The following is a 55682-nucleotide window of genomic DNA, read 5'->3' as shown; positions in this document are numbered from 1 at the left end:
GGGCGCGGAATCTCGGCAACGAGGCGCGGGCGCTGGCCGCGGCCGGCCGCCGGCACGAGGCCGCGGAGGTCGCGCTCGACGCCGAGCGGGCCGCCGTCGCCATCTCCGATCCGGTCGCGCGGGCCGAGGTGTCGGCCGAGACGGCGGAGCTGCTGGCCACGGCCGGCCGGTACGACGAGGCCGCACGCGTCGCGCTCGAGGCCGAGCGGGCCGCCCGGTCCATCCGGAACTCGGAGTGGCGGGACGCGGCGCTGGCCGCTGTGGTCGGGGCGCTGGTCACGGCCCGCCGAGCCGGCCAGGCCGAGCGGGTCGCCCGCGCCATCGCCAGTCCGGACCAGCGGGAACGGGCGCTGGCCGCGGTGGCCGGGGCGCCGCCGGCCGGCCCGGACGACGAGACCCGCGCGACGCGCTCGGTCATCGACCCGGACCTGGAGGCCGAGGCCCTCACCGGCCTGGCCGAGGAACTGCTCGAGGAGGGCCGGCACGAGCAGGCCGAACGGGCCGCGATCGCCGCCGAGGAGGCCGCCCGCTCGATCGTCGACCCGGACCGGGAGGCCGAGGCGCTGACCGGCCTGGCCCGGGCGCTGGTCGCCGACGGCCGGCCCGGCCCGGCCGAGCGGGCCGCGATCGCTGCCGAGGAGGCCGCCGCCGCCATCACCGACCCCGACCGGCGGGCGCGGCGGCTGACCGGCGTGGCCGAGGCGCTGGCCGCCGTCGGCCGCTATCACGAGGCCGAACAGGTGGCACGATCCATCGCCGAGCCGTACGCGCGGATGCGGACGCTGGCCGTGGTGGCCGGGGCGATCGCCGTCCGGACCGACCGGGCCGAGCATCTCGCCCGGTCCGTCACCGACCCGTACTGGGAGGCGAATGCCCTGGTCAACGTGGCCCGGGCGATGGCCGCGAGCGGCCGGTACGACCAGGCCGAGCGGGTCGCCCGCTCGATCGGCGGCTATCCGGACAGCCGGGCGGAGGCCCTGACCGCCGTGGCCGCGGAACTGGCCGCGGCGGGGCGGCACGACCAGGCCCGGCGAATGGCCGGCGAGGCCGAGCGGGCCGCCCGCTCCCTCACGAACCCGTACGCCCGGGCACGGCTCCTCACGAGCGTCGCCACGGTGCTGATCGCGGCCGGGCGGCCGGTCCAGGCCGGGCAGGTGGCCTGGTCGGCGGGCCAGGTCGCCGCGTCGGTGACGAACCCCTACTCGCAGGCGCGGGCGCTGGCCGGGGTGGCGCTGGCGCTGGCCGCGGCCGGGCAGGACGAGGAGGCCGGGAACGTGGCCTGGTCGGCGCGGCAGGCCGCCCGCGCGATCACCAACCCGTACTCGCTGGCGCGGACGCTGGCCGAGGTGGCCGCGGCGCTCGCCGCATCCGGCCGGGTCGAGGAGGCCGAGCGGGTCGCCCGCTCGATCACCGACCCGGACCGGCAGGAGTGGGCGCTGGCGGCCATGGCCGGCGCGCTGGCCGGGGCCGGCCGGTCCGGGCTGGCCGAGCGGGTCGCCCGCGGCATCACCAACCCGGACCGGCAGGCCACGGTGCTGGCCGAGCTGGCGCTGGCCGCCGAACCCGGCCGGGCCGGGCCGCTGATCGCGGGCGCGCTCGCCGCCGGCCGGTGGACGATCGCGCTCCCGGTGCTGGTCCGGACCGACGCGACGGCGCTGTCCGTCTTCGTGGACGAGTGCGCGCCGGAACTGGGCGCCGCTCCCGCACCGGCCGGGTGACGCACGACTTCGTTACGCCCTGAACTCTTCTCCGTTCCCGTCAGAGGCACCCGGGCCGTTGATCCCGAGCGGTTCGGAGCCTAGGTCCCGAACCGCGTCCGCCACGTCGCGGCGGGGCGTGGGGTGGCCGGGCGTGCCGTAGCCGAAGCGCACGACGATCTGCGGATATCCGGTGCGCCCGAGGGCGCGGCGCAGCTGCTCGCGCGCGGCCGGCACCTCGATCGGCTGGCTGATCATGGAGGTGTCGAGGCCGGAGGCGACGGCCGTGAGCAGCACCTTCTGCAGCGCCTGGCCGGCCACGGTCTGGTCGACGGCGACGTCGCCCGGTGAGCCGAGGATGCCGATCAGCGGCTCCGGCTCGTAGTCGCGGCCGGTCGCCCGCCGCCGGTCGTTGAACAGCCGCTGCGGCAGCAGGTCCTGCGGCTCGGCGAGCGGCGCGCCCGCGCTGACCGGCACCGCCTCCCGCCAGGCCGCGAGGGCCTCCTGGTAGGCCGGGTCGCGGCGCAGCACCCGGTCGGCGCTCTGCGCGATCTCGGCGAACCCGCTCAGCGCGGTGGTCCCCACGAGCAGGTCGAGCCACGCGCCCTCCTCGCGGGCGGCGGCGATGAGCCGGATCCGCACCCCGGCCGGCACCGGGTCAGGCCAGAACGGGCCGCGGTTGGAGTAGCGGCGCGGGATGGCGTCGTACAGCTCCTGCTCGGCGTAGGTCGGCGGCCGCGGCGCTTTCGGGGTGAGCCGCGCGATCACGCCCGGCGACGGGTGGAGCTGGACCATCGGCGGACGCCCGGCGGCGGTGAGGGCCAGCCGGGCGTTGTAGGTGGCCGCGCCGCACGCGATGCGCGTGGCCCAGCCGCCGTGGTCGGCGGCGGGCAGGCTGCGGGCTGGGTCGGCCAGGATCTCGATGGCGCCGTCGGCGAGCCGGAACAGCCACGGCTGGCTGTTGTGCAGCGACGGCGCCCGGACACCCGCCGAGGCGGCGAGGTGCAGGTCTCCTGCCTCGTACCGGGCCATGACTACTCGACTATGGTGATCACGTCGCGCGGGTCGCGGCGCGGCGTCGGCGGCGGGGGCGGCACCTCGGGCAGGTAGCCGAGGCGGACCACGAGGTAGGGCTCGCCGATCCCGGCGATCAGGCCGCGTACGAGGTGCCGGGGCCACTCGACCTCGATGGCGTCGCTGATCAGCGAGGTGGCCAGGCCGTCGGCGGTGGCGCGCAACAGCAGCGCGGAGAGCGCCTCACCGCCCTGCAGCAGCTCGACGGGCGTGTCGGAGTGGCCGAACAGCACGACGTACGCGGTGCCCTGGTCGTGCGCGTCCCCGCTGGGCAGCGCGGCGTCGCCGGCCGGGTCGAAGTCGCGCAGTGGCACCCGGCGCAGGTCCTGCTCGACACCGGTCGCGGGCGGCACTCCGTCCCCGGCGAAGTCGGGCCGGTTGGTCCAGCGGTCCAGCTCCGCCCGGTACGCCGGGTCGTCCCGCTCGGCGTTGCCGGCGAGCTCGGTGCTGATCGCCAGCTCGGTGACCTGCTCGGGGCGTACGAGATGAAGGTAGGCGCCCTCGGCCTCGACCAGACGACGCAGCGTGGTGAGCTCCTCGTCGCTGACCGGCCGGTCGCCGAAGGCGCGCCGGTCGCTGTGCCGGCGCGGAATCGCGGCGGCGAGGTCGGTCAGGGCCGGCTCGGCCGGTCCTTCCACGCGCACCGTGGCCAGCAGCATTCGCGACGGGTCGGGGGTGCGCGAGACCGAGACGGAGAATCCGGCCGCCGCGAGCGCGACCCGTGCGTGGTGCAGAGCGGCGCCGCAGCTGAGCAACAGCAGCCGCCCCTCCTTGTCGACGGCGTCGAGCTGACGAGCCGAGTCCGCGAACAGCTCCATCGTGTCGCCGGTGATCCGCCACGACCACGGCTGGGTGTTGAAAACCGAGGGTGCGTGCTGGGCCGCGCGGGCCGCGTCTTCGAGCGCTGTCATAAATCCACGATTGCGTACGAGGTGAGCACGCGTTCAGGGCCGAAGGTCCCGAGTTAGCTGGTGATCGGGGCTCGCCAGGTCACCACCGTGCCGCTGCCGCCGGGGCCGGGGCCGATCTCGAACGTCCCGCCGAGGTCGTTCGCGCGCTCACTCATGTTCACGATGCCGCCGCGCGCCCCGGCCGGGTCGGCGCCGATCCCGTCGTCCTCGACCCGCAGCACGACCTCCTGCCCGGTGGCCCGCACCGAGACCCGCACCCGGGCGGCGTGGGCGTGCCGGGCGACGTTCGACAGGGCCTCGCGCAGCACGGCCATCAGCTCGGGCACGATGTCGCCGGGGATGGCGCTGTCCACCGGCCCGATCGTGTCGAGCACCGGCCTGAACCCGAGCGTGGTCGCGGCGGCCTCGACCGTCTCGTGCAGCTCGCCGCGCAGCGACGGCCCCGTGGGCGTACGCAATTCGAAGATCGACCGCCGGATGTCGCGGATCGTGGCGTCGAGGTCGTCCACGGCCGCGTTGATCCGGGTGACCGCCTCGGGCCGGGCCGCGTGGGGCACGGCGCCCTGCAGCTGCATGCCGGTCGCGAACAGCCGCTGGATGACCACGTCGTGCAGGTCGCGGGCGATGCGCTCGCGGTCCTCGAGCACGGCGAACTGCTGGCGCTCCTCCTGCGCGCGGGCCCGCTCGAGGGCGAGTGCGGCCTGCCCGGCGAAGGTCGACAGCAGCACCGCCTCCTCGTCGTCGGCGACCCGCTCGGCGGGCTGGGTGACGATGAGCATGCCGCGGATCGTGTCGGCGGCGGTCAGCGGCGCGGCGAGCGCGGGGCCGTCCGGCACCGGCGCCGGCCACTCGGTGACCGTCGCCAGGCTCTCCACCACCCGGTATTTCTCCTGGCCGAGCTCGGTCTCGGCCTCCACGGGCACGCGCCGGCCGGCGAGTCCCTCGGCGCCCTCGGCCACCTCGATCGTGTAGCAGCCGGCCTCGTCGTCGTAGAGCAGCACCATGACCAGCTCCGCGCCGGCGACCTCGCGGGCCCGGCGGGCGATCAGCCGCAGGGCCTCGTTGCGGTGCGCGGCGCTGAGCAGCACCGCGGTGATCTCGGCGGTGGCCGCCAGCCAGCGCTCCCGGCGCTGGGCGAGCTCATAGAGGCGGGCGTTGTCGATGGCGACGCCGGCCGCGGCAGCCAGGGCCACCACGATCTCCTCGTCGTCCTGGCTGAACTCGGCGGCGCCCTGCTTCTCGGCCAGGTAGAGGTTGCCGAAGATCTGCTCGCGGATGCGGACGGGGACGCCGAGGAAGCTGTGCATCGGCGGGTGGTGCGGCGGGAAGCCGTACGAGTTGGGGTGCTTGCGGATGTCGGGCAGGCGCACCGGCTGGGGGTCGGTGATCAGCAGCCCGAGCACGCCCCGGCCGTGCGGCAGGTCGCCGATCTGGGCGTGGGTCGCGTCGTCGATGCCGTGGGTGATGAAGTCGATCAGCTCGGTGCGGTCGGCGCCCATGATGCCGAGCGCGCCGTATCTGGCGCCGGCCAGCGCGCAGGCGGCCTCGACGATGCGTTGCAGGGTGCTGCGCAGGTCGAGATCGCTGCCGATGCCGACCACCGCGTCCAGGAGTGCCCGCAGCCGCTCACGACTGGCCATGACGTCGCCGACCCGGTCGAGCATCTCGTGCAGCAGCTCGTCGAGCCGCACCCGGGACAGCGGGCCGAGCCCCAGCGACGGCGGTTCCGGGCGCTCCGACATGAGGCCAGGCTATCGGGCCATGCGATCAACAACACCGTCCGTTGGAGGTGAGAGACACGGGACTTTCGACCCTTGGACGGCCGGATCGCCGCACGATAGGAAAGGGGGATGATTCGCGTCTTCCTTCTCGACGACCACGAGGTGGTCCGCCGCGGCCTCATCGACCTGCTGCAGGCCGACGGCGACATCGAGGTCGTCGGGGAGTCCGGATCCGCGCAGGAGGCGATCCGGCGCATCCCGGCGCTGCGCCCCGACGTCGCGGTGCTCGACGCCCGGCTGCCCGACGGCAATGGCATCGACGTCTGCCGGGACGTGCGCGCGATCGACTCCACCATCAAAGGCCTCATCCTCACCTCGTACGAGGACGACGAGGCGCTCTTTGCCGCGATCATGGCCGGTGCGAGTGGCTATGTGCTGAAGCAGATCAGGGGGACCGATCTGGTCGATGCGGTACGCCGGGTCGCTGGGGGGCAGTCGCTGCTCGATCCCGCGGTCACCAAGCGTGTGCTCGAGCGGATCCGCAACGGTGTGGAGCAGCCGCAGGAGCTGGCCGGGCTGACCGATCAGGAGCGGCGGATCTTGGAGTTCATCGCCGAGGGCCTGACCAACCGGGAGATCGCCGGCCGCATGTTCCTGGCCGAGAAGACGGTGAAGAACTACGTCTCCAGCCTGCTCGCCAAGCTCGGCCTGGAGCGGCGTACCCAGGCCGCCGTACTGGCCACGCGCCTGCTCGGAGATCACAAGACCGGCTGACGGGACTTTCGGCCCTGCCGTCCGGGCCGCCTCGATCGAAAGACTCGCGGGTGACCCTGTCGAAAGGACTCGCCCGTGGACACGCTCGATCTGGCCCGGTGGCAGTTCGGGATCACCACCGTCTACCACTTCTTCTTCGTGCCGATCACCATCGGCATGTCGGCCCTGGTGGCGGGCCTGCAGACCGCGTGGGTACGCACCGGTAAACAGCAGTACCTGCGGGCCACCAAGTTCTGGGGCAAGCTGTTCCTGATCAACTTCGCGATGGGCGTGGTCACCGGCCTCGTCCAGGAGTTCCAGTTCGGCATGAACTGGAGCGCCTACTCGCGCTTCGTCGGCGACATCTTCGGGGCGCCGCTCGCGATCGAAGGGCTGCTCGCGTTCTTCCTGGAATCCACGTTCCTGGGACTGTGGATCTTCGGATGGGATCGGCTGCCCAAACGGATCCATCTCGCGACGATCTGGATCGCTTCGATCGGCACGATGCTGTCCGCGTACTTCATCCTCGCGGCCAACTCCTGGATGCAGCACCCGGTCGGGTACCGGATCAACCAGGAGGCCGGGCGGGCCGAGCTGACCAGCATCGGCAAGGTGTTCACGAACTCGACGACGCTGGTCACGTTCGCGCACACGATCAGCGCCTGCTTCCTCACCGCCGGGGCCGTGCTGCTCGCGGTCAGCGCCTGGCACCTCAAGCGCCGCAACCAGCCCGAGGTGTTCCGGCCCGGCCTCAAGCTCGGCGCGTGGGTGGTGCTGGTCTCCGCGGTCGCCGTGTTCATCTCCGGCGACACTCAGGCCCGGGTCATGACCGAGCAGCAGCCGATGAAGATGGCCGCGGCCGAGGCGCTGTGGAACAGCTCGGCGCCGGCCAGCTTCTCGATCTTCACGATCGGCACGCTCAACGGCAACGCGGACGTGTTCAGCGTGCGCATCCCCGACCTGCTGTCGCTGCTCGGCACCGGCACGCTCGACGGGGAGGTCGAGGGAATCAACAACCTCCAGGCCGAGTACGAGCAAAAGTACGGCCCCGGCGACTACAAGCCGAACGTCGCCGTCACCTACTGGTCGTTCCGCCTGATGATCGGCTTCGGCACGCTCGCGGCGCTCGTGGCGCTGGTCGCCCTGTGGTTCACCCGAGGCGGCCGCACCCCGCGCAACCGCTGGCTCTGGCTCTCCGCGGTCGTCGCGATCGGCCTGCCGCTGGCCGCCAACTCGTTCGGCTGGATCTTCACGGAGATGGGCCGCCAGCCGTGGACCGTCTTCGGCGTCTTCAAAACAGCCGAGAGCGTCTCACCGTCGGTGAGCACCGCCGACGCGGCGACATCACTGATCGTGCTGACCGTCCTCTACGGCATTCTCGCCGTCGTCGAGGTGGGTCTTTTCATCAAGTACGCCCGGGCCGGCGCGCCGGAGATCCCGCCGGACACCGGTGACGAGTCGCAGGACCGTCCGCTGGCGTTCGCGTACTGATTCCGAGGGGTCTGACCATGGAGCTCACCACCGTCTGGTTCTCGCTGATCGCGCTGCTCTGGGCCGGGTACTTCCTGCTCGAGGGCTTCGATTTCGGCGTCGGGATCCTGCTGCCGGTGCTCGGCCGGGACAATCGCGAGCGACGCCTGCTCATCAACACCATCGGCCCGGTCTGGGACGGCAACGAGGTGTGGCTGATCGTCGCCGGCGGCGCCACGTTCGCGGCGTTTCCGGAGTGGTACGCCACGCTGTTCTCCGGCTTCTATCTGCCGCTGCTGCTGATCCTCGTCGCGCTCATCATTCGCGGGGTCGCGTTCGAATACCGCGGCAAGCGGGACGACGACCGCTGGCGGCGGCGCTGGGACTGGTGCATCTTCGCCGGCTCGCTGGTTCCGGCGATCCTGTGGGGCGTGGCGTTCGGCAACATCGTCCGCGGGGTGCGGCTGGACGAGCACCACGAATACGTGGGCGGTTTCCTCGACCTGCTCAACGTCTACGCCCTCGTCGGCGGCCTGACCACGCTGGTGCTGTTCGTCTTGCACGGCGCCGTTTTCCTCGCATTGAAGACCGACGGCGAGATGCGGCAGCGGGCCGGTGCGCTGGCCGCGCGGCTGGCACCCGCGGCCATTGTGGTGGCCGGCGCGTTCCTTGCCTGGACCGCCATCGCCCACCACGACGCGGTCGGCCTCGTCCTGTTCATCGTGGCGGCGTTGTCCCTGGCCGGCGCCGCGGTGGCCACCCGGCTGCGGCGCGAGGGGTGGGCGTTCCTGGCGACCGGGGCGACGCTGGTGCTCGCCGTCATCGGGCTGTTCGTGACGCTGTTCCCGGACGTGATGCCGTCGACGATCGCGGACGCGAACAGTTTGACGGTGCACAATGCCTCGTCCACGCCGTACACGCTCAAGGTGATGACCTGGGTGGCGGTGTTCTTCACCCCGCTGGTGCTGCTCTATCAGGGCTGGACCTACTGGGTTTTCCGCAAGCGTCTGAGCGTCGAGAACATTCCGGCATGAAACCCCTCGACAGGCGGCTTCTGCGGTACGCGCGAGCCAGCCGGTGGTTTCTGGCGGCGACGGTGGCCCTGGGAGTCGCTTCGGCCGCGCTCATCGTCGGGCAGGCCGCAATTCTGGCGTACGGGATCAGTGCCGTGTTCCTCTCCGGGGCGACGGTCTCCTCGCTGATTCCGGCGCTCGCGGCATTGGCCGCCGTGACCGCGGGACGGGCTGCGATCGGATGGGCGCAGGAAACCGTCGCCGCCCGCTCGTCGGCCGCGGTGAAACAGGAGCTCCGGAAGCGGCTGCTGGCTCAGTCGGCCGCGCTCGGACCCGGCCGGGGACCCGCCACCGGCGAATTGATCGCGCTGGTCACCCGGGGCCTCGACGCCCTGGACGCCTATTTCTCGCGATACCTGCCGCAGCTGGTGCTCGCGGCGCTCGTACCGGCGGTGGTGCTCGCGGTTCTGCTGCCGGCCGATCTGGTCGCGACGGTGACGATCGCGCTGACGCTGCCGCTCATTCCGGTGTTCATGGCATTGGTCGGGCTGCATACCGAATCGGCCAACCGGCGGCAGTTCAGGCTGCTGGCCCGGCTCTCGCATCATTTCCTCGACGTGGTGGCCGGGCTCGCGACGCTCAAAGTCTTCGGGCGCGCCGGGGCCCAGGCCGAGAACATTCGCCGGGTCAGCGACGAGCAGCGGCGGGTCACCATGCGGACGCTGCGGATCGCGTTTCTCTCGTCGCTGGTGCTGGAATTGCTGGCCACGTTGTCGGTCGCGCTGGTGGCCGTCGGGATCGGGCTGCGGCTCGTCTCCGGGCATCTCGACCTGCGGACCGCGCTGCTCGTGCTGATCCTCGCGCCCGAGGCGTATCTGCCGCTGCGGCAGGTCGGCGCGCACTTTCACGCGAGCGCGGAGGGGCTGGCCGCCGCGTCCGCCGCCTTCGCGATTCTGGAGACTCCCGCGCCGGTCACCGGTTCGTCGCCGGCACCGTCGGGCGACATCTCCTTCGAGGACGTGGTGGTGCGTTACCGGGAAAGCGACGCGCTGCGGCTTTCCACGATTGTCACCCCCGGCTCTTTCGTGGCGCTGACCGGGCCGAGCGGATCCGGGAAATCCACCGCTTTGAATGTGCTGCTCGGATTCGCCGCGTGTGACTCGGGCCGGGTCACCGTGGGTGGTGTCGATCTGGCGACCGTCGACCCCGCGTCATGGCGGTCGGCCATCGCCTGGGTGCCGCAGCGGCCCTCCCTGTTCGCCGGGACGATCCGGTCGAACATCGCGCTGGGCCGACCGGGTATCCCCGATATCTCGGACATCGTGGGCGCCGCGCGGCAGGCGGGAGCGCACGATTTCATCGTCGAGCTGCCGGACGGGTACGACACGGTGATCGGCGACGACGGCGCCGGGCTCTCCGCCGGGCAGCGGCAGCGGATCGCCCTCGCCCGGGCCTTCCTCCGCGACGCGCCCCTCGTGCTGCTCGACGAGCCCACGGCCAACCTCGACGCCGGCACGGCCGCCGCGGTGATGGCGGCGATCGAGCGCCTCGCCTCCGGCCGTACGGTGATCATGGCGGCGCACCGGCCCGAGCTGATCGCCCTCGCCGACCGGATCGTCGATCTCACCCCGGCCGGTGTCCGATGAGGACGCGCTTCCTGGTGGCGGTGCTGGCCGGGGCCGGCGCGTCGGCGGCCGCGGTCGGTCTGATGGCGACCTCGGCGTTCCTCATCTCGCGGGCCGCCCTGCACCCGCCGGTGCTGCACCTCATGGTGGCGATCGTCGCCGTCCGCGCCTTCGGCATCGGCCGGGGCGTGCTGCGCTACGCGGAGCGCCTCACCGGCCACGACGCCGCGCTGCGCGCTCTGGGGCGTACCCGGATAAGGATCTTCACCCACCTGGCGAACGTCGCCCCCGCCGGCCTGGCCGGCTTCCGCCGCGCGGATCTCGCGCAGCGCCTCGCCGACGACGTGGACGCCGTGCTCGACCTGCTCACGAGGGTCGTGCTGCCGTACGCGGTGGCGCTCGTCGTGGGCGCGGCCTCGGTGCTGCTGGTCGGTTCGCTGTCGGCGCCGGCCGGGTTCACCCTCGCGTTCGGCCTGCTGGTGGTGGGCGTGGGCGTCCCGCTGCTGCAGTCGCGAGCGGCCCGCCGGGCCGACGGCCGTCTCGCGCCGCTGCGCGCCGATCTCGCCACCGCCACCGCCGACCTGCTGCACGGCCTGCCCGACCTGATCGCGTACGGGGCCGTGGACGCCCGGCTGGCCGAGTTGTCCGCGACCGGCGCCGCCCTGCGCACCGCCGAGCGACGGTCCAGCGTGATGGCCGGGGTGGCCGCGGCCGCGACCGCCGTGGCCACCGGCCTGTCACTGCTCGTGGGGCTGGCCGCCGGTGCGGTGGCCGTGCGTGGCGGGGTGCTGCGGGGCGAGTTGCTGGCCGTGGTCGTGCTGACCCCACTCGCCGTGTTCGAGACCGTCGGCGGGTTGCCGGCGGCGGCCCAGCGCCTCGCGGCCTGCCGTGCCTCGGTGCGCCGCCTGCGCGAGGTTCTCGCCGCTCGCTCCCCCGTGGTCACTCCCGCGTCGCCCGCGCCGCTGCCGGCCGGCCCGCACACCCTGCGCCTCGAGAACGTCAGCGCCGCCTGGCTTCCCGGCCGCACCGTCCTGCATGACGTGTCGCTCACGCTCGCCCCCGGCGACCGGGTGGCGCTGACCGGCCCGAGTGGATCGGGCAAGAGCACGGTCGCCGCTCTGCTCGTCCGCTTCCTCGACCCGGCCGGCGGGCGGGCCACCCTGGACGGCGTCGACCTGCGCTCGTTCACGCCGGAGCAGGTCCGGCGAATCGTCGGCTACCTGCCCGAGGACGCCCACCTGTTCGACACCACGATCGCCGCGAACCTCCGTATCGCCCGTCCTGACGCCACCGACGACGAGCTGCGTTCCGCGCTGGCCTCGGCCCGCCTGCTGAACTGGGTCGACACGCTCCCCGACGGCGTCGAGACCCTGGTCGGCGAGCACGGCCTGGCCCTGTCCGGCGGCCAGCGCCGCCGCCTGGCCCTGGCCCGCGCCCTCCTGGCCGACTTCGAGATCCTCATCCTCGACGAGCCCACCGAACACCTCGACGACGACACGGCCGCCGCCCTGACCCACGACCTCCTCTCCGCCGCCGGCCACCGCACGGTCCTGCTCATCACCCACCGCCCGGGCATAGCCACCCTCGTCGACTGCGCGGTCACCCTCGGCCCCACCGACCCCGAGCCGGTCAAGCCCCACTCAGTCCCCCGCGCGACCGCCGACGCCTAGGCTCGACCGCCACCCGGGCCCTCGCCACCACCCGGGCCCTCGCCACCACCGGGGCCCTCACCGCCACCTGCGCGCTCGCCGCCACGTCGGCGCTGCGCGCTGACCGCCGCCTCGGCGCTCACCGCCACCTTGGCCTTCGCCGCCATCTGAGCCTCGCCGCCACCTGAGCCCCCGCCGCCACCTGGGCGCTCACCGCCACTGGGCATTCGCCGCCATCTGAGCCCCACCGCGATCTGAGCCCCGCCGCCACCTGGGCGCTGACCGCCACTGGGCATTCGCCGCCATCTGAGCCCCACCGCCATCTGAGCCCCGCCGCCACCTGAGCCCTCGCCGCTACCTGAGCCCTCGCCGCCACCTGGGCGCTGACCGCCACTGGGCATTCGCCGGCGAAGCCCTGCCTGCCGGTCCATCCTGCCGACCGACCCCGCGCCTATCGGTGCGCGCCCAGCCGACCGGCCCCAACCAGTGGATGCCGGTCAGTGGGCGACCAGCGCGCCACCGACGCCGGTGCGGCCGTCCGGGGAGCCTACGAACTCGACGGTCACGCCCGGGCGCATCTGGGCGCCGAGGACCGAGGCGATCGCGTCGGTGACGGTCGTGGTCAGGCGGGACAGCACGTCGGTGGCGTCGGGGCGGTCGAAGACGGCGGCGCGGATGCCGAACGTCACGCGCGGGGCGGGTGCCTCGGCCAGCTTGCCGCCGATCCCCCAGCGGCCCTCGGGCACCCCGATCAGGAGGACCACGGCGATCTCGCGGGCCCACTCGCCGTAGACGTCCACGACCGCGTCGGTGAGGGCCTCGATCAGGGCCGGCTCGCGGCCGGTGAGATCAGTTTCGCGCGCGTGCACGGTGAGGTGCGGCATGCGTACCCCTAAAATGGTTTTGAAGTCAAATTGCCTTTGAGGTCAAAGCTAAAGGGGTGGCGCGAGCGTGTCAACCGACGATGCCGTCCGGGAGCTGATCATGCTGTTTCCGCGCCTGGTCGGGCGGGCCAAGCGGATCTCGCCGCCCGAGCAGTTGCGATCGTTCGACCTCGCGCCGCGTCACCTGTCGCTGTTGTCGCTGCTGCTGCTGGACGGGGCGCAGACGGTCTCGCAGCTGGCCGCGCGGCTCGAGGTGGCGCCGACCACGGTGAGCCTGCTGATCGGCGACCTGAGCCGGAAGGGCGTGCTGGTCCGCCGGGAGGACGAAGACGATCGACGGCGGCGCATCGTGGACATTTCCGATCAATCGCGACCGGCCATCGCCGAATGGCTCTCGCCGTTCGCGCGGGCGTGGCGCCAGACCCTGGCCGGGCTCTCGCCCCAAGAGCAGCGGCTCGTGGTCGACACGCTGCTCGCGTACGAGGCCGCCGTGACCGACATCGCACGCTAGTTCCCCGTCGAACCCGCTGGCGGCGCGGTTCGCTGGGTAGGGGTACGCCCAAGAAACCCAGGGGAGTCCGCATGAGCGCCGCCACCGCGTCCACCGTCCCGGCCGGATCGCCGCCGGGCACCCAGCTCACTCACCGGCAGGTGCTGCAGGTCCTCGGCGCCCTGATGCTCGGCCTGTTCCTGGCGGCGCTCGACCAGACGATCGTCGCGTCGGCCATCCGGACCATCGGCGACGACCTGCACGGGCTCAGCGTCCAGGCCTGGGTCACCACCGCGTACCTGATCACCGCCACGATCTCGACGCCGCTGTACGGCAAGCTCTCCGACATCTACGGGCGCAAGAAGTTCTTTCTCGCCGCCATCGCCATATTCGTGATCGGTTCGGCGGCGAGCTCGTTCGCGACGTCGATGTACCAGCTGGCCGCCTTCCGCGCGTTCCAGGGACTCGGCGCGGGCGGCCTCTTCTCGCTGGCGCTGGCGATCATCGGGGACATCGTGCCGCCCCGGGAGCGGGCTCGCTATCAGGGCTATTTCCTGGCTGTCTTCGGCACTTCGAGCGTGCTCGGCCCGGTGATCGGCGGCTTCTTCGCGGGCGCCGACTCGATCCTCGGGATCACCGGGTGGCGCTGGGTCTTCCTGGTGAACGTGCCGATCGGCATCGTCGCGCTGATCGTCGTGGCCCGGGTGCTGCACATCGACCAGGAGCGGCGCGAGCACCGGATCGACTGGTGGGGCGCGTTGTTCCTCTGTGTCGCTCTCGTGCCGCTTCTGATCGTCGCCGAGCAGGGCCGCGCCTGGGGCTGGGACTCGCCGCGCGCGATCGCCTGCTTCGCGGTCGGGCTCGTGGGCCTGGCGCTCTTCATCGGCGCCGAGCGCTTCATGAAGGAGGACGCGCTGATCCCGCTGCGGTTCTTCCGCAACCGCACGTTCGGACTCACCGCGGTCGGCGGCTTCCTCGTGGGCGCCGGCATGTTCGGCGGGCTCGCGCTGCTCCCGCTCTATCTCCAGATCGTCCGGGGCGCCACGCCCACCGAGTCGGGCCTGCAGCTGCTGCCGCTGACCGCCGGACTGATGATCGGCTCGGTCGTCGCCGGCCAGCTGATCAGCCGGACCGGCCGCTACAAGATCTTTCCGGTCCTCGGCGGTGCGCTGGCCGCGGTCGGGTTCTGGCTGCTGCACACCGTCGGCGCGAGCACACCCTTCGGGCGCACGGGAGCGTTCATGGCCGTACTCGGCCTGGGTATTGGTCTGATCCTGCAACCGATCACGCTCGCCGTGCAGAACGCGATGTCGCCCCGGGAGATCGGCGTGGCCACCTCGTCGGCGACGTTCTTCCGCCAGATGGGCGCGACGGCCGGCACCGCGGTGTTCCTGTCGGTGCTGTTCTCGACCGTCGGCGACAAGATCGCGGCGGCGTACCGGTCGGCCGGGGCGGGTGTGCAGCAGGCGCTCGCGAACCCGGCGATCGCGAACGACCCCGCGAACAAGCCGATCATCGAGGCGGTACGCGGCGGCGGGCAGATGAACTCGTCGGCGCTCAACGACACGTCGTTCCTCAGTCACGTGAACGCGGTCCTCGCGTACCCGTTCAAGGTCGGCTTCTCGGACTCGATGGACATGATCTTCATGATCGCGGCGGGCGTGCTGGTCGCCGCGCTGGTGATCTTCCTGTTCCTGCCGGAGCTGCCGCTGCGCACCCAGTCCGGGCTGTCCGCCCGCGCCGCCGAGACCGAGACCGAGATCGCTCGCGAACCGGCTGCATAATGTGCCTCCGGTCAGCGACTCGCGGCCGCACGTACGATGAGAGGCACGTCCATGACACAAGCCGCTGTTCAGGGTGCGGTCATCACCCTGCAGAGGCCGGCCGAGGCGACAAACGCGGCCCGCAGGTACAAGATTTACATCGACGACGTCAAGGTCGGGGCCATCCGCGTCGGCAAGACGATCGAGATCCCGGTCGCGCCCGGCCAGCACCGGATCAAGGCCAAGATCGACTGGTGCTCGAGCCCCGAGCTCATCGTCACCGTCGGCCCCGGCCAGCGCGCCGCCCTCGCGGTCGGCACGTCCGGCTCGATCCTCAGCATGCTGGCCAATCAGATCTTCGCGCCGCACAAGTACCTGGCGCTCACCCCCGCCCAGGGCTGACCCCGGCCGTCCCCCGTTCCGCTCGCGAGAGGTATCTATCGTGATCGGATGCGATCGATACGGGGGATGGTCGCCGCGGCGGCGACCGGTCTGACGCTGGGCGCCGTCGCGGGATTCGCCGACTGCGTGCCCTTGCTGCTCAACGAGGTCGGCGAGGCACGGGCCGACCGGAGCGGCTGGTCGCAGGCGTCGGAGTTCGTGAGCCTCATCCTCGACTCGGGCTGGGCCTGGGCCGCGACGGGCGTGCTCGCCGGCTGGCTGGCCGGCCGCGAACGACGGGCCCTGCGCGGCGCGGTGGCCGGCTTCCTCGCCCTGGCGGTCGCTGTCGTGGCCTTCTACGGCGTCGAGACGCTCTTCGCCGACGGCTGGGGATCGTCCGGGCAGGTGCGGTTCTGGCTGGTCCCGGCCCTGGTGTTCGGCCTGCCGCTGGGCGCGCTCGGTGCCGTGGCCCGCGACGGCGGGATCGCCGGAGCGCTCGCGGCGGTGGTCGTCCCGGCCGGCGCGGTGCTCAACACGGTGGTCCTGCCGCTGCCCGGCGAGAGCCGCATGGCGGTTCCCGCGCTCGTCACCATTTGGACCGGAGCTGTCGCTGCCACCGCGCTGATCGTCGCCCGTGCCACGCATGACCTCCGGCGTCCCCGGGCGGAGACAAAGGCCGGGGCCGGGCAAGCCTGAAGCTCCCCGATGCGGAGCGGCCGCCCCATGCCCGGCCGCCCCGCGCTGTGTTGTGCCGCGCGATCCTGGATAACGCGAGGCCCGGGCCGGTCCGGGCCCGGGCCTCTCGCTGCCAGCCCCACTGGAGAAGTTGGCGACGGCACCCCACGCGGGGGGTCGGCGCGTGGGATGCCGTCGGCCAGGTGAGAGCGGGGTTGGGCTGTTCCGCCGGGGACGTGCGCCGCCAGTTCCTCCCTTCGGTCCCTAGAGCGGGTGTCAGGCACGGTGGAGCCCCCGGCGGACATCTAGGGGTGATGCGCCGGTGTCGCGGGTGTGGCTTGTCTAGCGGGTGGTCGCGAAGTGATCGGCGACCCGCCGCAGGGCGGTGATGGTCTCGAGGTCGCGGTTCTCGTCGTCCTGGGTGGGCCAGGCGCTGGTCTTGACGATGACCACGTCGGCCGAGTGGTCGACGAACAGGTACTGCCCGTGGACGCCGAGGCCGCTGAACGCGTCGAAGCAGGCGCTGCCGAGCGTCCACCACTGGTTGCTGTAGCCGTAGTGCGAGTAGCCGCTCGGGCCGAGCTCGCCGACCGCCAGCTGCGGCTGGTCGCTGCCGCGGCTGCGGCGTACCCACTCGCGGGGGACGACCTGCCGGCCGGCCACGACGCCGTCGTTGACCATGAGCATGCCGACGCGGGCGAGGTCGCGCGCGGTCGCGTTGAGCGAGCCGCCGCCGATCGCCGATCGCGGACGGGCCCGGGTGAGCCAGTAGTAGGCGTCCCGGTCGGCGCCGAGGTGACGCCACAGCCGGTCGGAGCAGTACGTCGCCAGGGACATGCCGGCCGCGGCCTCGAGAACCCAGCCGAGGACCTGCGTGTCGAAGGTGGAGTAGTTGAAGTGGTCGCCGGCGGTCGCGGTGCGCGGCGCGCCCCGTACCACGGCGGCGACGTCGCCACCGCCCATGATGGCCTGCTCGAAGCGCTTGATGCCCGAGTCGGGAACGTCCCAGACCTCGAGATCGCCGACGCCGCTGGTCATGTTGAGCAGGTTGTTGACGGTGACTTCCTCGTACGCCGTGCCCTTGAAGTCGGGGCGGTAGTCGGCGACGCGGTCGTACAGGCTGTCGATCGTGCCCTCGTGCAGGGCGATCCCGACCAGCAGCGACGTGATCGACTTGGAGACGGAGAACAGCTGCATCCGGGTACGGGGGCCGGCGAACACGCCCGGGTAGTACTCGTGGACGATGCGGCCGTTGTGGACCACCACGAACGTCGTCGTGTTGGTGCGGCGGTGCAGCTCGGCGAGCGACCGGTCGCGACCCTCGAAGCGGTACGTCAGATCGAGGTGGTGGGGATCGTAGTGAAGGGGCCGGTGCACCTCGCCGCGTGCCACCCGCTCACTCGGCATCAGCCAGTTCATGTGAGTGAAGGTCCACTCGTTGAACGGCCGCCGCATGATCAGGTCACCCTGCCGGTCCCACCAGGAGGGGGATTTGGCCACGCTGGGGCTGGCGGGCCTCTCCGTGGTACTGGTCATCGGTTACTCCCCGTGCTCGGACGGTTGCACTAAGCTTTCGAACTGTTCACGAAGAGTCGGGCTCTTTGGTTCACCGGCGGGAACGAGATAGCTGTTCATGATCCCGAGGATGGCCATGCCGGCAACGTTGTCTCCCGAGCCCTCGCCGAGCAGGTCGGAACCGGGGTCGCCCAGCTGCCGGACGGCGAAGCCCTCGACGATGGCGGCCAGGATGTTGGTGAACTGTTCGAGGGTGATGCCCTCGCGTAACCGGTAACCGCGGGCGGCGATCGTCTGCTCGTACACCTTTGACCAGGGCTCGAGCGCGCCCGCGTAGTTGCTGGCGATCGTGTCGTGGATGCGGTCGTTGCGGTCGGCGGTGGCGCAGACAATCAGCTGGAGCCGGAACAGCGGCATCCGGCAGATGGCCATCACCTCGTGCAGGATCGAGCGGTCCACGGCGTCGACGAAGCTCTCGTCGGACGCGAGCCAGTCACCACGGGTCTCCAGTTCGGCACCGTACTGGGGGTCGTAGTTCATGGCGTGGAACAGGAAGGCGAGCAGGTCGTTCAGGTAGTCGTCGTGGCTGGCCCAGGTCGAACGGTACGGCCCGGTGCCACGCTGACGGAGGAACGGCGGCTCGAGGCTCGCCACCTCACGGGACAGCGCCCGCTCCGACAAGAAGCTCAGGCCCGACCAGTACTCCTTGCAGCCGTCGGCACGAGCGGGAACCACCGCTGGGGCGCCCAGGTTGCGCTCGACGAGATTCGCCCCCGCCTTGAGGTACGAGGCGACCTTCAACGAGTTCACCAGGGCGGCGCGGGTCGACTCCCGCACACCCTTGACCCGGGTGACGATGCCGGAAAAGTCCTGGCTGTAGGGGTAAGGCAGGTCTTTCTTGCCGTACGTCATGACCTGATTGTTGTCCGAATCCAGGACTCTTCAAGTGCGCACGTGCGTAGTACTCGGAGGCTACGCCTCGTCAATCATCGATAAATTCGGGTGACTATTTGTAACCGCTCAATTGCTCTCTGAAATCGTCCCAGCTCGGCGGCGCTCTCTTTGCTCCCGAGAGTAGCGCTTCCGGTTCTCCAGGTCGCGCTTCCACTGCTCCCGCGCGCCGAGATCGCAGCCCTGAACGGCACCTTTCGTCTGCGCCGGGCCGATCAACGAGCGGAACGCCCAGTCGTCGAACGTCTCGTGCCACCACTTCCCGAACCGGCTCATGACCCCTCCCGAGGAAAGTTTGTACCCCAACCGTTGGTGTACAAACTATCGGTAGACTGGGGCGGACCTGAAGGGGGTACGGCCGATGAGTGACGCGCTCGACATCGCGGATCCGCTGGCGCTGGAGGAGCAGGTCTGCTTCGCGCTGTCGGTCGCGGCCCGCGGCGTGGTGGCCGTCTACCGCCCGCTGCTCGAGCCGATGGGCCTGACCCATCCGCAATACCTCGTGATGCTCGCGCTGTGGCAGCACGCGCCGCTGTCGGTCCGCCGCCTCTCCGAGCTGCTGCAGCTCGACCCGGGCACGCTGTCCCCGCTGCTCAAGCGGCTCGAGGCGATCGGTTACCTGCGCCGCGAGCGCAAGCCGGGTGACGAGCGCAGCCTCGCCATCACGCTCACCGAGTCGGGCCGCGCGCTGCGGGCCGAGGCCGAGAAGATCCCGCCGGCCGTGGTCCAGCGCCTCGGCATGCCGATCGAGGAGCTGCGCCACCTGCACGCGGCCCTGACCCGGGTGATCTCCGCGGCGTCGACGACCACCGATACCATCCGGCCATGAAGCGGTGGGGCCTGTTCCTGTTCGGCGCCGGGGCCGGCGCGGTGGCCGGCGTACAGATCGGTGGTCCGGCGATGCTGCCGGCGCTTGTCGCGGTCGCCGCGGGCCTGCTCCTGCTCGCTCTCGGCGCTCGCTCCGGCCAGGGCGATCTGGTCGGCGACGCGATGGCGGCCCGCGGCACCCCCGAGGCCGCGAAGCCTTCGCTGGCCGGCCTCGGCTCGCGCGTCGAACAGATCCTGTCGCTCGCCAAGGCGCAGGCGGACGACCACATCGCCACGGCGGAGGCCACCGCGGCCCGGATCGTGGCCGAAGCCCGCGCCGAGGCCGCCCGCATCAGTCCCGAATAGGTCAGTCGTCGAAGAACGAGGACTGCCGGGAGAAACGGACGATCACGTCGGCGTCCGCGTTCGGCGGCGGGGCGTTGTCGGCCACCACGACCTGCGCACCCGCGCCCGGACCGGCCAGCCACCGGGAAAGATGCTGGTAGACGCGGGCGATCACCGTGTCGTCGTGGCCGAGGTTCTTCTGCGGACTGTCCAGCAGCAGGAAGCCCGGGTGCGACGAGCGGGTCTCCCAGGCCAGCTCGAAGACGGCCAGCTGCCACGCGAGGGCGATCAGCGTGCGGGCGCCCGAGGACGCCGCCGTGTACGGCTCGCCGCGCGTGAAGGGGGTCAGGTCTTCCGACACGTACGCGTCGGAGGCTCCTGGGAAGTCCCACTCGCGCAAGATGTCCCGGAAGCGCGAGCCCAGCTGGGCTATCACCGACGCCCGCTCGGCCGCCGGGGCCATCGCCCGCTCGTCGCGCAGCGACGACAGCTGGGCCTGCTGGTTGTCCACCGCGTCGGCCCGCTGCTGAAGGCTGCCGAGCAGCCGCAGCCCGTCCACCGCCCGCTGCAGGGTCGCCGCCGCCTCTTCCCGCCGCCGGGCCAGGGCATCGCGCTGCGCGAGATAGGGCGTCACGGCGTGGGCGGTCGCGGCGTCCACCTCGGCCGCCGCCCGCGATTCCGCCTCCTGCGCCCGCTCGGAAAGAACCCGCAGCCGAGGAATCTCCTGCTCCAGCGACTCGAGATAGTCCGTGAGCTCGGCCAGTCGCGCCCGCGCCGAGCGCAGCTCGCCCTGCACGTCGGGCGGGCCGGCCGGCTCGATCGCGGCATCGCAGGCCGGGCAGCGCGAGGCGCCGGCCTCGACCGGGGTCAGGCAGGACGGGCAGATGTCGGCGCGCATCGGCGGGAACAGGCTGGCCGCCTCGGTCAGCATCACCAGTTTGCTCACGTCGTCGGCGTACGTGATCCGCAGTGAGGTCATCCGCTCGGCCTGAGTCTCGCGGTCGCGCAACAACGCGGCCGCCCCCCGCGCCTCCTCGCCGGCCTGCCGATGCCGTTCGCGCAGCTCCCCGGCGAAGCCGGTGGCCGCGCGCGCCCGGGCGTCCAGCGCCGCCGTCTCCATCGCGCAGGCGGCCAGCTCGGATTTCGCGGCCCGCTCCAGATCGGCCAGTTCCTCCCGGGTCGCCGGCTCGAGCTCGGTGACGAAGGCGCGGGCTGTCCGGTACGCCTCGCGGGACGCGTTCTGCGCCGCCTCCAGCGTGCGGATGCGCCGGCCCAGCTCGATCGCCCGGTCGTCGTGCACGTCGAAGACCACGTCGATGACCTGGCGCAGCTTGAGGTTCTTCATCGGGGCGCTCTCGAAGAGCAGGTCGCGGTCGTCGAGGCGCTCGTTGGCGAGGAAGCACAGCCACATCAGGTCGCGGAAGCTGAGCGGGTCGGTCACCGCGTCGCCGGCGGCCAGGCGGTCGCGCAGCCGCACGCCCTCCAGCTTGCAGTGCGAGAGCAGCAGGCTGGAGAGGCTGTTGGGCGCTCCGGCCGGGCGCAGCGGCCGTCGCTCGGGCGCGGTGGCGCCGGCCTCATCGAGACGACCGGGGCAGACGTACGCGTAGGTGGACGGCTCCCCGACGGCGCGTTCGATCAGGTACGGCGTGCCGGAGAGCTCGACCTCGAGAGTGGCGGCCCGCACCCGCGGCATGATCGCCGGGTGCTCGGACGCGCCGAGGCAGTAGTCGACGAACTCGAGAATCGTCGTCTTGCCGGTGCCGAAGGCGCCCGCGATGACCGAGAGCGGTCGTGGCGCGTCGGCAGGGCCGCGGAAGTCCACATCGTACGCCCGGTCCTCGGCGTGCAGGCGCAGCCGCCGGACCCGGATCCCGTGGATGCGTCTCATACTCCGTCGTCCTTCGAGATGTGGGCGGGGTGGAAGGGAGCGGCAGCGAGGGAACGGCGTACGGCATCTCTGAGTCTACGGCCGCTGAGCCGTCGCAGCCTCCGCATAATGATCTGCGCGGCCGTCCTGTAGGAACGGGCATAAGTCGCAGTAAAGGCACCGGCCGCCGTCCGCCCGGCCGGAGTGAGCCGGTACCGCATCCGCCCGGCCGCCGAAACGGTGGCCAGACCCTCCCCCACCAGCACGGACAGATCGCGGGCGAGCCGCTGCTGGGCGGTCGCGAGGCGCTGCCCGGCACTCGCGTAAGCCACCGCGCGGTCGTCGAAACCGGCCATGAGCAGCGTCATCCGATCAGGATCATCATCATCCCGTACGAGGAGAAGCGGATGCGCGGCCAGGAAGTCGTAGACGCCTATCCGCTCGGCGTCGAGGCCCTCGGGCGCGTCGGCGGCGGCCGTGTCGAGCAGCAGCAAGAGGCGGGCGCAGCGGAACGCCGCCAGATCGTCGGGGTTCACGGCATCTCCTCCCGGGCGATGGCCCGCCAGTGCCGCACCCAGCCGGCCCGGCGCCGCTGCACGATGCGGTGCATGAGGCCGCAGCGGTGCACGCGACCGGCGCGCAGCTCGGCCGGGAACGCGCCCGACTCGCGGATCTCCCCCATCACCGCCGCGTGCAGGCCCGGCAGCATCGGATCCGCACGCTGCTGCAGGGCGGCGTTGAAAAAACCTTCCCAGATTCCGTACGCGACGGCGTCCGCCTCGGCCAGCGCGTCCAACTCGGCCCGGACGCCCTTGTCGGCGATCTCCCGGGCGAGCAGGTCGGCGTTGAAGTACTCGTGCTTGGCCGACCCGACCTCCTCGTGCCCGGCGGCGCGCAGCTGACGCACGAAGAGCGCCTGCTCCAGTAGGTCGGCGACGTCGGTTTCGAGCTCGCGGAGCGGCCGGCGAGAGGTGACCGGCTCGTAGGGGTCGTAGTAGTGCCGCCGCACGTGCGCGGCGTCCGGCCGGGCGAGCATCTCCCGCAGCGTCGTCTCGTGCCACAGGTCGATGGCCACGCCGGTGTCGCGGCGGCGGCGCGCCGACCACCGGTCCCACCAGCGGGCCGTCGCCGGGTCCATGCTGGCCGGAACGCACAGCACCCAGCGCCGCAGCTGGTACCCGTTGCGCTCGGCCGCGGCCAGCGCGGAGTCGAAGGACTCCCGGATCTGCGCCTGCTGGGATCGGGTCACGACCGGCCAGAAGTACTTGGACTGCCAGATGACCACCATCCCCGACAGGTCGCCGAGGAGCACGTCGATGCCCCAGTCGCCGGGGTGGGCGGCGATCTGCCGCGCTCCCGGATGGACGGCGGCGAGCAGCATGGCCAGCATCTGCTCGAAGTCGTCGCGGGCGCCGGCCAGGTTGCCCGCCCGGATCTGATGGGCCGCGAAGTTGATCGGAGGCTCGCCCGCGGCGAGCCTCGACATGGCAGCCGGTGACGACATCACCCCTCCCCGCTGCGATCATGGATGCTGCGACCCCGAAGATCACTATCACTCGCCCGGATGACCAGCTGCAATCGATCGAGCACCCAAAGTAATAAGTTCCAAGATTCTTCACCCGCCATTGGTCGCGCCACCGACTCCCCGATGTCCACAGCCGACAGTGTCTCCCTCAGGAGGGACGATGCGGATCGCCGCCTTCAACGTCGAGAACCTGTTCAACCGGGCCCGCGCGCTCGATCAGCGCACCTGGTCGGCCGGCCGGCCGGTGCTCGAGGCGTACGAGAGAATATGTGGTCTTCTCGAGGAGCCGGTCTACGACGAGGTGATCCAGCGGGAGATCCTCCGCGAGCTGGGCCGGCTGGGCCTGCGCAACGGCGACACGGCGAAGTTCGCGCGCCTGCGGCAGAACCGGGGCCGGCTGCTGCGCCGCTCCCGCGACGGCAAGGTCACGGTGGTCGCCGGCGGACGACCGGATTGGATCGGCTGGGTCGAACTGACCACGGATCGATGCGACGAGCTCGCCCTCGAGCACACCGCGCGCGTCCTGCGCGACGTCGGCGCGGACATCGTCGGCGTGATCGAGGCGGAGAGCCGCTTCGCCCTCAAGCGCTTCGCCGACGCCGGCGTGGTCACCGACGGGCGCCCGCGCTACCCGCACGTCATGGTCGTCGACGGCAACGACGAGCGTGGCATCGACGTCGGCGTGCTCTCCGCGGCCGGCTTCCCGCTGGTCGGCCAGCAGAGCCACGTCGACGACGTCGACCACGTCGGGCGCGTCTTCAGCCGCGACTGCGCCGAGTACCACTTCCGCACTCCCGGCGGCGCGCGGGTCGCGGTCCTCGTCAACCATTTCAAGAGCAAGGGGTACGGCGGAAAGCTGGCCTCCGACGCGATCCGGCGCCGGCAGGCCGCCCGCGTGGCCGACATCTACCGCGATCTGATCGCCGACGGGATCGAGCACGTCGCGATCGTCGGCGACCTGAACGACACCCCCGAGAGCGAGCCGCTGGCGCCGCTGCTGACCGGCACCGACCTGCGCGACATCTCGACCCACCCGGCCTTCGACGACAACGGCCGCCCCGGCACCTACGGTTACTGCACGGCCCGCAACAAGCTCGACTACGTCCTGCTCTCGCCGTCACTGTTCGCCGCGGCCCGAGGCGGAGGCATCTTCCGCCGCGGCGTCTGGGGCGGCAAACGAGGCACCTTGTGGCCCATCTACTCGACAATGACCGCAGCCGTGCACGCCGGCTCCGACCACGCCGCCATCTACGCCGACATCGACCTCCCCTAACCACCGTCCCGGGGCCGCTTGGGTTGCCATGGCCCGGCTCGTGCCCGGTTGCGCGGGCGGCCGCCGCCCGCGGTGGGTTGCCACGGCCGGCTTGTGCCCGGGTGCGCGGGCTGCCGCCGCCCGCGGTGAGGTGCCTGGTCGCGCTGCTCGCCATGGCCCGGGTCGTGCCGGGTTGCGGCGAGTGCGGCCCGTCACGGTGGACGATATGCGGCCGATGCCGGGAACGCGATGCGGCGGGTTGATCTCGCCCGTCGCCCTCCGCGCAGACATTGATGAGCTCGTGTTCGCTACGCACACGAAGTCATCCTTCGCCGACCACCGCTGAACGTTGAGAAGCAAGTGTTCGCCACGGACACTTGCGCTTCAAACTTGCGCGAAGGGGCGCGAGGAACGCCGGCCGCAGCCTCCGCAACCACGCACGACCCGGGCCTTGGCAAGCAGCCCGGCCGTCCACCGAGCGCGACCGGCGGCACCGCGCCCAGCCACGCGCGAGGCCGGGCCGCGGGAGCGGTCAGTTGGTGATCGGCTCGCCGGGGATCGTGAACAGGGTCTTCCAGGGGTCGTCGGGGGCGATGGGGTACTCCGTCGACGGGACGTCGCCCTTCGTGGTCCAGCGGGCCTCGTACGGCAGTCCGTTGAACAGGACTCGGTCGCCCTTGGCGTAGACGGTGGTGGAGCTCCACTTGGCGGTCACGCCGGTGACCGTGGGGGTGGGCTTGGGGGCCGTGTCGGTCTTGGTGACCGGGCCGATCACCGACCACGGGGTGGGGGTCAAGCCGGTGGCGGAGGGGTCGACGCCCGTGCTCGACCACTTAGCCTCGTAGACGACGCCGTGCCAGACGACCTTGTAGCCGGCCACGTACTGGGCGGTCAGGCGCCAGACGGGGTAGGGGCTGGTGGACGGGTCGTCGACGGTCGGGGACTGGTCGGGGATCGCCACGGCGTCGCGGCCGGAGGTGCCGATCGAGGTGCCGGGGAGGTCGGCGAAGACCTTCGAGAAGGTCAGGGCGTCCTGGGTCACGCCGCTGCACGTGTTGGAGTGCACGACGACGTTGGTGAAGGTGCCGGTGCAGGGCGCGTCGCGGTTCAGTGACCACATCGAGACCCGGCCGAGGCCGTTGTCGACGGCGAACTGGGCCAGGCCCTGCGCGTCGGCGACGGTGAAGCGCTCGGCGTCGACGTCGTTCTGGCCGATCATCGGGGTGGCGCCGATCCGGGACCACACCTGGGGCGAGGTCAGCTTCACGCCGAGGCGCAGGTAGAGATCGGTCAGCTGCTTGTGCGTCGCGTTGAGGGCGCTGGTGCTCAGATCGAGCATGTCGGGCGATTTCGCGGTCGTTCCGTAGTCCATCGTCATCACGTTGACGCCGCGCAGCGAGACCCCGCCCTCCAGCGTCGTGCGGACCGCGTTGAGCCCGTCGGCGGTCAGGCCGTCGGGGCTGACCGGCAGCGTGAGCCAGACGGTCAGATCACCCTCGGCCTGCAGCGTCTTGAGCGCGGCCGCCCGGCGCTGCAGCGACGCGGTGTCGGCGACCGCCGTGCCCTCGATGTCCAGGTCCAGGGTGCCGACGTCATAACGCTTGATCAGCTGCCGGTACGCGTCGGTCAGCCGCGCCTGGTCGGTGCAGGCGACCGCGAGCTCGGTGTTGGTGAGCCCGCCGACGCTGAGCATGACGTCGCCGCCGGCCGCCCGCAGCTGGCTGATCCGGCGGTCCAGCTCCAGCGACGAGGCCGCCTCGTCCGGGGTGTAGGCGCCGCCCCAGCTGGGCGCGCAGCCGTCCTTGGGGTCGGCCACCACGAAGGCGAGCGCCACGTCGTTGGCCGGGTTCGCCGCCGGGTCCTGGAACTCGAACGTCGGGGTCAGCGTGACGTCCACGTAGGGGACGGCCCACGACTTGGCGGTCGCCCCGGCCGAGTTGCGCACGTGCCGCACCCCGAACCAGCCGCCGGCGCCGAGCGCACCGATCACCAGGATCAGGAACCCCAGGCGCCACCACGACAGCCGCTGCTCCGGGCCCTCCGGCTCCGGCCAGTCGGGATCGGCGAGCGGATCGGCCGCGAGTGTCGCGCTGTCGGTGGGCACAGCTCTCGGATCGGCAGATCGCGGACCGAACTGAACGCCCGCCGCCACCCAAACCTTCAGCCACCGGCGCATCTCGGCCGATGAGGGATTCGAAGGCACCGGCGACAGCGAAGGGCCACCCATGCAGCGCAACTCCGACCAGCGCAAGCCCGGCGCGCCTCGCCAGTGGGGCGCGGACCGGCGGACGGTGCCGCATCCGCTCGTCGCGCCGCCGGTCTCCGAGGGGCGCATCGCCCGGGGCCGGCTCGCGATCGTGCTGACCATCGCGGTCTGGGCCTGCTACATCATCTACACGATCATCCAGCAGTTCGTCGCCGGCCACGCCAACTCGGCGCGGCTGGTGGTCGAGGCGATCGTGTACATGGTCGTGGTGACCGGGCTGGCCGCGTCGGCGACCGCGTACCTGATCACCCGGATCGGCTTCTTCTACCGCAGCCGCGCGCACCACCGCGCGCCACGGATCGCGCTCGACAACTTCCTGGCCGGGGACACCCCGTCGATGACCGTGCTGGTTCCCTCGTACCAGGAGGACGAGCGGGTCATCCGGACCACGCTGCTCTCGGCGGCGCTGCAGGAGTACACCGGCCTGCGGGTGGTGCTGCTGATCGACGACCCGCAGCAGCCGAGGACCCGGATCGCCCGCGACCAGCTGCTCGCCGCCCGCGCGCTGCCCGGCAAGATCGAGGCGGAGTTCGCGGCGCCGTACGCGCGTTTCCAGGCGTCCTATGAGCGGTTCGTGGCCGACTGCGACGATCGGGCCGCCACCGTCGAGGACATGCGGACGCTCGCCGCCGACTACCGCTTCGCCGTGGGCTGGCTGTACGGCCTGGGCCACCGGCAGGAGATGACCGACCACACCGACGTCTTCTTCGCCGAGCACATCGTCGGCCGGCTCGCCGAGGACCTGGCCACGATCGCCGAGGCGCTCGAGAACGGCGCCGGCGAGCAGGCCGCGCTGCCCAAGGAGCGACTGGTCCAGCTGTACCGCCGACTGCTGGCCATCTTCGGCGTCACGATGACCAGTTTCGAGCGCAAGCGCTATGTGTCACTCTCGCACGAGCCGAACAAGGCGATGAACCTCAACAGCTACATCGGTCTCATGGGCGGCAGCTACCAGGAGGTCGCCACCCCGGTCGGCGTCGCGCTGGTGCCGGCCGTCGCGGGCCGCGGCGAGCTGAACGTTCCCGATCCCGACTACGTGCTCACTCTCGACGCCGACAGCGTGCTGCTGCCCGAGTACGCCCTGCGGCTCGCGCACCTGCTCGAGCAGGGCGCGCACGCCCACGACGCGGTGGCGCAGACCCCGTACAGCGCGTTCCCGGGATCGGCGAGCCGCATCGAGCGCATCTCCGGCGCCACCACCGACATCCAGCACATCGTGCACCAGGGCATGACCCACTACGACGCGACGTTCTGGGTCGGCGCCAACGCGGTGCTGCGCAAGAAGGCCCTCGACGACATCTGCGAGGTCAGCTACGAGGGCGACTGGGAGATCCGCCGCTACATCCAGGACCGCACGGTCATCGAGGACACCGAGTCGACGATCGACCTCGGGGTGCACGGCTGGACGTTGTTCAACTACCCGGAGCGGCTGGCCTACAGCGCCACCCCGCCCGACTTCGGCTCGCTCTGCATCCAGCGGCAGCGCTGGGCCAACGGCGGCCTGCTGATCCTTTCCCGGCTCAAGGACCAGTTCCGGGCGCGGCGCGACAAGGGAAAGAAGAACCGCTTCGGCGAGCTGTTCCTGCGGGTGAACTACATGGCCTCCATCTTCTGGAGCTCCGTGTGCCTCGTGGTGATGCTCGCGTACCCGTTCAACGCCGAGCTGCTCAACCCGATCCTGCTGCTCGTCTCGGTGCCGTACTTCCTGATGATGAGCGCCGACCTGAAGTACCTCGGCTACAAGCGGATCGACGTGCTGCGGATCTACGGTTTCAACCTGATCCTGCTCCCGGTGAACCTCTCCGGCAGTTTCGCCTCGATCCTCCAGTTGCTCACCGGCGAGAAGAGCGCGTTCAAACGTACGCCCAAGGTGCGGAACCGGACGACGGCCGCGACCGCCTATCTCCTGCTGCCGATCGCCCTGATCGCGCTCTGTGCCTGGACGGCGGAGCGTGACGTGCGGCTGCACCGGTGGGACAACCTGGTCTTCGCCGGCCTCAACCTGCTGCTTTCCGTGTACGCGATGGTGGCTTTTGTCGGGGTCGGGAACACGATCGTCGATTTCGCCACCCACCTGCGGAACTGGCTGTTCCGCCCGGTCAAGCCCAAGCGCGCCACGAGCCCGGCCCCGGCCGTCACGACCGTCGCCGCGCCCACCGGCGCCATCGGCGACTGGGCGTCGGTGCTGCACTACCGCTCCGACTCGGGCGGCTCGGCCGGGCTGGTCGCGGTTCGCTCGACGCACGCCGAGGCCCGCGCCACCCGACCCGCGCCGCTGTCGCGGTCGAACTCGTTCGAGGAGTTCACGTTCTTCACCGTCTTCCAGCCGATCTTCGAGCTCGGCAGCGGCGAGGTGGTCGGGTACGAGGCGCTGACCCGCTTCGCCGACGGCACCAGCCCGCAGGAGGGACTCCAGGCGGCTCGGGCCCAGGGCATGCAGATCGACCTGGACGCGGCACTGATCCGGGCCGCGCTCGCCTCGGCGCACGCGCTGCCGGAGGGGACGTGGCTGTCCGTCAACGTCTCCGGTGACCTGCTGCGCCGGCCGCACGAGCTGGAGCCGCTGCTCGCCGAGGCCGGCCGCCCGCTGATCCTGGAGATCGCCGACGGCGCCGACCTGCCGGAGCTGCCCCCGGGCGTACGCATCGCGGTCGACGACGCCGGGGCCGGCTACGACTCGCTCGCCCGGGTGGAGGCCCTCAAACCGGCCTTCCTCAAGCTCGGGCGCGCGGCGCTGGCCGGCGTCGAGGACGAGGGCGCACGGCGGGCGGCCATCCGGTCGCTGGTTTCGTTCGCCGGCGAGCACGACTGCACCGTCATCGCGGAGGGTATCGAGACCGAGCGCCAGCGGGACGCGCTCGCGGCCTGCGGCGTACCCCTCGGACAGGGCTTCTACCTGGGACGACCGGTGCCGGCCGAGCGCGCCGCGGCGGACGTGGCGTGACGGCGGCAACAATTACGGACGGTAACGCTCAACTCGGGGCCCGTCCTGCCGACCGTGACCATCACTGCAGCTCATCGGCCGGATACTGAAGGGTCACCTGTGCGCCTCCCCCCAAAAGTGGCAATCGGCATGGCAGCCGCCGTGCTCTGTGGCAGCCTCACCGGCTGCGGGAACATCAAGGAGCTCACCAGCAGCAGCAAGCCCCTGATCGGCAGCGAGAAGACCGCAAGCCCCAGCCCGTCGCCGACGCCGTCCCCCTCGGCCTCGGCCTCGGCCGCCACCACCGGTGAGGCCGTGGTGGCCAAGCTGCCGGAGCGCCCGAGCGGGCCGCTCGACACCGGCAGCGTCGTCCACCGCCTCAAACAGGGCAGCTTCACCGTCCAGCTGACCTACTGGACCTCCGACAACGCCAAGCTCTACACGGCCGCGTCGGTCAAGACCATCAACGTCGCCGCCCACATCGAGGACGCCGACAGCACCCACCGGGTCACGATCAGCACGTTCCAGGTGACCCAGGACGACGGGACGAACCGCGCGGTGGTCAGCACCGACAACGGCAAGTTCGACGTCACCCCGCCCTACCCCTACAACACCGTGGTCACGCTGCCGGCAGCGACGACGGGAGCGACGAGGCTCACGCTGACCATCCGGCTCGATCTCCTGGTGGAGACCGCCCCGAAGTCGAACAGCTTCTACCGCTCGACCGCCCTCGACACCCTGTCCCTGCCGCTGCTCACGATTGGTGCCTCCCGATGACCGAGCCCGTCGGCCTCCGCCGCGCCACCGACCGTCAGATCCTGTTGCCCCGCAGCGCCAAGGCCGGGCCGCTCGCGCTGCCGCCGGCGCCGACCCAGCTGGCCGAGCTGGAGAGTGTCGAGGCGGTCTCCGGCGAGATCGCCGCCGCCGGCAACACCAAGCCCCGGCACGCCACGATCAGCTGCATCATCCCCTGCTACAACGAGCAGGACACGATCGCCGACGTCCTCAGGAGCCTGCTCGCACAGACCCGGCTGCCGGACGTCATCCACGTCATCATCAACAACACCGATGACGACACCCCCGAGATCGCCCGCTCCTTCGAGGGCCGGCACACCCGGTCGGTCAAGGGCGAGGAGTTCGTCACCACTGTCCACGTCCACGACATGGGCGCCAACCCGGACAAGAAGGTCGGCGCGCTCAACTACGGCTACTTCCTGTCCCGGGGGTACGACTTCATCCTCGGCGTGGACGGCGACACGACGCTGGCCCGCGACTGCGTGGAGCGGCTCGAGCTGGAGATGACCGACGACCCGCGGATCGGCGGGCTCAGCGCCGTCTACACGTTCGACAAGAGCAAGTTCAAGGGCCTGATGGCGCGCTTCCTGGTGGCCGGCCAGCGCGCGCAGTTCGCCGCCTTCAACATGGACAACCTGCTCCGCGGCCGCAACATGGCCGTGCTCGGCGGGCAGTGCAGCCTCTTCAGCATCCGGGCGCTGGAGAGCGTGATGATCCGCCACCACCAGCAGGCGCCGTGGGTGCGCGACAGCGAGGTCGAGGACAGCAAGCTGTCCTTGCAGATCAAGGACGCCGGTTTCAGCACGAAGATCAGCGCCACCGCGCGGGCGTACGTGGGTCCGATGACGAACCTGCGTGCCCTGCACGGCCAGCAGGTGAAGTGGAACTTCGGCGCGATCGACCTCTTCTGGCCGGGTCAGCGGGGTGACAACAAGGGCCAGCCGCTGCACCCCAACCTGCGGCTGCGCTGGTACGAGAACATCTCGATGCTGTTCAACCTGGGCTCGCGCATCGGCTTCCTGCTGCTGCTGATGGCCGCGCTGTCGATTCACGCCTTTGTGTTCAACCCGATCTGGCTCATCCCGCCGACGGTCGCCATGCTGCTGAACCTGCGCCTGGCGCTGGCCATGAAAGACAAGAGCGCATCAGACATCCTGTACGCGGTACTGGGCGTCCCCGCCGAGCTTTACATGTGGATCCGGATGGGCCACTTCGTCTCGGCGTGGGCACAGTTCCTGGCCCAGTCGGACAAGGACAACTGGGCCGCCCAGGCGAACGCGGAGAAGGGCAAGGGCTCGGCCTACGTGATGCCGCTGGTGGTGCTGCTGGCGGTCCTCGGCGGCGGCATCTACGCCTGGAGCCAGCAGAGCCTGTCGGTGCAGTCGGCGATCCTGTCGCTGGGCTGGCCGATCCTCTACCTCGCCACCATCGCGCAGACCGTCTTCATGCTCCGCAAGCTGTTCCGCCGCCACCGCGGCTTCCAGGTCTGACCGTTTTCCGATCGAACAGGTCTGAGCGTCTTTCCGATCGAAAGGGCACCGGTGTTCGTACACCGGTGCCCTTTCGGGCCTTTTCAGGGGCGGCGGTAGGAACGGATCGACGGGAGCGCGCGGCCCGTGAAGTCGAACTGGGTGAGGTTGTCGTTGGAGGCCTCGGCGCCCGGCTGCCAGCCGACGCCCGGGACCCACTCCGGCTCCCAGGCCATGAAGCCGAGGCCGCGGCCGTCCGGGACCCGGGTCAGCACGCCGCGCAGCGCCTCGTAGAAGTCGGCCTGGCCCTGCTTCGTCGCCGGGAAGCGGTCCACGTCCGGCAGGAACGCGTCGGGCCCGACGATGTTGCCGCGGCCGTCGCCGTCCTCGAACGTCCAGGGGTACGCCACCTCGGCCAGCAGCACCGGCTTGTCGTACCGGCCCACCGAGTCGATCAGGTTGGCCTCGAGCTCGGCCATCGAGCCGTGCCACATCGGGTAATAGGACTGACCAATGATGTCGTACGGCACGCCCCAACTCGTGATGTTGTCGAAGAACCACTGGGTGTCGCCCATCTTGCCGCCCTTGTCGATGTGCAACATCGTCTTGAGGCGGTGGCCGCCGCAGCCCTCGAGCGCGCCCGCGGTGCCGGCCTTGAGCAGGTCGGTGAAGGCCTGCCATTGCTGGGTGCCGTCCGGCAGGTAGAGCTGACCGGCGGGCCAGAGGATTCCGTTGGTGACCTCGTTGCCGATCTGGATGATGTCCACCGGCGTCCCCTGCGCCGCGAAATCCCGTACCAGCGAACGGGTGTAGGTCTTGATCTTGACCTTGAGACTCGCCAGATCGGTGGGCCAGCTCGCCGGGATGGGCTGCTTGCCGGGGTCGGCCCAGAAGTCGGAGTAGTGCGGGTCGAGCAGGATCTTCATGCCCGCCCGCTTGGCCCGCTTGGCCAGGGCGAGCGCGCGGGCCTTGTCGCTGTAGCCGGCCGGCGGGTCGACCCAGACCCGCAGCCGCAGGTAGTTGGCGCCCTCCTTGGCGAGGATCTGCTCGGCGGGACGGACCCGGCCGGCCAGGTCGCGGAAGCGGACGCCGGCCTCCTCCAGCTGAGGGAGGAAGGACATGTCGGCGCCCCGGACGCTGAGGGTCGTCGAAGGGCGGGAGGCCGCGCGGGCCTGGGCGGGAACGAGCGCGGACAGGGCTATACCGCCGGCCCCGGCGAGGAGACCGCGGCGGCTGATCGAGGACGGCATCGATGACCTCCATGTTCCAATGGAGACTGTGAGCGCTCACGGTGCTCCGCTTCGGCCCTCGTGTCAAGGGCGGGCTATCGTGCAGACGTTCCAGGCGACCGGAGGGACACAGAGCGATGCCGGACGACGCGCCCGCCCACCCGAAATCGCGCGGCGCCGCCCGCCGGGCCCAGCGTCGCGGGCCCACCATGGAGGACGTCGCGACCCTGGCCGGCGTCTCGCGCGGCACCGTCTCCCGGGTGCTCAACGGCGCCAACCACGTGAGCTCGGCGTCGCTGCGGGCCGTCCAGGAGGCGATGCGCCGGACCGGGTACGTGGTGAACCAGAACGCGCGCAGCCTCGTCACGAAACGATCGGGAGCGGTCGCGTTCGTTCTTTCCGAGCCGTCCGATCGGCTGTTCGAGGACCCGGTGCTCGGCTCGCTGCTGCGGCATTGCACGCAGCTGCTCGGCGCCCAGGGGCGGAGCCTCATGCTCATGCTGGCCGGCACGCCCGAGGAGCGGGAACGGGTGCTCGTCTTCGCGCGCGGCGGGCACGTCGACGGGGTGCTGCTCGTGTCCATGCACAGCGGCGATCCCCTGGCGGCCGACCTGCTGGGCACCGGGGTTCCGGTCGTCGTGTGCGGACGGCCGCCGGCGGACGGCCCGTCGATGCCGTATGTGGCGGCCGACGACCGCGGGGGCGCGCGCCTGATGACGAAGTACCTGCTGGATCAGGGGGCGAAGCGGCTGGCCACGGTGGCCGGGCCGGGCGACACACCCGGCGGCGTCGAACGGCTGGCCGGGTTCCGGGACGTGCTGGGGCGGCGCGCCACCGCGAAGGTGATCGTGCGCGCGGCGTCCTACAGCATCGACGCCGGGCGCGAGGCGATGGAACAACTGCTGCACGCGTGCCCCGACCTCGACGCGGTCTTCGTCGCCTCGGACCTGCTGGCCGTCGGGGCACTGCAGGCGTTGTCCGCCGCCGGGCGGCGAGTTCCCGATGACGTACGCGTCGGAGGCTTCGACGATTCGGCGATCGCCTCGGCCACCACTCCCCCGCTGACCACGATGCGTCAGCCGTTGTCGCAGGTGGCGGCGGAGTTGGTCGAGGTGCTGCTGCAGCTGGCCGGGGGCCGGACCGCCTCCTCGCGAGTGCTGCCGACCACCCTGGTGCGCCGCGACTCGGCGTGATCTCCATTCGTGTGAGCGCTCACGGGCCCACATGCTGGTCGAGCTCGCCGGCGCAGACGTTGGGCCAGTCGACGCCGAACCTTGACGCGATCATCGAGAATGGGGATCGGCGCCGTTCAGGACCTGACCGCCGCCCGCGTCCACGGCGGCACCAGGAGGAAGCAAACGCATGATCGCGAGGCGGATCGCCACCCTGGTGACAACCCTGCTGGCCGTCACCGGCCTGGGCGCGAGCGGCAGCGCCACCGTCCTCGAAGCACGGCACAAAGAACCGGCCGCGATCGCGCCGGGTCCGGCGAGCGGCGCCCGGACGACCGTGCGCGAGGTCCGGGCCGGCGCCCGGGCCGCCACCGCCGTACACCATCTGCCGTCCGCGTTCCGGCTACCACCGGGCAGCCGGGTGACCACGCTGTCCGACCACGAGTCCGGCGCCTCGTTCACGCTGACCGCCCCGGACCCGGACAGTGTGATCGCGTTCTATCGGCGCGAGTTGCCGCTGGGCGCGTTCACGATCGTCGCCGAGCGCGCGGGACCGGACACCACCAGCCTGGCATTCCGAAACGCGGACGGCTGGGCGGGCGAGATCTATGTAACGACAAGCTGGGTGGCGGTCGCTGTCAGGCGCGCCTGATCAACTCTTGGCATTCAGCCCCACATCCAGGAATTATCTACGCTGCTTCAGCTCCCGGTGTCCTCCCAACCGGGAAGACCCCTCCGAACCACGCCGCACCTACCAGGAATGGAACACAATATGGTCAATCCCGAGCCGTACCCGGGGTCGCCTGCCGACCAGCCGCCTCCCTCCGGACCTCCCTACGGCGCTCCGCCCCCGCCGCCTCCCTACGGTGCTCCGGCTCCGCCGCCTCCCTACGGTGCTGCGCCCCCGCCGCCTACCTACGGTGCTCCGCCGCCGGGGACCGGTTACCCGCCGCCGCACTACACCCCGCCGATGGGTGGCGCTCCGGGGATGCCCGCGAGCGGCGTCGGCCAACCAGGCAACTTGGCCGACCGGTTCGTGGCGAGGTTGATCGACAGTGTCATCGTCGGCGTCGTGGGCGTGGTCCTCAACGTGGTGCTGGCGTTCATCTCGAACTCGTGGTTCCTCACCGGTTTCATCTCCGCGCTGGTGACCGCCGCCCTGTACCTCGGCTACTTCGGCTACTTCGAGTCCACCCGAGGCCAGACAATCGGCAAGCAGGTGATGAAGCTCAAGGTGTTCGGCCCGGACCGCGTCAGCAACCCGACGCTGGAACAGGCCATCCGCCGCAACATCTACATGGGGTTCGGCGTCGCCCGCGTCATTCCGATCCTCGGCAGCGTGCTGAGCGGCCTGGCCGGAATCGCCGCGGTGATCGTGATCGTGGTCAACATCAACAACGACCCGCAGCGTCAGCACTGGTTCGACAAATTCGCCGGCGGCACCCAGGTCATCAAGATCGGCTGACCTGTCCCGCCCGCGTCGATGACGTGGTGACACCCGCCGGTCCGTGCTCGAGTGGCCTTCCGCTCGAATACGGACCGGCCCGTCAACTGCATCCCTCGCGGACGCGCGGTGATCACCCGTGCGTGCCCGACACCGTTGATCTCCCGCGATCGGACTGCGGCCGGGGTTAGCGTGAGGAATGCTGAAAATTAGGTATAAAGCGGTCAGAACGGCCGCAACACTCGTGGCCGGACTCGCCCTGGCCGTGCCCACGACGTTCAGTGCCGCCCCGGCCGCGAGCGCCGCCGTCTCCGACGCGGCGGCCACCGAGGCCGGCGGTCTTCGGCCGGGGCCGATCCGGCTGCAGGATGGCCTGCTCAGCGCGTCCGACCTTCCCCGCGGGTACTCGCCCGCGATCGGCGGGACGATGGCGGCCGTGTCCGACCTCGGGGCCGACTCGAACATCTGCGATCACCAGGTGAGCTCGCACGGGCACGTGGCGACGGCGCAGGCCACGTTCATTCATGGGATTCCGGGTCCGATGCTCTTCGAGACCCTCTCCGCGACCGGGCCCCGGACGGCCCGGGCCATCGTCGCCGGCATCGCGGCCGCGCCCCGGCTGTGCAAGTCGTTCAACGACGGCGTCCCGGGCTCGGCCATGCGGGCGCGGCTGACGATCTCCCCGTTGCGGGTGCCGCGGCTGGGTGACGCGTCGGCCGGGCTGTCGTTCATGGTGCGCCCGGCCGGAGTGAACATGACGATCCAGGGCCGGCTGATCTCGGTGGCCCGGCGCGGGGTCGCCGTGACGATCCTGCTGGTCAACTCGCCGCAGGGCAACCAGCGCGAGCTCAACCTCATCGCGGCCACCGCGATCCGCAAACTCGACCGCGCAAGCTGACACTCCCGTGGGCGCCGGTACCCGACGGGCACCGGCGGCTGGTTCGTCAGGGCAGGAGGAGGGACTTGATGGCGCGGCGCTCGTCCATGGCGCGGTAGCCCTCGGCGGCCTGGTCGAGGGGCAGGGTCAGGTCGAAGACGCGGCCGGGGTTGATCTCGCCCTTCCACACCAGGTCGATCAGCTCGGGCAGGTACTGCCGGACCGGGGCGGGGCCGCCGTGCACGGCCACATGCGTACGGAAAAGTTGAATGCCGTCGATGTGCACGTCGTGCGGGACGCCGACGAAACCCACGTGCGCGCCCGCGCGGGCCGACTTGATCGCCTGCTGCATGGACTCGGCGGTGCCGACGCATTCGAGGACCGCGTCGGCACCGACCCCGTCCGTCAGCTCGCGCACCTTGGCAACACCGTCGTCGCCCCGTTCGGTGATGACGTCGGTGGCCCCGTACTCGATGGCCTGCTTCTGCCTTGGCTCGTGACGGCTCATCGTGATGATCCGGGCGGCGCCCTTCTGGTTTGCCGCCAGCACGCCGTGGAGGCCCACGGCGCCGTCGCCGACGACGAGCACGGTCATGCCGGGCTCGACCCGCGCGGCGACGGCGGCGAACCAGCCCGTGCCCATGACGTCCGAAAGTGTCAAGAGGCTGGGGATCATCTCGGGGGTGGGCTCGCCGGGCGTCGCGACCAGGGTGCCGTCGGCGAGGGGCACGCGCAGGAAGTCGGCCTGGGCCCCGCTCACCGGCTCGCGGTGCACGCAGGCCGTCTGGAAGCCGGCGAGGCAGTGCGGGCAGGTGTTGTCGGAGGCGACGAACGAACCGATCACGTACTGCCCCGGACGGACCGAGGTGACCTCATCGCCGACCCGTTCGACCACGCCGAGGTATTCGTGGCCCATCGGCATCGGGCCGTTGATCTTGTTGATGCCGCGGTAGGGCCAGAGGTCCGAACCGCAGACGCACGCCGCCACGATCCGGATGATCGCGTCGGTGGGCGCCTGGATCTCCGGGTCGGGCCGCTCCTCGAAGCGGATGTCCCGAGGTCCGTGAAGTACAGCTCCCCGCATGGGTGGTCCTTTCCGTACCGGGTGTCCGCCGCTCAGCTTGCTCCTTGAAGGGGGTACCTGCCACCCAAACCTGGCCGGGGAGGCACTTCTGTGCTGGGGTGGGCAGATGAGCCGGACTCGTGCGGACAGTCTGCGGTGGATGGCCGAGGGAACGACGCTGCTGCTGGGCGCCCTGGAGTCGGTGCCGGACGCGAAGCTGTCCGACGCCTGCGCGCTGCCCGGCTGGAGCGGCAAGCATCTCGTCGCGCACGTGTCGCTCAACGCCGAGGCGCTGATGAACCTCGCGACCTGGGCGAAGACCGGTGTCGAGACGCCGATGTACTCCTCGCCCACGCAGCGCGACAGCGACATCGAGCGCAATGCGGAGCTCCCCGTCGCCGAGCTGCGCGATCGCGTGGTCGAGACGGCGGTGGCGCTGGACGCGTCGCTGGCCGGACTCACCGCGGAGCAGTGGGACCAGCCGATCCGCACCCGGCAGGGGCGCGAGGTCACCGGCGAGGAGATCCCCTGGATGCGGGCTCGCGAGGTCATGGTGCACGCGGTCGACCTGGGCGCCACCGTCGGGTTCGCCGACCTTCCGGGTGACTTCCTGGCGTCGCTGGTCGACGACATCGCGGCCAAGCGCGACGGCGCGGGAATAGTGCTGGTCGCGACCGATCTCGATCGGCGCTGGACGATTCCGGGCGAGCGGGACGCCGAGGTCGAGGGGCCGGTCGCGGGGCTCGCCGCGTACCTGGCCGGACGGGAGACCAGCGACGTCGCCGGTGGCGGCGGACGGCCCGTGCCCCGCCTCGGACCCTGGTTGTAGCCCTGGTTGCACCACAGCTGGTGCAGATTTCCGACATCGACCCGGATCGAGCGCCCGCGTTAGCGTGTGCCATGCACAGCGTCGGGCCGTCGGCCGCTCCGGGAGATATGGCCAGGTCCGCCGCCGGGCCGTATCGGGAGGAATCCGTGACGAACAGGGACTCCGTGATGAACTGGGACGACGAGTGGGCCGAGCTGCTCGCCGCGCTGTGCGCCGACGACGCCGGCCGGGTGGGCACGGTCGGTGACCACGAGGGCGAGCTCGCCCCGGTCCGGCCGACCCGGTTCGGCTGGCTCTACGGCTTCGACTGGTGGCCGGCGGGCGCCGGGACCGGTCTCGCGATGCTGGAGCTGGCCGAGCCGGGCACGATGCCGGCCGAGGCGTGGGAACCGCTGTGCGGGCCGCTGCGCGAGGCGCCGGTGACCCCGGACGGCCACCTGCTCGTCGGCCGGCACAAACCGGCCGGCTCGCCGCGCCAGGCGACGCTCACGCTGGTCACCGATCAATCAGCCGATGGCGTACGCGCCAACGTGCTCACGGTCCGGATCAGCGTCGAGCCCGTCTGAAGCTTTCAGGACGGCAGCTTCGTGCCGGCCTGCTCGGCGATCAGGTACTCGGCCGCCCAGTTCAGCCAGTCGCCGTCGACCTTGCCGTGCGCGGCGGCCGCCCGGTGCAGGGCCGCGGCCAGGTCGTTGACCGAGGTGAAGGCGAACTGCGACGGGTCGACGCGGCCGGGCAGCCGCGTGGTGACCTCCTGCAGGAGCCACTCGTTGCCGTCCGGGTCGTGGAAGGTCGCGCGGGAGAGGTAGCTGCCTCGGTTCGGGTCGAGCCCGGGCTTCGGGCCCTCGGCGGTGAGGTGGAAGATCTCGCTGACCTCGACGCCGGCCGCGACCAGCTCGGCGCGGGTGGCCTCGAGGTCGGAGACGATCAGGTAGTTCTTGGCGGAACCGGGCGCGGCGGTGGTCAGCGTCGCGCCGAACTGCACCGAGCAGCCCGAGCCCGGCGGCGTCAGCTGGACGACGATGGGCGGCGTCTTGTCGAGACGCCAGCCGAAGCTGGTGTAGAACTGCGTGGACCGGTCGACATCCGCGACGGGGATGACCACGACCTCGAGCTTCATGTCAGTCATGAGCCTCACTGTCCCTGCGGCGCGGGCCCGTCGAACCAGGGTTCGACCCTGGCCCGGGCCCGGGACCGACCCCGGGGACCGCTGAAGTTCAATGGCCGGTCACGGCGCTGTGACCTGCTGCATCACCGTTCCCGCCACAGTGGAGTACATGGTGATGATCAGGTTCGCGGCTTTGGGGGACTCGGTCACCAGCGGCTACGGGGACCCGATGCCCGGGGGCCGGTGGCGGGGCTGGGCCGTCCTGCTGGCCGAGGCGCTCGGCGCCGACCTTCACAATCTGGCGGTCAGCGGGGCCCGGATCGGCGACGTGGCCGAGCGGCAGCTGCCGGTGGCGCTCGACCTGCGGCCGACGCACGCGTCGGTCCTGGTCGGCATGAACGACACACTGCGCGGAGACTTCGACCCGGTCGCCCTCGGTTACCGCCTCACCGACATGGTGGAGCAGCTGACGGCGGGCGGCGCGACGGTCATGACCGCGCGGCTGCCGGACCCGGGCCGGATGTTCGGCCTGCCCGGCGCCATCGCCCGCCCGCTGGGCCGGCGGATGGAGGCGCTCAACGAGGTGCTCGACCGGATCGCCGCCGACCACGCGACGATCCACGTCGACCTGGCCGGCTCGGCGTACCACCGCAACAACTGGAGCGTCGACCGGCTGCACCCGAGCGAACGCGGCCATCGCCTGCTCGCGCACCGGTTCGCGCTCGCGATGCGGGACGCCGGGCATCCGGTGCCGGCCCTGCCCGGGCTGGAGGCGACCAACCCGGAGCCGACCGTCGGCCAGCGCGTCTGGTGGATGGCGACCCAGGGTAACCGCTGGCTGCTGCGGCGCTCGACCGATCTGTTCCCCACGCTCGCCCGGATGGTCGTCGACGAGATGCGACGGCGTCCGCCCGAAATTACCGCACCTGAGATCCGGAACTTGCGGTAGAGTCACGGAACTTACGGTCTGTGACGTTTAGGGGTACGCATGACGAGCACCGAGGCCACGACCGCGACCGCCACCGGCCGCGCGATCCAGAACCCGGTGCTCGCCGGCTTCCACCCCGACCCGTCGATCCTGCGGGTGGGCTCGGACTTCTACATCGCCACGTCGACCTTCGAGTGGTTCCCGGCCGTACGCCTGCACCACTCCGTCAATCTTGTCGACTGGGAGCCGCTCGGCGGGGCCCTCAACGAGAAACGGCTGCTCGATCTGACCGGCACCGCCGACTCCGGCGGCGTCTGGGCGCCCAGCCTGACGTACGCGCACGGCGAATTCCACCTGCTCTACACCGACGTCGCCACGTTCGCGGGCGGTTACTGGGACCCACAGAACTACCTGGTCACCGCCTCCTCGCTGAGCGGGCCGTGGTCCGACCCGGTGGTGCTGCACGGGCGCGGTTTCGACGCCTCGCTCTTCCATGACGAGGACGGCTCGACCTGGATGCTGTCGATGGTCGGCGATGCCCGTCCCGGCCACAACCGGTTCGCCGGCATCTCCGTCCAGCGGTACGACCGGGCGGCCCGCAAGCTGGTCGGCGACGAGCACATGATCTTCAAGGGCACCGCGGCCGAGCTCACCGAGGCGCCCAACCTGTACCGCGTCAACGGCTGGTACTACCTGCTCACGGCCGAGGGCGGCACGAGCTGGACGCACCAGGTCACCGTGGCCCGCTCCCGCGACATCCTCGGGCCGTACGAGACCGACCCCAACGGCCCGATGCTCACCTCGGCCGGGCATCCCGAGCTGACCCTGCAGAAGGCGGGTCACGGCAGCCTCGTCGAGACGCCGGCCGGCCAGTGGTACCTGGCGCATCTCGTGGGCCGGCCGTACTCGACCCTCGGCCGCTGCGTGCTCGGCCGCGAGTCGGCGCTGCAGGAGGTCACCTGGACCGAGGACGGCTGGCCCCGGATCGCCGGCGGCATCCCGGCCGACAGCGTGCCGGCGCCGCTCGGCGTGGTCGTCCCGGCCGAGCGCCCGGTCTCCTCCGAGTATCAGGAGGCCGACGACTTCGACGCGCCGGCCCTCGGGGTCAACTGGTCGACGCTGCGGCGGCCGGCCACGCCCGACTGGGTCTCGCTGACCGCGCGGCCGTCGTTCCTGCGCATCACCGGCGGCCAGTCGCCGATGACCCGGTTCCGGCCCAGCCTGGTGGCGCGGCGGGTGGTGGCCCGCTCCTGCGAGCTCGACACGGTGCTCGAGTTCACGCCGCGCAACTACCGGCAACTGGCCGGCATCACGGCGTACTACAGCACCAGGAACTGGTACTACTTGAACGTGACCGCCGAGGACGACGGGACGCCGGTGCTCGAAATTCTCGCGTGCGACAGCGGCAAGATCCGGGTCGTGCCCGGCACGCGGGTCGACGTGAGCGGGCTTTCCCGGCTGGGGCTCAAGGTGCGGCTCGACGGGGAGGAGCTGACCTTCGCGTACGCGACCGATCCCGACGCGGCCGAGCCGGGCTGGCAGGCGATCGGGCCGGCCTTCGACGCGACGACGCTCTCCGACGAGTACGCGGCCCAGGTCGTGGCCGGCGAGCCGGAGGCCTGGGGCTTCACCGGCGCGTTCGTGGGACTGTGGGTGCAGGATCTGGGCGCCGAGGGCGGGTACGCCGATTTCGACCGCGCCTCGTACAAGACCTCTGGGTGAAGAGGGGTGTCCGGGCTGGGCGGGGCGCGCCCGGCCCGGGCATTAACCCGCTGACCCGCTAGACCGCGCCAGGGACTATCGCCAGGACCTTGCCGGTGTTGATGCCGGTCGACGAGCAGGCCACGGTCGGCCCCTTCACGAAGATCGACGTGCTCTGCTGCGGCGGTACGACCTGGTAGCCCTTCACGTTCACCGACTTGCACTTGGCCGGGTCGACCTCGCCGGGCTGGTGGAACGCCAGCGTCGCGTGCGCCTGCGCTCCCGGCGCCAGCACGACGGTCGTGGTCGCCTCGCCGGTGTCCGGCGCGAACGGCTTGTTGACCGTCCTGCCGGTCTTGGCGCTGATCCAGGACACGGTCGGGTACCCGGTGAGCGAGCATTTGGCCGCCGACTTGTTGGTGAAGACCAGCGAGAGGTAGAGCACGCCCGCGTTCGCCTCGACGTTGCCCGTCCCGGCTCTCAGATCGGCGGTGCGGCAGCGGGCCACGCCGCTCGCGGCCGCGGTCCCACCGGTCGCGGCCGGGGCCTCCGACGTGCGGTTGGACGGGATCGTGGGCTCGGTGCCGGCGCCCGACGGGACGACCCAGGTCGACTTGTTGTCGGCGGTGACGGGCGGGTCGTCGTTCGAGCAGGCGGTCGCCAGCAGGAGGGACGCGGCGGCCAGAACGTACACAAAACGTCTCATGAGAACCTTGGTGTCGAGCGGGAGCACCCATCAAACCCCATCCCCGCCATCCCGGCATACCCGCCCCGCGCGGCTCGCTCCCGGCCCGAACGTGTTCGTTACGATCGCGCGATGAGGAAAGCCCCGGTCAGCCGCCGCGACCGCCCCGCCAAGCCGCCGCTGAGCCGGGAGGGTGTGATCGCCGTCGCTTTGCAGATCATGCAGGAGGAGGGGCTCGAGAAGGTCACCATGCGGCGGGTGGCGGCCTCGCTGGACACCGGGCCCGCCTCGCTCTACGTCTACGTCGCCAACATGGCCGAGCTGCACGGCGCGCTGCTCGACACCCTCCTGGGCAACCTACCCGACATTTCCGAAATGTCGGATTGGCGCGATGGCCTGATCGAGCTGCTCAGCGCCTACACCCTGCTGCTCGACCGGTACCCCAGCCTGGCCCGGTCGATCCTCTTGCTGCGCCCGGCCGGTCCGAACTACATGCGGCTGATCGACACCGCGCTCGGCCTGCTGCTCGCCGGCGGTGTGCCGCCGCGGCAGGCCGCCTGGGGCGTCGACCTGCTGCTGCAGATGGCCACCGCGTCGGCAGCCGAGCACGGCGGCGGCGATCAGGCCGACGACCAGCAGATCGAGGCCGTGCGCACCGCCGACCCGGCCGATTTCCCGCACATCGTCCGGGTCCGCGACGAGCTTTTCTCCGGTACGGGGATGGACCGCCAGCGGTGGGCGTTCGCGGCCGCCATCGCCGGCATCGCCACGCAGAGCGCCACGGCCGAGGTCGCCCCTCAGACCGCCTGAGTCGCCGCGGAAACGGCCCAGCCGGAGTCGCCGCGGAAACGGCCCAGCCGGAGTCGCCGCGGAAACCGCCTGGCCGGAGGCACCGCGGAAACCGCCCAGCCGGAGTCGCCGCGGAAACCGCCCGGTCTGAGGCACCGCGGAAGCCACCCGCCCGGAGTCGCCGCGGAAACCGCCCGGCCGGGGTCGCCGCGGAAACGATGCCGGCGGGGCCGCGACTCAGAGTGCTGCCGCCGCTGCCCGTCCCGCCTGACGGCCCGAGAAGAGGCAGCCGCCGAGGAACGTGCCCTCCAGCGAGCGGTAGCCGTGCACCCCACCGCCGCCGAAGCCGGCCACCTCGCCCGCCGCGTACAGGCCCGGGATCGGCGCGCCGGCCGCGTCGAGGACCCGGCCCTGCAGGTCGGTCTGCAGGCCGCCGAGCGTCTTGCGGGTGAGTACGTTGAGCCGCACCGCCACCAGCGGACCCGCGCTCGGGTCGAGGATCTTGTGGGCCGCGGCCGTGCGGCTCAGCGAGTCACCCGGATACGACAGCGCGTTGCGGATGCCCATCACCTGGGCGTCCTTGCTGTACTGGTTGTCGATCTCGCGATCGCGGGCGTCGATCTGCCGCTTCAGGTCGTCCAGAACGATCAGATTCGATCCGGCGATCCGGTTCATCCCCGCGACCAGCTCGGGCAGCGTCGAGGCGACCACGAAGTCCGCGCCGTACTTCTCGAACTTCTGAATTGGTTCGGGGGTCTGCCAGAACCGGGAGAGCAACTGAAGAATGTTTTTATTGGTCAGATCGGGGTTCTGTTCGCTACCGGAGAGCGCGAACTCCTTGTCCACGATCTTCTGGGTCCCGACGAACCACGAGTAGTCGTAGCCGGTCGACGTGATCGTGCCCAGCGTGTGCAGCGTGTCGTAGCCGGGCATGTCGGGCGCCTTGAAGCGCTTCCCCGTCGCGTCGAACCACATCGAGGACGGGCCGGGCAGGATCCGGATGCCGTGGTTAGGCCAAATCGGCGCGTAATTACGCAGACCTTCGGTGTAGTGCCACATCCGGTCGGGATTGACGATTCGCGCGCCGGCCTGCGCGGTGATGCCGAGCATCCGGCCGTCGACGTGCGCCGGCACGCCGGTGACCATGAACCTCGGCGGCGTCCCGAGCCGGGCCGGCCAGTTCTGCCGGATCAGGTCCTGATTCGCGCCGATCCCGCCGGACGTGACGATCACGACCGGCGCTTTCAGATCAAAAGACCCCACTTGCGTACGGGAGGAAGGCGTCCCTCGCACGGCGGTGCTCGGTTCGAGGATCGCTCCGCGCACCCCGGTCACGACGCCGCCCGTGCGCACCACCTCGTCGACCCGGTACCGGTGCTTGAAGACGACCTTCCCGGCCGACACCCCGGCCCGCACCTTCTTCTCGAACGGCTCGACGACGGCCGGCCCGGTCCCCCAGGTCACGTGGAAGCGCGGCACCGAGTTCCCGTGACCGTCGGCGAGGCCGCCCCCTCGTTCGGCCCAGCCCACGAGCGGGAACCACTGCACACCGAGCCCGGCCAGCCACGAGTGCTTCTCGCCGGCCGCGAAGTCGACGTAGGCCTGGGCCCAACGGTATGCCCAATAGTCCTGCCCGGCCGGATCGTCGATGCCCCGGTCGAAGCCGGCCGTGCCGAGCCAGTCCGACCAGGCCAGGTCGCGGGAGTCCTTGATGCCCATGAGCCGTTGCTCGGGCGAGTCGACGAAGAACAGACCACCGAACGACCAGAAGGCCTGACCACCGAGACTGGCCTCCGGCTCCTGGTCGAGCAGCAGGACCTTCTTGCCGGCCGCGACGAGCTCCGAGGTGGCGACCAGGCCGGCCAGGCCGTGCCCGACGACGATGGCGTCCGCGTCGGTGGCCGCCGCCGCCCCGAAGGCCGGCGCCGCGGCTTGGGCGACGGCCGCCCCCGCGGCGACCCCACCGGCCACGGTGAGCGCCCGGCGCCGGCTGATCCCGGGTGTTTCCATGTGCCCTCCCGACGTGAACTTCTCTCACATTCAGCGTCAACATGGAAGCAGCTCGATCATTCGCCCCGATAGTCTCCGACCTCCAACGAGACGCCCGCTCGTTGTGGCCCACGACGGTAGGCGGGCGGACCGTACCCCGCGCGGACCGGCCGCAGCGTCGTGCGGTCGGCGGGCGGACCGTACCCGGCGCGGACCGGCCGCGGCGTCGGCGTCAGGTAGAAGCAGGTGTTCAGTCCGCCGGTTGCGTCCCCGCCCACGCGGCGCGCAGCAGATCGCCCACGTCCTGCCTGGTCACCGGCCGCGGATTGGGGAAGGTGGCGTCGGCGACGATCGCGGCGATCCGGTCGATGTCGGACTCGGCCATGCCCAGCGACCGCAGCGACCGGGGCGCACCGAGCCGCCCCTCGAGCTCCCACAGGTCCCGGCCGTTCAGCGAGCCGCCGTTGAACGCCAGCACATGCGGCAACACGACCGTGTGCGTCTCGGAATGCGGCAGGTTGAGCGTTCCGCCCAGCGTGTGGCACAGCTTGTGGTGCAGGCCCATGGTGGTCGCCCCGAGCACCGCACCGCACAGCCACGCGCCGTAGAGCGCCTCGCCCCGCGCGTCCAGCGAGTCGGGCCGCTCGACGATCGCCGGCAGCGCGCCGGTCAGCGCCCGGGCGCCCTCGCGCGCCATGAGCGAGACGATCGGCGAGGCGTCCGGCGCGTACAACCCCTCGGCGGCGTGCGCGATCGCGTTGATGCCGCTGGTCACGGCCAGCTCCACCGGCATGCTCAGGGTGAGCGAGGGGTCGTAGACCACGCTCACCGGAAGCACCTTCGGATCGCGGCCGGTGCGTTTCGCCCCATCCTCGGTGAGCCCCCAGACCGGCGTCATCTCCGACCCGGCGTACGTGGTGGGAATGGCGACCACCGGGAGGCCGTGCGCCAGCGCGATCGCCTTGCCCAGCCCGATCGCCGATCCGCCGCCGACCGCGACGCAGCCGTCCGCGCCCAGCTCGGCCGCCACCTCCCGGGCGCGCCGCGCCACCTCGATCGGCACGTGCATGGTCGCCTCGGGCAGGATGCCCGCGCAGCGCTCGCCGAGCGCGGCGGCCACCTGCTTGCCGACCGCCTCCTGCCGCGGCCCGCACAGCACGAGCACGCGTCGCAGGCCGAGCGCCTCGACCTCCTCCGGAAGCCGGTGCAGCGAGCCGGCCCCGAACACCACCCGCATCGGCAGCGCGGCGTACTCGAATGAGCGGTTCACGAGCGCTGCAGCACGATGTCGAACGTCAGCGTCCGGAACGGGTTCGGCAGGCCGGCGGCCGCGGCCCGTTCCGGGTCGTCGACCTCGGGCACCTCGCGGATCAGGCTCTCCTTCACCCCGAAGACCGCGTCCGAGTCCAGGTACGGGCTGTCGGCCACGAAGACGTGCGTCGTCACCGGCCGGTAGCCCGGCGCGGAGACGATGAAGTGCAGGTGCGCCGGCCGGTACGGATGCCGGCCCGTGGCGTCCAGCAGCTGCCCCACCGGTCCGTCGTCTGGGATCGGGTAGTACTTGGGAACGACCGACCGGAACCAGAACCGGCCGTCGTCGTCCGCGGTGAACAATCCGCGCAGGTTCAGCTCGGGCTGGATGCCCGGCTGCTGCACGTCGTAGAAGCCGTCCTCGTTCGCCTGCCAGATGTCGACCGTCGCCCCCGGCACCGCCTTGCCGTCGTCGCCGGTCACCTGCCCCGAGACCAGGCACGGCGTGCCCTTGCCGTCGAGCGCCACGTCGGCCCCGAGCTCGCGGAACGGTGACTCGACCATGTGAAACGGCCCGAGAACGGTCGACTCGGTCGATGCGCCACCGGTGCGGTGGTTGATGGTCTCGACCAGCATCGACACCCCCAGCACATCGGAGAGCAGGATGAACTCCTGCCGGGTGGCGTCGCTCTTCTGCCCGGTACGCGTCAGGAAGTCGATCGCCGTGGCCCACTCGGCCTCGGTCAGCTCGACCTCTTTGACAAAGGCGTGCAGATGCCTGACCAATGCGCCCATGACCGTACGCAACCGATCGTCCGGGGTGCCGGCAAAGCTCGCGGCGACGACCTCGGCCGACCGCTCCTCGCTGAACATGCTCACCCCGCCAGCCTAGGCACCTCTCGGCCGAACGGCTCATACCCCGTCACATTGACGCGCTTCTATAGTGACGGAACGCTATCGCTTTGACGGGGGTAGAGCATATGCGCCGTTCCCTGGTGTCGGCCGCACTCATCGTGTCGCTCGTCGTGCCGACCGTTCTCGTACGCCAGCCGGCTGCCGTCGCCGCCGACGACGGCGACACACCGCACCCACCCGGGCCGTGTGCCGACCTGACCGTTCCCGAGGAGAACCATTCCTCGATCCGGCTTCGCGTCGACCAGCCCGCCGACAGCGAGCGCCTCGCGGTCGGCGCGGACGGGAAGATCACGGTCAAGGGCATCCTGCACAAGCAGGCCACCATGGTCGAGGTCGAGGACGACCGGGTAACCGCCCACGACTTCACCCTCGGCCCGCCGCCCGACGACGTGGCCGCCTGGGCCTCGTCCTGGACGACCACGCTGCGCCCGGCCCACCTCGGCGCCAACCAGCTCTGCGTCCGCGCCAAGCGCGATCCCAAGCGCACCGCCCGCATCCGGCGTGACTTCACGGTCGTCGACCTGATCCCACCGAGCAACGTCGGCGGCCTCACGGTCGGCGGCCTCACCTCGACCTCGGCCAAGGTGAGCTGGAACGCCGCCACCGACAACTTCGGCCTGGCCGGGTACGACGTGAGCGTCGACGGCGGCGCCGCCCACCGCACCACGGTCGGCACCCGGTCGTACACGATCACCGGCCTGAACGCGGAGAGCACACACACGGTCTCGGTGGTCGCGGTCGATCTGGCCGGCAACAAATCGGTCACTCCCGCCACCACTTCGTTCACGACGCTCGCGCCGCCTTCGCCGTCCGACCCGCAGACCGGCATCGTCTTCGCCCCCGAGCAGGGCGCGGCCACCGCCTCCTGGCACCCCGTCGCCGCCGACGCCTCCTACCGCTCCTACCTCGACGGCCAGGCCCTCGAGGACTTCACGCTCGGGCAGTACTGCGTGGACGCGAGCGGCAACCCGGCCAGCCCGTGCACGGCCCAGGACGTGATCAAGTACCCGCTGACCTATCTCGACCAGAGCACGCCGTACGCGTTCAAGATGGAGGCCCTCGCCGCCGACGGCACGGTCGCCCGGTCGCTCGACGGCGAGTTCACCACGACCGCCGGCCCGGCCGTGGTGTCGCCGGCGACCACGCAGCTCAACGCCAGTGAGGCCTCGAGCTGCGCCGGACAGGGCGGCGACTTCTACGTAACCGCGGCCGCCCGCGGCAAGGTGTCGCTCCCGTCCGGCAGTACGCCGATCTTCGACGGTTGCTACCGGGTCTCGAACAACAGCTGCATCGACGCCTTCCTGCCGCCGTCGGGCAACAAGGTGCTCAAGTGCGTCGACGACATCACCCGCCTGCTCTACTCGACGGCGCCGACCGGGCGCGGGCCGGTGATCTCGTCGCTGGACGGCGTGGCCGCCTACCTGCGCGCGCCGTCGCTCGTGCCCGGAACGCTGATCGAACCGATCACCTGGTGTGCGGAAAGCACGGCCTGCACGGTTGTGGTCGAGGAGGCCGCCGAGGCGGTCGAGATGGTCGAGATCGCGACCGTCTCCTCCGCGGTGGCGTCGTTCCTGGTCGTCGCGGCCGAGGGCATCGGTCTCGGCCTGGTGCTGGGCGTCCTGCTGGCGATCCTGTTCCCGTCCGAGATCGCGATCGGCGGCCTGCTGGAGTACCCGATCGAGACCGACACCGACTTCGACACGTTCGACAACTGGGGCGCCGACGACGGCGAGTGGTACAACAGCCTCAAGATCTACGCCGAGGCCGTGAAGACGACGAAGCTGGTGGCCGGTCGCGACAACATCCCGTTCGCCTGGACCGACGCCGACGACGCCGCCCTCAAGCGCACGATCGACACCGCCTGCGCCACCCAGCAGAACAGCCAGGCCATCGCGGCCGGCTGCGGCGACGGCTTCGCGGTCTACGTCCCGGGCGGGCTCAACTACCAGTTCCGGCCGATGAAGGAGACCGGCACGCACATCGTCAAGGCGATGGGAGACGGCAGCTTCCCGCAGCCGCCGACCCGGGCCGCCTGGTTCTACCCGGCGTACAGCAAGGGCGGCGCCGCCGCGACCGCCGCCGGCTACAAGCGCTACTGGTACGACACGCTGGCCTTCCGCCCGAACGCGTGCACCGGCCGGGGCGCGGGCAAGACCTGCGACGAGTTCCCGTTCTGGACCACGAACCAGGCGGTCAACCTCTCGGGCCAGCTCGCCGACATCCTGCCGGTGCCGACCACGGAGTCGTCGCCGCAGGGCAACGACCTCGCGCAGTTCTACGACCAGTGCCACGTCGACGACACCGACCACTTCATCGTGCTGCCGATCAAGCCGTGGGTCGCGGCCGGCGGGCCCAGCTTCGGCTTCCGGGTCACGCAGGCCGGAACTAGCCTGTGCCTGGTGCCCACGCCGTAGCCCCACGCCGTTGCCCCACGTCGTAAGCCGCACGGAGGCTTCGAGATGCTCGATGAACTGCCCGTCCTGCGGGAGGCCGCCGAGAGCTACCGGGCGGCGGCCACCGCGGCCGGTCTGCCCTGGACCGACCGGCCGCGGGACGGGCAGCCGCCGGAGCTGGTGTACCGGTTGTGCGAGGTTTCGAGCGTTCCGGCGCAGTTGACCTGGTTCCAGTCGCTGGGCTGGCAGCTCGAGCGCCTGCTGCCCAACGGCGGCTGGGTGATGCCCTGGCCGGACGATCGCGACGAGGCCCTCGACAACCTGTCGTTCTCCGTCGCCACGCCGTTCCCGTGGCGCCGGCAGGTGCCGTTGTTCAACTTCGAGATCATTCTGTTCACGTTCGTGCTCGCCGAGTCGCATCACGGCGAGATCTGGCGTTACGAGATCCGCCCGGACACGTGGCAGACCGCGCCCGCCGCCCCGAGCCTGGCCAATCTGCTCACCGATTGGCGCGAGGCCCTGGAGACGGGCGCGGTCCGCTACGAGCCCGACCTGGAGTGGCTGCAGGTGGCGGAGGACGCGCCGCTCGATTTCGCTCTCCCCGAGTCGATCACCGACCTGCCCGCGCTCAAGGCCCGCCAGCGCGACGCCGGCGTCGACCTCGACCGCGTCGACTCCCCCGCCACCCACCGCGAGCTGCTCGACGCGATCGCCCGGCTCAGGCGGTCCGGGTGAAGTCCGCGACCCAGTTGGTCTCCCAGGTCTCGCCCCGGTCGGTCGAGAACGCCTGCTCCCACCGCGCCGAGTCCTCGTCGTGCACCGTCCACTGGTACCGGACCCGGATCGGGCGCCCGTTCCAGTCCTCGTCGTCGTAGAACCGCCCGACGCCGTCCTCCTCGAAGCGCCCGACGGTCGGCGGCAGCCCCAGCTGTCCCGTGTCGTCGCGCGCCCAGTAGATCGACCACAGCCCGGTCTTAGGGTCCAGCAGCCGGAGGGTCAGACCGATATACCCCTGCTCCGGGAATGCCACCTCGTCGATGTTCCCGCCCCCGTCGAAGACGCTCCAGCACCGGGTCGTACCGCTGAACTCGTACCACTCGTCGCACCCGGCCAGCACCTCGCGGAGCCGCCGCTGCTTGGACGTCCAGTTACCCACCAGGAAATCGAAGTTGTTCGCCATGCCCGGGACGCTAGGACCCCATACCTGACATCCTTTGTCAGGTGGCATCATGCCGCCCATGGAGATCCTGCCCGGCGAGGGCGTCGCAGAGGCGAAGGTCGGCGAGAGCCGCGAGGTGGTCGAGAGCCGCATCGGCAAACCGGTGCATCCCGGCCGGCACAGCAAGGCCGTGTACGAGTCGACGACTCCGATGCTTGTGCTCACCTACGCCGAGGACGACACGGTCGAGGTCGTCGAGATCGGCTGCTCGGGCGACGGCGGCGAGGAAGTCTTCTACGACGGCATCCAGCTGACCTGGCGTTTCATGGACGATGTGGTGGCCGACCTGGCCGCCCGGGGCGTGGCCCACGAGCCGACCGACATCGGCTACCGGTTCGCTCCCGGCTTCGCGATCTTCTCCATGAGCTCCCGTACGGCCCAGGACCTCGATCCGGCGGCAACGGAGGACGACGAGCGGGAGATCGTCGAGGGCGTCTCGGTGGCGCCGTACGAATACTTCCGCGAGCCGACCGAGGAGGAGATCGAGGCGTACCTGCGGGAAGTCGAGCAGCGGTACTCCTGAGTGGATCTTTGGTCCGATCTTTGGCATACGTCCTGAGCTGGCGGGACACCTACAATGCGTAGGTCTGATCAGTTGCCGACACGAGACGGTCGTGGGTGGACAAACGCTTGCACCTGCCCGGCCAGTGACATAGAAAGGGCCCCATGACGACCCCGGACGAGGATCTGTCCTCGCAGCTTCAGCCCGACGTGCCGCATGCGGCCCGGATGTGGAACTACTGGATGGGCGGCAAGGACAACTTCGCCGCCGACCGTGCCACCGGCGACGCCGTGGCCCAGATCTATCCCGAGATCGCGCTGATGGCGGGCTTCTCCCGGCAGTTCCTCATCCGGGTGGTGCGCTACCTCGCGGCCGAGGCGGGCGTCAAGCAGTTCCTCGACATCGGCACCGGCCTGCCCACGATGCAGAACACGCACGAGGTCGCCCAGAACATCCATCCCGACGCCAAGATCGTCTACGTGGACAACGACCCGATGGTGCTGGTGCACGCCCGGGCCCTGCTGCGCGGCACCACGTCCGAGGGCATCACGAACTACGTCCCGGCCGACTACCACGACCCCGAGACGATCCTGACCCATGCCGCCGAGACGCTGGACTTCAGCCAGCCGATCGCGGTCATGTTCATGGGCGTCATGGGCTACGAGCCCGACCTGGCGGTGATCCGCTCGATCGTCGACCGCATCATGGGCGAGACCGCCTCCGGCAGCCACCTGGTCTTCTGGGACGGCACGAACACCAGCCCCGAGGTCGTCGCCGGCGCCAACCGGCTGGCCGAGATGGGCGGTGTGCCGTACATCCTGCGCAGCCCCGACGAGCTGGTCACCATCTTCGAGGGACTGACCCTGGTCGAGCCGGGCATGGTGCAGCTGACTCAGTGGCGTCCCGAGCCGGGCGAGGTGGACTACATCGACGCGTACGGGGCCGTCGGCCGCAAGCCCTGACCAGGAGCGGCGGTACTCTGTCCGCCATGACCACCGCGGGCCGCACCACCACTCCCGCGGCTCCCGCCTTCGCCGTGATCGCGGCCGGGTCGTCATGACCGCGGCCGGCGAGGGCCCGGGCAGCCGGGGCGAGGTGCGGTCGGTGGCCCGTGCGCTCGACATCCTGAGCGCGTTCAGCTCGGCCCACCCGCGGTTGACGCTGTCCGAACTGGCCGAGGCCGTCGGCATGCCGCGCCCCAGCGTGCGCCGCATCGCGGTGACGCTGATCGAGCGCGGCTTCCTGCGGCAGGACCCCACCGGGGCGTACCTGCTGGGGGTCCGTCTTCTGGAGCTGGGCAGCCAGGTCTCGGAAAGCTCGGCGATCACCCACCGGGCCGGCGCCGCCGCCGACGACCTGGCCCGGATGACCGGCGAGACCGTGCTGATCGCCGAGGTCGACTGGGAGTCGCTCTCCCTGCTCATCATCGGCAAGCGCGAGCCCCTGCAGCCGCCGGCCGCCGAGACGTCGCCGATCGGCCGCCGATTCCCGCTGACCAGCGGCTGCATCGCCAAGGCCGTCCTGTCCGGCCTGCCGCCCGAGGGCGCCGCCACCATCGTGCCCCGCCTGCGCCTGACCCCGCGGACGGCCGCCACCATCGTGGACCCGGATCAGCTGACCGCCGAGGTCGCCGCCAGCCGCGCCCGCGGCTACGCGATCCAGTCCGGCGAGTTCCTGGTCGGCATGGCGGGCGCCGCCGTTCCCGTCCACGTCTCCGGCCGCGTCGTGGGCGCGCTCGCCGTGCTCGGCGCGGCCCGCCGCTACCCCAGCCCCAAGCTGCACGACACCGGCCGCCTGGTCCGCAGCGTCCTAGCCCAGCACCGCCCCGCCGCCTGACCACTGCCGCCGCGCTCGGGAGCACCATCGCCCGGGTGAGCGGCGCCGGACCCGCACCGGCTGTCATCGGCGGGTTGCGGATGGTCACGCGTTTCGCTGTGCGGAATCGAGCCTCGTTCCGGGGCGTCCCCGGTGGCTAACCTCCGCGCGTTCCATCATGAGCAGGAGGACGCCGTGCGGCGCAACAAGACCGACGAGCAGGACGGCATCGAGTACGAGAACGACGGCGGCGGCACCACCGCCACCCTGGTGGTCGGCGGGCTGATCCTGCTGATGGTCATAGCATTGGTCGGGTTGCTGTATATGACCTTTTCGGGCTGAGCCCGAGCCCCGGCGATCGTCAGCGCTCCACCCGGATGGCCTCCGCCGGGCAGACGGCGGCCGCGCCCTCCACATCGGGCAGCAGGCGGTCGTCCGGGGCGGGGTCGAGCAGGACGACGACACCGTCCTCCTCGCGCTGGTCGAAGACGTCCGGAACGAGCATGGCGCATTGGCCCGCGCCGCAGCATTTGTCCTGGTCGACGGCGATTTTCATGCGGGATCCTCCCGGGCCGCCAGAAGCGCGGCGATCGCGTCGATGAGCAGGGCGCCGGTACGCGGCCAGGTGCCGGTCGCGGGCGCGTTGCCGTCGGCGAGCTCCTGCTCCCGGTCCGCGCAGGTATGAATGATGAGGTGTCGGACCATTCCGGCTCGCAGCGAAGCCGCCTCGCCGGGCACGCATGCCAGCACGGCGTCCATGGTGCGGCGCATGGCCGGAGTGGACGTCGCCTCGTTGACGGCCACCGTGCGCAGGCCCGGGTCGACGCTGATCTGCGCGGCGAAGCGGGCGTACCAGCTCGGCACGCCCAGCTCGGCCAGGTGCCGAGTCACCGGCACGACCAGGCACGCGATCCGGGCCCGCGGGTCGGGCGAGCGCTCGGCGCGCACCAGCATCCGCTCGCGCATCCGGTCCATCGGGACGGCGTGCGCACGGATGATCTCCGCGACCAGGTCGGCCTTGGTGCCGATGTGATACCCGACGGCCGAGTTGCTGCCCTGTCCGGCCGCCTCGGCGATCCGGCGGTTCGACACGGCGTGCACTCCCCGTTCGGCGAACAACCTTTCCGCCGTACGCAGGAGAAGTGCATGGGTTGCGGCGGCATCTCGCCGACGAGGCGAGGCGGGCGGTGCCGCCGCACCCGGGCGCCCACCCGGAGAGGCCGCGCTCACCATCGCACCGGGAGCTCCTCGAGGCCGCCGACCACCAGACCCTCCCGGCGACGCAGCCCGGCGGCCGGCACGGCGAGCTCCAATGTGGGCAGACGGTCGAGAAGCACGGCGAGCGCGGTCTGCAGCTCGACCCGGGCGAGCGCCTGGCCGAGACACGAGTGCGGGCCGGCCCCGAACGCCAGATGTGGGTTGGGCCGGCGGTCGAGCACCATGTCGGCGGCATCGGCGAACGCGCACGCGTCCCGGTTGGCCGAGCCGATGTTGGTGATGACGGTGCTGCCGGCCGGTATCGTCTCGTCGCCCAACGCGACCTGCTCGCTGACGTAGCGGGGGATGCCGAAGTTCGGGTTCGCGTCGAAGCGCAGCGCCTCCTCGACCGCGCTCCCGATCAGGCCGCGGTCGACGACCAGCCGCTCCCAGCGCGAGCGGTCGGCCAGCAGCATCGCGACCATCTTGCCGATCATGTTGGCCGTGGTCTCGTGCCCGGCCACCAGCAGGCCCTGCGCGGTCATGACCAGCTCGGCCTCGCTCATCCGGCCGTCCTGGCTGTCGACGATGACGGCGAGCTCGCTGAGCAGGTCGTCGCCGGGCTTCTCCCGCTTGGCCTGCACGTGCGCGGCCATGAACTCGTGGAACTCGCGAGCGGCGGTGTCCAGCTCGTCCTGGCGGTACCGGGTCAGATTGAGCATCGCGTCCGACCAGTGCGAGAAACGATCGCGGTA

The 55682-nt window shown here is 71.1% G+C and carries 53 protein-coding genes (2 of these 53 cut by a window edge); 31 read left to right on the top strand and 22 right to left on the bottom strand.

The window, feature by feature from the left end; translation table 11 throughout:
• Positions 1–1718 carry the end of a P-loop domain-containing protein gene (locus tag A3CQ_RS0112505; RefSeq protein ID WP_026205625.1) on the top strand. The gene continues 2494 nt to the left of window position 1, outside the view, so 1718 of the gene's 4212 nt are visible here — the last part of the coding sequence; its start codon lies beyond the left edge, outside the window; it ends in the stop codon at positions 1716–1718.
• A gap of 12 nt (positions 1719–1730) precedes the next feature.
• On the opposite strand, the gene A3CQ_RS0112500 is transcribed toward A3CQ_RS0112505, so the two are convergent.
• The 3 genes from A3CQ_RS0112500 to A3CQ_RS0112490 are packed head-to-tail and all read right to left on the bottom strand — an operon-like array spanning position 1731 to position 5424.
• A complete protein-coding gene (locus A3CQ_RS0112500; protein WP_020511274.1) occupies positions 1731–2729 on the bottom strand; it encodes an Acg family FMN-binding oxidoreductase in 999 nt (332 codons plus the stop codon).
• A 2-nt stretch (positions 2730–2731) separates the two neighbouring features.
• Positions 2732–3682 (bottom strand): Acg family FMN-binding oxidoreductase, encoded by a 951-nt coding sequence (locus tag A3CQ_RS0112495; RefSeq protein WP_020511273.1) that lies wholly within the window; start codon positions 3680–3682, stop codon positions 2732–2734.
• Positions 3683–3735: 53 nt separating this feature from the next.
• Positions 3736–5424: a GAF domain-containing sensor histidine kinase gene (locus A3CQ_RS0112490; RefSeq protein WP_020511272.1), complete on the bottom strand. Its 1689-nt coding sequence runs from the start codon at positions 5422–5424 to the stop codon at positions 3736–3738.
• Between the two features lie 108 nt (positions 5425–5532).
• On the opposite strand from A3CQ_RS0112490, the gene A3CQ_RS0112485 reads away from it, so the two are divergent.
• The 5 genes from A3CQ_RS0112485 to cydC all read left to right on the top strand — a co-directional run bounded on the left by A3CQ_RS0112485 (position 5533) and on the right by cydC (position 11934).
• On the top strand, positions 5533–6177 hold the full coding sequence (locus A3CQ_RS0112485) for a response regulator (protein WP_020511271.1): 645 nt from the start codon (positions 5533–5535) through the stop codon (positions 6175–6177).
• Positions 6178–6252: 75 nt separating this feature from the next.
• The gene (locus A3CQ_RS0112480; protein WP_020511270.1) at positions 6253–7647 is read left to right on the top strand and encodes a cytochrome ubiquinol oxidase subunit I; all 1395 of its coding nucleotides are present in this window, start codon (positions 6253–6255) and stop codon (positions 7645–7647) included.
• A 17-nt stretch (positions 7648–7664) separates the two neighbouring features.
• A complete protein-coding gene (gene cydB, locus A3CQ_RS0112475) occupies positions 7665–8660 on the top strand; it encodes a cytochrome d ubiquinol oxidase subunit II (protein WP_020511269.1) in 996 nt (331 codons plus the stop codon).
• On the top strand, positions 8657–10285 hold the full coding sequence (gene cydD / locus A3CQ_RS0112470; protein WP_026205624.1) for a thiol reductant ABC exporter subunit CydD: 1629 nt from the start codon (positions 8657–8659) through the stop codon (positions 10283–10285). The genes cydB and cydD overlap by 4 nt, the downstream gene beginning before the upstream one ends.
• A complete protein-coding gene (gene cydC, locus A3CQ_RS52560; protein WP_157295762.1) occupies positions 10282–11934 on the top strand; it encodes a thiol reductant ABC exporter subunit CydC in 1653 nt (550 codons plus the stop codon). The genes cydD and cydC overlap by 4 nt, the downstream gene beginning before the upstream one ends.
• 476 nt (positions 11935–12410) lie before the next feature.
• Here cydC and A3CQ_RS0112460 read toward each other — a convergent pair whose 3' ends face one another.
• Complete coding sequence (locus A3CQ_RS0112460) at positions 12411–12797, bottom strand: tautomerase family protein (RefSeq protein WP_020511268.1); 387 nt, start codon at positions 12795–12797, stop codon at positions 12411–12413.
• Positions 12798–12864: 67 nt separating this feature from the next.
• Here A3CQ_RS0112460 and A3CQ_RS0112455 point away from each other — a divergent pair, with 67 nt between their 5' ends.
• The 4 genes from A3CQ_RS0112455 to A3CQ_RS57295 all read left to right on the top strand — a co-directional run bounded on the left by A3CQ_RS0112455 (position 12865) and on the right by A3CQ_RS57295 (position 16127).
• Positions 12865–13308 carry a MarR family transcriptional regulator gene (locus A3CQ_RS0112455; protein WP_020511267.1) on the top strand — a complete coding sequence of 148 codons (444 nt, stop codon included), beginning with the start codon at positions 12865–12867 and terminating at the stop codon, positions 13306–13308.
• 71 nt (positions 13309–13379) lie between these two features.
• Complete coding sequence (locus A3CQ_RS0112450) at positions 13380–15071, top strand: MDR family MFS transporter (RefSeq protein ID WP_020511266.1); 1692 nt, start codon at positions 13380–13382, stop codon at positions 15069–15071.
• 51 nt (positions 15072–15122) lie between these two features.
• Positions 15123–15452 carry a hypothetical protein gene (locus A3CQ_RS52555; protein ID WP_020511265.1) on the top strand — a complete coding sequence of 110 codons (330 nt, stop codon included), beginning with the start codon at positions 15123–15125 and terminating at the stop codon, positions 15450–15452.
• A 48-nt stretch (positions 15453–15500) separates the two neighbouring features.
• The gene (locus A3CQ_RS57295; protein WP_157295760.1) at positions 15501–16127 is read left to right on the top strand and encodes a DUF6518 family protein; all 627 of its coding nucleotides are present in this window, start codon (positions 15501–15503) and stop codon (positions 16125–16127) included.
• A 321-nt stretch (positions 16128–16448) separates the two neighbouring features.
• On the opposite strand, the gene A3CQ_RS0112435 is transcribed toward A3CQ_RS57295, so the two are convergent.
• From A3CQ_RS0112435 to A3CQ_RS0112425, 3 genes are all read right to left on the bottom strand, one after another.
• Positions 16449–17642: a serine hydrolase domain-containing protein gene (locus A3CQ_RS0112435; RefSeq protein ID WP_157295757.1), complete on the bottom strand. Its 1194-nt coding sequence runs from the start codon at positions 17640–17642 to the stop codon at positions 16449–16451.
• 3 nt (positions 17643–17645) lie between these two features.
• Positions 17646–18533 (bottom strand): hypothetical protein, encoded by an 888-nt coding sequence (locus tag A3CQ_RS0112430; protein WP_020511262.1) that lies wholly within the window; start codon positions 18531–18533, stop codon positions 17646–17648.
• Between the two features lie 108 nt (positions 18534–18641).
• Positions 18642–18848 carry a hypothetical protein gene (locus tag A3CQ_RS0112425; protein WP_020511261.1) on the bottom strand — a complete coding sequence of 69 codons (207 nt, stop codon included), beginning with the start codon at positions 18846–18848 and terminating at the stop codon, positions 18642–18644.
• Between the two features lie 85 nt (positions 18849–18933).
• Between A3CQ_RS0112425 and A3CQ_RS0112420 the strand changes: the two genes are divergently transcribed.
• Both A3CQ_RS0112420 and A3CQ_RS0112415 read left to right on the top strand, forming a co-directional pair.
• Positions 18934–19401 carry a MarR family winged helix-turn-helix transcriptional regulator gene (locus tag A3CQ_RS0112420; protein ID WP_020511260.1) on the top strand — a complete coding sequence of 156 codons (468 nt, stop codon included), beginning with the start codon at positions 18934–18936 and terminating at the stop codon, positions 19399–19401.
• Positions 19398–19745, top strand: coding sequence for a hypothetical protein (locus A3CQ_RS0112415; protein WP_020511259.1), 348 nt, complete (start codon positions 19398–19400; stop codon positions 19743–19745). The genes A3CQ_RS0112420 and A3CQ_RS0112415 overlap by 4 nt, the downstream gene beginning before the upstream one ends.
• 1 nt (position 19746) lies before the next feature.
• Here A3CQ_RS0112415 and A3CQ_RS63620 read toward each other — a convergent pair whose 3' ends face one another.
• From A3CQ_RS63620 to A3CQ_RS0112400, 3 genes are read right to left on the bottom strand one after another with little or no spacing between them, the layout of a single operon-like run.
• The gene (locus tag A3CQ_RS63620) at positions 19747–21612 is read right to left on the bottom strand and encodes an ATP-binding protein (protein ID WP_020511258.1); all 1866 of its coding nucleotides are present in this window, start codon (positions 21610–21612) and stop codon (positions 19747–19749) included.
• A complete protein-coding gene (locus A3CQ_RS52545; RefSeq protein ID WP_020511257.1) occupies positions 21609–22127 on the bottom strand; it encodes a hypothetical protein in 519 nt (172 codons plus the stop codon). Before A3CQ_RS52545 ends, A3CQ_RS63620 begins: the two co-directional genes overlap by 4 nt.
• The gene (locus tag A3CQ_RS0112400; RefSeq protein WP_157295754.1) at positions 22124–23095 is read right to left on the bottom strand and encodes a serine/threonine protein kinase; all 972 of its coding nucleotides are present in this window, start codon (positions 23093–23095) and stop codon (positions 22124–22126) included. Before A3CQ_RS0112400 ends, A3CQ_RS52545 begins: the two co-directional genes overlap by 4 nt.
• A 181-nt stretch (positions 23096–23276) precedes the next feature.
• Between A3CQ_RS0112400 and A3CQ_RS0112395 the strand changes: the two genes are divergently transcribed.
• Positions 23277–24389 carry an endonuclease/exonuclease/phosphatase family protein gene (locus A3CQ_RS0112395; protein WP_020511256.1) on the top strand — a complete coding sequence of 371 codons (1113 nt, stop codon included), beginning with the start codon at positions 23277–23279 and terminating at the stop codon, positions 24387–24389.
• Positions 24390–24900: 511 nt separating this feature from the next.
• Here A3CQ_RS0112395 and A3CQ_RS0112385 read toward each other — a convergent pair.
• Complete coding sequence (locus A3CQ_RS0112385) at positions 24901–26472, bottom strand: chitinase (protein ID WP_020511254.1); 1572 nt, start codon at positions 26470–26472, stop codon at positions 24901–24903.
• Between the two features lie 121 nt (positions 26473–26593).
• Here A3CQ_RS0112385 and A3CQ_RS0112380 point away from each other — a divergent pair, with 121 nt between their 5' ends.
• From A3CQ_RS0112380 to A3CQ_RS0112370, 3 genes are all read left to right on the top strand, one after another.
• Positions 26594–29578, top strand: a complete 2985-nt coding sequence (locus A3CQ_RS0112380; RefSeq protein ID WP_020511253.1) for an EAL domain-containing protein — start codon at positions 26594–26596, stop codon at positions 29576–29578.
• A 129-nt stretch (positions 29579–29707) separates the two neighbouring features.
• Complete coding sequence (locus A3CQ_RS0112375) at positions 29708–30334, top strand: hypothetical protein (protein WP_020511252.1); 627 nt, start codon at positions 29708–29710, stop codon at positions 30332–30334.
• Positions 30331–31842, top strand: coding sequence for a glycosyltransferase family 2 protein (locus A3CQ_RS0112370; RefSeq protein WP_020511251.1), 1512 nt, complete (start codon positions 30331–30333; stop codon positions 31840–31842). The genes A3CQ_RS0112375 and A3CQ_RS0112370 overlap by 4 nt, the downstream gene beginning before the upstream one ends.
• 83 nt (positions 31843–31925) lie before the next feature.
• Here A3CQ_RS0112370 and A3CQ_RS0112365 read toward each other — a convergent pair whose 3' ends face one another.
• Positions 31926–33071 (bottom strand): glycoside hydrolase family 53 protein, encoded by a 1146-nt coding sequence (locus A3CQ_RS0112365; protein ID WP_020511250.1) that lies wholly within the window; start codon positions 33069–33071, stop codon positions 31926–31928.
• Positions 33072–33187: 116 nt separating this feature from the next.
• On the opposite strand from A3CQ_RS0112365, the gene A3CQ_RS0112360 reads away from it, so the two are divergent.
• From A3CQ_RS0112360 to A3CQ_RS0112345, 4 genes are all read left to right on the top strand, one after another.
• Positions 33188–34243, top strand: coding sequence for a LacI family DNA-binding transcriptional regulator (locus A3CQ_RS0112360; RefSeq protein ID WP_020511249.1), 1056 nt, complete (start codon positions 33188–33190; stop codon positions 34241–34243).
• 169 nt (positions 34244–34412) lie between these two features.
• On the top strand, positions 34413–34874 hold the full coding sequence (locus A3CQ_RS0112355; protein ID WP_020511248.1) for a hypothetical protein: 462 nt from the start codon (positions 34413–34415) through the stop codon (positions 34872–34874).
• A 318-nt stretch (positions 34875–35192) separates the two neighbouring features.
• Positions 35193–35687, top strand: coding sequence for an RDD family protein (locus tag A3CQ_RS0112350; protein ID WP_040432252.1), 495 nt, complete (start codon positions 35193–35195; stop codon positions 35685–35687).
• Between the two features lie 223 nt (positions 35688–35910).
• Entirely contained in the window at positions 35911–36564 is a 654-nt protein-coding gene (locus A3CQ_RS0112345) for a hypothetical protein (RefSeq protein ID WP_020511246.1), read from the top strand.
• A 46-nt stretch (positions 36565–36610) separates the two neighbouring features.
• Here the strand turns inward: A3CQ_RS0112345 and A3CQ_RS0112340 are convergent, their stop codons facing one another.
• Positions 36611–37627 (bottom strand): zinc-dependent alcohol dehydrogenase family protein, encoded by a 1017-nt coding sequence (locus A3CQ_RS0112340; protein ID WP_020511245.1) that lies wholly within the window; start codon positions 37625–37627, stop codon positions 36611–36613.
• A 106-nt stretch (positions 37628–37733) separates the two neighbouring features.
• On the opposite strand from A3CQ_RS0112340, the gene A3CQ_RS0112335 reads away from it, so the two are divergent.
• On the top strand, positions 37734–38435 hold the full coding sequence (locus tag A3CQ_RS0112335) for a maleylpyruvate isomerase family mycothiol-dependent enzyme (protein ID WP_026205621.1): 702 nt from the start codon (positions 37734–37736) through the stop codon (positions 38433–38435).
• Positions 38436–38581: 146 nt separating this feature from the next.
• Positions 38582–39001, top strand: a complete 420-nt coding sequence (locus tag A3CQ_RS0112330; RefSeq protein WP_157295752.1) for a hypothetical protein — start codon at positions 38582–38584, stop codon at positions 38999–39001.
• A gap of 5 nt (positions 39002–39006) precedes the next feature.
• Here A3CQ_RS0112330 and A3CQ_RS0112325 read toward each other — a convergent pair whose 3' ends face one another.
• A complete protein-coding gene (locus A3CQ_RS0112325) occupies positions 39007–39564 on the bottom strand; it encodes a VOC family protein (RefSeq protein ID WP_040432250.1) in 558 nt (185 codons plus the stop codon).
• 148 nt (positions 39565–39712) lie between these two features.
• Here A3CQ_RS0112325 and A3CQ_RS52540 point away from each other — a divergent pair, with 148 nt between their 5' ends.
• The gene (locus tag A3CQ_RS52540) at positions 39713–40492 is read left to right on the top strand and encodes an SGNH/GDSL hydrolase family protein (protein WP_157295749.1); all 780 of its coding nucleotides are present in this window, start codon (positions 39713–39715) and stop codon (positions 40490–40492) included.
• A gap of 39 nt (positions 40493–40531) precedes the next feature.
• A complete protein-coding gene (locus A3CQ_RS0112315) occupies positions 40532–42193 on the top strand; it encodes a glycoside hydrolase family 43 protein (RefSeq protein WP_020511240.1) in 1662 nt (553 codons plus the stop codon).
• Between the two features lie 58 nt (positions 42194–42251).
• On the opposite strand, the gene A3CQ_RS57290 is transcribed toward A3CQ_RS0112315, so the two are convergent.
• A complete protein-coding gene (locus tag A3CQ_RS57290) occupies positions 42252–42878 on the bottom strand; it encodes a DUF4232 domain-containing protein (RefSeq protein ID WP_157295746.1) in 627 nt (208 codons plus the stop codon).
• Positions 42879–42989: 111 nt separating this feature from the next.
• On the opposite strand from A3CQ_RS57290, the gene A3CQ_RS0112305 reads away from it, so the two are divergent.
• Entirely contained in the window at positions 42990–43667 is a 678-nt protein-coding gene (locus tag A3CQ_RS0112305; RefSeq protein ID WP_020511238.1) for a TetR/AcrR family transcriptional regulator, read from the top strand.
• 216 nt (positions 43668–43883) lie between these two features.
• On the opposite strand, the gene A3CQ_RS0112300 is transcribed toward A3CQ_RS0112305, so the two are convergent.
• From A3CQ_RS0112300 to A3CQ_RS0112290, 3 genes are all read right to left on the bottom strand, one after another.
• Positions 43884–45656 carry an FAD-binding dehydrogenase gene (locus A3CQ_RS0112300; RefSeq protein WP_020511237.1) on the bottom strand — a complete coding sequence of 591 codons (1773 nt, stop codon included), beginning with the start codon at positions 45654–45656 and terminating at the stop codon, positions 43884–43886.
• A 229-nt stretch (positions 45657–45885) separates the two neighbouring features.
• The gene (locus A3CQ_RS0112295; protein WP_020511236.1) at positions 45886–46905 is read right to left on the bottom strand and encodes a maleylacetate reductase; all 1020 of its coding nucleotides are present in this window, start codon (positions 46903–46905) and stop codon (positions 45886–45888) included.
• Positions 46902–47759, bottom strand: coding sequence for an intradiol ring-cleavage dioxygenase (locus A3CQ_RS0112290; RefSeq protein ID WP_020511235.1), 858 nt, complete (start codon positions 47757–47759; stop codon positions 46902–46904). The genes A3CQ_RS0112295 and A3CQ_RS0112290 overlap by 4 nt, the downstream gene beginning before the upstream one ends.
• 107 nt (positions 47760–47866) lie before the next feature.
• Between A3CQ_RS0112290 and A3CQ_RS0112285 the strand changes: the two genes are divergently transcribed.
• Positions 47867–50215, top strand: coding sequence for a NucA/NucB deoxyribonuclease domain-containing protein (locus tag A3CQ_RS0112285; RefSeq protein WP_020511234.1), 2349 nt, complete (start codon positions 47867–47869; stop codon positions 50213–50215).
• 45 nt (positions 50216–50260) lie between these two features.
• Positions 50261–50929, top strand: coding sequence for a hypothetical protein (locus A3CQ_RS0112280; RefSeq protein WP_020511233.1), 669 nt, complete (start codon positions 50261–50263; stop codon positions 50927–50929).
• Here A3CQ_RS0112280 and A3CQ_RS0112275 read toward each other — a convergent pair.
• Positions 50913–51374, bottom strand: a complete 462-nt coding sequence (locus A3CQ_RS0112275; RefSeq protein WP_020511232.1) for a hypothetical protein — start codon at positions 51372–51374, stop codon at positions 50913–50915. The two genes, A3CQ_RS0112280 and A3CQ_RS0112275, sit on opposite strands and share 17 nt — an antisense overlap.
• Positions 51375–51432: 58 nt before the next feature.
• Between A3CQ_RS0112275 and A3CQ_RS0112270 the strand changes: the two genes are divergently transcribed.
• The 4 genes from A3CQ_RS0112270 (at position 51433) to A3CQ_RS0112255 (ending at position 54072) form a co-directional block, all read left to right on the top strand.
• Complete coding sequence (locus A3CQ_RS0112270; RefSeq protein WP_020511231.1) at positions 51433–51936, top strand: hypothetical protein; 504 nt, start codon at positions 51433–51435, stop codon at positions 51934–51936.
• Positions 51937–52079: 143 nt separating this feature from the next.
• Complete coding sequence (locus A3CQ_RS0112265) at positions 52080–52877, top strand: SAM-dependent methyltransferase (protein ID WP_020511230.1); 798 nt, start codon at positions 52080–52082, stop codon at positions 52875–52877.
• Between the two features lie 94 nt (positions 52878–52971).
• The gene (locus tag A3CQ_RS0112260; RefSeq protein WP_020511229.1) at positions 52972–53751 is read left to right on the top strand and encodes an IclR family transcriptional regulator; all 780 of its coding nucleotides are present in this window, start codon (positions 52972–52974) and stop codon (positions 53749–53751) included.
• A gap of 132 nt (positions 53752–53883) precedes the next feature.
• On the top strand, positions 53884–54072 hold the full coding sequence (locus tag A3CQ_RS0112255) for a hypothetical protein (RefSeq protein ID WP_020511228.1): 189 nt from the start codon (positions 53884–53886) through the stop codon (positions 54070–54072).
• A 19-nt stretch (positions 54073–54091) separates the two neighbouring features.
• On the opposite strand, the gene A3CQ_RS0112250 is transcribed toward A3CQ_RS0112255, so the two are convergent.
• The 3 genes in view from A3CQ_RS0112250 to A3CQ_RS0112240 are tightly spaced (each overlapping or abutting the next) and all read right to left on the bottom strand, a layout consistent with a single transcriptional unit that may run on beyond the window.
• Positions 54092–54286, bottom strand: coding sequence for a ferredoxin (locus A3CQ_RS0112250; RefSeq protein ID WP_020511227.1), 195 nt, complete (start codon positions 54284–54286; stop codon positions 54092–54094).
• On the bottom strand, positions 54283–54963 hold the full coding sequence (locus tag A3CQ_RS52530; RefSeq protein ID WP_063713558.1) for a TetR/AcrR family transcriptional regulator: 681 nt from the start codon (positions 54961–54963) through the stop codon (positions 54283–54285). The genes A3CQ_RS0112250 and A3CQ_RS52530 overlap by 4 nt, the downstream gene beginning before the upstream one ends.
• Positions 54957–55682 carry the 3' portion of a cytochrome P450 gene (locus A3CQ_RS0112240; protein ID WP_020511225.1) on the bottom strand. The gene runs 459 nt beyond the window's last position, so the window shows 726 of its 1185 coding nt (coding positions 460–1185); its start codon lies off the right edge, out of view; the stop codon is at positions 54957–54959. Before A3CQ_RS0112240 ends, A3CQ_RS52530 begins: the two co-directional genes overlap by 7 nt.

Source organism: Paractinoplanes globisporus DSM 43857, assembly GCF_000379645.1.
In the GTDB taxonomy this organism is placed as follows: Bacteria; Actinomycetota; Actinomycetes; order Mycobacteriales; family Micromonosporaceae; genus Actinoplanes; species Actinoplanes globisporus.
Note: the sequence above shows the minus strand (reverse complement) of the source record. Positions and strands in the feature narration are given on the sequence as shown.

Excerpts from the sequence above, each read along its gene's own strand:
- A3CQ_RS0112500 (WP_020511274.1), bottom strand. The coding sequence starts at position 2,729 with ATGGCCCGGTACGAGGCAGGAGACCTGCACCTCGCCGCCTCGGCGGGT.
- A3CQ_RS0112495 (WP_020511273.1), bottom strand. The coding sequence starts at position 3,682 with ATGACAGCGCTCGAAGACGCGGCCCGCGCGGCCCAGCACGCACCCTCG.
- A3CQ_RS0112490 (WP_020511272.1), bottom strand. The coding sequence starts at position 5,424 with ATGTCGGAGCGCCCGGAACCGCCGTCGCTGGGGCTCGGCCCGCTGTCC.
- A3CQ_RS0112485 (WP_020511271.1), top strand. The coding sequence starts at position 5,533 with ATGATTCGCGTCTTCCTTCTCGACGACCACGAGGTGGTCCGCCGCGGC.
- cydB (WP_020511269.1), top strand. The coding sequence starts at position 7,665 with ATGGAGCTCACCACCGTCTGGTTCTCGCTGATCGCGCTGCTCTGGGCC.
- cydD (WP_026205624.1), top strand. The coding sequence starts at position 8,657 with ATGAAACCCCTCGACAGGCGGCTTCTGCGGTACGCGCGAGCCAGCCGG.
- cydC (WP_157295762.1), top strand. The coding sequence starts at position 10,282 with ATGAGGACGCGCTTCCTGGTGGCGGTGCTGGCCGGGGCCGGCGCGTCG.
- A3CQ_RS0112460 (WP_020511268.1), bottom strand. The coding sequence starts at position 12,797 with ATGCCGCACCTCACCGTGCACGCGCGCGAAACTGATCTCACCGGCCGC.
- A3CQ_RS0112450 (WP_020511266.1), top strand. The coding sequence starts at position 13,380 with ATGAGCGCCGCCACCGCGTCCACCGTCCCGGCCGGATCGCCGCCGGGC.
- A3CQ_RS52555 (WP_020511265.1), top strand. The coding sequence starts at position 15,123 with ATGACACAAGCCGCTGTTCAGGGTGCGGTCATCACCCTGCAGAGGCCG.
- A3CQ_RS57295 (WP_157295760.1), top strand. The coding sequence starts at position 15,501 with ATGCGATCGATACGGGGGATGGTCGCCGCGGCGGCGACCGGTCTGACG.
- A3CQ_RS0112435 (WP_157295757.1), bottom strand. The coding sequence starts at position 17,642 with ATGACCAGTACCACGGAGAGGCCCGCCAGCCCCAGCGTGGCCAAATCC.
- A3CQ_RS0112430 (WP_020511262.1), bottom strand. The coding sequence starts at position 18,533 with ATGACGTACGGCAAGAAAGACCTGCCTTACCCCTACAGCCAGGACTTT.
- A3CQ_RS0112425 (WP_020511261.1), bottom strand. The coding sequence starts at position 18,848 with ATGAGCCGGTTCGGGAAGTGGTGGCACGAGACGTTCGACGACTGGGCG.
- A3CQ_RS0112420 (WP_020511260.1), top strand. The coding sequence starts at position 18,934 with ATGAGTGACGCGCTCGACATCGCGGATCCGCTGGCGCTGGAGGAGCAG.
- A3CQ_RS0112415 (WP_020511259.1), top strand. The coding sequence starts at position 19,398 with ATGAAGCGGTGGGGCCTGTTCCTGTTCGGCGCCGGGGCCGGCGCGGTG.
- A3CQ_RS63620 (WP_020511258.1), bottom strand. The coding sequence starts at position 21,612 with ATGAGACGCATCCACGGGATCCGGGTCCGGCGGCTGCGCCTGCACGCC.
- A3CQ_RS0112400 (WP_157295754.1), bottom strand. The coding sequence starts at position 23,095 with ATGTCGTCACCGGCTGCCATGTCGAGGCTCGCCGCGGGCGAGCCTCCG.
- A3CQ_RS0112395 (WP_020511256.1), top strand. The coding sequence starts at position 23,277 with ATGCGGATCGCCGCCTTCAACGTCGAGAACCTGTTCAACCGGGCCCGC.
- A3CQ_RS0112380 (WP_020511253.1), top strand. The coding sequence starts at position 26,594 with ATGCAGCGCAACTCCGACCAGCGCAAGCCCGGCGCGCCTCGCCAGTGG.
- A3CQ_RS0112375 (WP_020511252.1), top strand. The coding sequence starts at position 29,708 with ATGGCAGCCGCCGTGCTCTGTGGCAGCCTCACCGGCTGCGGGAACATC.
- A3CQ_RS0112370 (WP_020511251.1), top strand. The coding sequence starts at position 30,331 with ATGACCGAGCCCGTCGGCCTCCGCCGCGCCACCGACCGTCAGATCCTG.
- A3CQ_RS0112365 (WP_020511250.1), bottom strand. The coding sequence starts at position 33,071 with ATGCCGTCCTCGATCAGCCGCCGCGGTCTCCTCGCCGGGGCCGGCGGT.
- A3CQ_RS0112360 (WP_020511249.1), top strand. The coding sequence starts at position 33,188 with ATGCCGGACGACGCGCCCGCCCACCCGAAATCGCGCGGCGCCGCCCGC.
- A3CQ_RS0112355 (WP_020511248.1), top strand. The coding sequence starts at position 34,413 with ATGATCGCGAGGCGGATCGCCACCCTGGTGACAACCCTGCTGGCCGTC.
- A3CQ_RS0112350 (WP_040432252.1), top strand. The coding sequence starts at position 35,193 with ATGGGTGGCGCTCCGGGGATGCCCGCGAGCGGCGTCGGCCAACCAGGC.
- A3CQ_RS0112340 (WP_020511245.1), bottom strand. The coding sequence starts at position 37,627 with ATGCGGGGAGCTGTACTTCACGGACCTCGGGACATCCGCTTCGAGGAG.
- A3CQ_RS0112335 (WP_026205621.1), top strand. The coding sequence starts at position 37,734 with ATGAGCCGGACTCGTGCGGACAGTCTGCGGTGGATGGCCGAGGGAACG.
- A3CQ_RS0112325 (WP_040432250.1), bottom strand. The coding sequence starts at position 39,564 with ATGACTGACATGAAGCTCGAGGTCGTGGTCATCCCCGTCGCGGATGTC.
- A3CQ_RS52540 (WP_157295749.1), top strand. The coding sequence starts at position 39,713 with ATGGTGATGATCAGGTTCGCGGCTTTGGGGGACTCGGTCACCAGCGGC.
- A3CQ_RS0112315 (WP_020511240.1), top strand. The coding sequence starts at position 40,532 with ATGACGAGCACCGAGGCCACGACCGCGACCGCCACCGGCCGCGCGATC.
- A3CQ_RS57290 (WP_157295746.1), bottom strand. The coding sequence starts at position 42,878 with ATGAGACGTTTTGTGTACGTTCTGGCCGCCGCGTCCCTCCTGCTGGCG.
- A3CQ_RS0112305 (WP_020511238.1), top strand. The coding sequence starts at position 42,990 with ATGAGGAAAGCCCCGGTCAGCCGCCGCGACCGCCCCGCCAAGCCGCCG.
- A3CQ_RS0112300 (WP_020511237.1), bottom strand. The coding sequence starts at position 45,656 with ATGGAAACACCCGGGATCAGCCGGCGCCGGGCGCTCACCGTGGCCGGT.
- A3CQ_RS0112290 (WP_020511235.1), bottom strand. The coding sequence starts at position 47,759 with ATGTTCAGCGAGGAGCGGTCGGCCGAGGTCGTCGCCGCGAGCTTTGCC.
- A3CQ_RS0112285 (WP_020511234.1), top strand. The coding sequence starts at position 47,867 with ATGCGCCGTTCCCTGGTGTCGGCCGCACTCATCGTGTCGCTCGTCGTG.
- A3CQ_RS0112280 (WP_020511233.1), top strand. The coding sequence starts at position 50,261 with ATGCTCGATGAACTGCCCGTCCTGCGGGAGGCCGCCGAGAGCTACCGG.
- A3CQ_RS0112275 (WP_020511232.1), bottom strand. The coding sequence starts at position 51,374 with ATGGCGAACAACTTCGATTTCCTGGTGGGTAACTGGACGTCCAAGCAG.
- A3CQ_RS0112270 (WP_020511231.1), top strand. The coding sequence starts at position 51,433 with ATGGAGATCCTGCCCGGCGAGGGCGTCGCAGAGGCGAAGGTCGGCGAG.
- A3CQ_RS0112265 (WP_020511230.1), top strand. The coding sequence starts at position 52,080 with ATGACGACCCCGGACGAGGATCTGTCCTCGCAGCTTCAGCCCGACGTG.
- A3CQ_RS0112260 (WP_020511229.1), top strand. The coding sequence starts at position 52,972 with ATGACCGCGGCCGGCGAGGGCCCGGGCAGCCGGGGCGAGGTGCGGTCG.
- A3CQ_RS0112250 (WP_020511227.1), bottom strand. The coding sequence starts at position 54,286 with ATGAAAATCGCCGTCGACCAGGACAAATGCTGCGGCGCGGGCCAATGC.
- A3CQ_RS52530 (WP_063713558.1), bottom strand. The coding sequence starts at position 54,963 with ATGGTGAGCGCGGCCTCTCCGGGTGGGCGCCCGGGTGCGGCGGCACCG.